A 57,671-nucleotide genomic window follows, 5' to 3' on the forward strand; every position below is an offset into this window, starting at 1 on the left:
CAAGGTTATCTGGAAAGGTCTTCAGGCTTTTCGAACAGTGTTTGAGTCGTATTCCTTTTTACTGTAATTTTTTTCTATTGCAGTGATACAGGATTAGACCCCAGGGACCTTATGAGCAGAAAAGCTGTTTAAAATCCGCTGTTTGGGTGGAAATAACGGCATCTGAGTCCGTTACATGTTCCAGAAGCAGCTTGATGTGCAAATAACGGCAATAGGGTCCGTTAGCCCCCATGCATGAGTCTCAACCTTCTGACGGGGTTATTCTGACGAAATTGTTTTGACACAGTTGTTTTGACGCAGTTGTTTGACGGGGTCATTCTGACCGAGTTTCTTAACGCAGTTATTTTGGCAAGCACTGATGATGACGTCGCCGCTTATTCCGTATACAAAAAAGCACCCGAAAGCCTTCAACGGCCTTCAGGTGCTCTTCATCTTTTCATTTCAACATCTACCGTAGCTTAAATTGTAATGATATTCGTTACGTCACGTACGGATTCTGCCGATTTATCCAGTGCGGCCTTCTCTTCAGAAGTCAGCTCCAGTTCAAAAATCTTCTCAATCCCGCCAGCACCTAGCCGTGTAGGAACACCCATGAACAGGTCCTCGTAGCCGTATTCCCCTTCCAACAGGGCAATGACCGGAAGGATCCGTTTCTTGTCCTTGAGGATCGCTTCTGTCATCTGCACAAGCGAAGCCGCTGGCGCGTAGTAGGCGCTGCCGTTACCCAGCAGACTGACGATCTCACCACCACCCACACGGGTACGATGCACGATCGCTTCAATGCGTTCCGCAGGAATGAGCGTTTCGATAGGGATGCCGCCGACACTGGAGTACCGTACCAACGGCACCATATCATCGCCATGGCCGCCAAGTACAACGCCGCGTACATCTTCTACAGAGACGTTAAGCTCCTCGGCGATAAAAGTACAGTAACGTGCGGTATCCAGCACACCGGATTGTCCGATGACGCGATTTTTCGAGAATCCCAGGGTCTTATAAGCCACATAAGTCATGGCATCCACAGGATTGCTCAGAATAATTACGATGGATTCCGGGGCTACACGCTTCACATTTTCACATACTGATTTCACGATCCCGGCGTTGGTGTTGACCAGATCATCGCGGCTCATACCCGGCTTGCGGGCAATCCCTGCTGTTATGATCACAATGTCAGAATCCGCAGCATCTTCATAACTCGATGTACCGGTAATCTGACTATCAAACTTCTGCACAGGACTGGCTTCCATCATATCAAGTGCCTTGCCTTTAGTTGGATTCTCAAGCTGGGGAATATCAAGCAGCACCACATCGCCAAGCTCCTTCTGAGCCAGCATAAGTGCTGTCGTAGCACCGGTGAACCCGGCGCCCACGATTGTAATTTTATACCGTTTGATAGCCACCATTTATCCTCCTAGAACGGTCTTGACGGGACAGCCGGACGAATTCGTCCAAAACTGTCACCGGCAGCACTCTTACATGTGGTTGATAACTTCGTCGGCGAACGCGGAGCATTTCAGCTCAGTAGCACCTTCCATCAAACGGGCAAAGTCATAGGTAACTGTCTTATTGTTGATCGCAGTCTCCATACCTTTGTAGATCAGATCCGCAGCTTCCTGCCAGCCGAGGTGCTCAAGCAGCATAACGCCGGAAAGGATAACGGAACCTGGGTTCACAACGTCTTTGTCTGCATATTTAGGAGCTGTACCATGTGTCGCTTCGAAAATGGCATGTCCAGTCACGTAGTTGATGTTCGCTCCAGGAGCGATACCAATACCGCCGATTTGCGCAGCCAATGCATCGGACAGGTAGTCACCGTTCAGGTTCAGCGTTGCAATAACGTCGAAGTCCGTAGGACGCGTCAACACTTGTTGCAGCGCGATGTCTGCAATAGCATCCTTGATGATGATTTTACCAGCAGCTTCGGCTTCCTTCTGTGCAGCATTCGCAGCAGCTTCGCCGTCGCGCTCTTTGATAACATCGTATTGGTTCCAAGTAAATACTTTATCGCCGAACTCCTGTTCAGCTACTTCGTAGCCCCAGTTCTTGAAGGCACCTTCCGTGAACTTCATGATGTTACCTTTATGCACCAGCGTAACGCTCTTGCGTCCGTGCTTGATTGCATACTCTACAGCTGCACGAACCAGACGCTTGGAGCCTTCGGAGGATACTGGCTTGATACCGATACCGGAGGTTTCTGGGAAACGGATCTTGTTCACGCCCATTTCTTGCTGCAAGAACTCAATCACTTTCTTAACCGCTTCAGAACCTTCCTGATACTCGATTCCAGCGTAGATATCTTCTGTATTTTCACGGAAAATAACCATGTCTACCAGTTCAGGACGTTTTACAGGGGAAGGAACGCCGTCAAAATAACGCACTGGACGCAGACACACATACAGATCCAGTTCTTGGCGCAGAGCCACGTTCAGGGAACGAATACCGCCACCGATTGGCGTCGTAAGTGGACCCTTGATCGCTACGATATATTCGCGGATTGCTTCCAGTGTATCGTTCGGCAGCCATTCACCATATGTATTGAAGGCTTTCTCACCGGCAAATACTTCGTACCAGGCAATCTGCTTCGAACCGCCGTAAGCCTTAGCTACTGCAGCATCGAGTACTCGTTTGGAGGCTTTCCAAATGTCACGGCCAGTACCGTCGCCTTCAATGAATGGAATGATTGGCGTATTCGGAACAACCAGCTTGCCGTCCTCTATCGTAATTTGCTCGCCCTCTGTCGGCAGTTCGTATTTTTCCAGTTTCAACATTTGTGTGTACTCCTCCCAGTATTTTGTGATTTGAATCATATACTTTTAAATTACGGCGCGTACGCTTGGCTCTAATTCTACTAAAAGAGAGGAGCGGCCTGCAAGGCCGCCCTATTATCTTTCATCGACCGGAACGTAAGTCTGCTCCAAAAGACCCGTGTACTCTGCACGCGGACGGATCAGACGATTATCCTCGTATTGCTCCAGGATATGCGCTGTCCATCCCGAGGTCCGACTGATGGCAAAAATCGGTGTGAACAGTTCACGCTCAATGCCCAGCTGGGTATAAACGGATGCGGAATAGAAATCGACATTGGGCTTCAGGCCCTTCTCGCCGGTAATCAATTCCTCAATCTTCACGGACATTTCGTACAGTTCTGTTGTACCTTTCATAGTTCCAAGCTCCCGCGACATCTTCATCAGGTGCTTGGCGCGAGGATCTCCGTTCTTGTAGACACGGTGCCCGAAGCCCATGATTTTCTCCCGGCGCTCCAGCTTACCGCGCACATAAGGCTCTACGGATTCAATACTGCCGATTTCCTCCAGCATCTTCATAACGGCTTCGTTCGCACCACCATGCAGTGGACCTTTCAGGGCACCGATGGCGGAGGTAACGCCAGAATAGATATCGGAAAGTGTTGCTACAGTCACACGGCTGGCAAAGGTGGACGCGTTCAGCTCATGGTCGGCATGCAGCACGAGCGCAGTGTCCAGCGCTTTGACAGAAATCTCATCCGGGTCCTGGCCCCGAAGCATATACAGGAAGTTCTCGGCGATCGAGACACCTTCCTTCGGCGCTATAGGCTCCAGTCCTTTGCGAATACGTGACAGCGCAGCAACGAGAGTCGGGATCTGTGCTTGCAGCTTCACAGCCTTGATCCGATTGGCTTCACGACTCATATCTTCTGCTGACTCATCATATAGAGCGAGGCTTGAGACTGCTGTCCGCAGTGCAGCCATTGTGCTCACATCTTTGGGATACAGCTTCATTTGGGCAATTACCTGCTCCGGAACCGGTGCGAATGCACTAAGGTCACGCTGCAACACCTGCAGCTCAGCGGAAGTCGGCAGTTTACCATACCACAGCAAAAAAGCGGTTTCTTCGAAAGAAGCATGTTCCGCAAGATCGTCAATATCGTACCCGCGGTACGTGAGCACACCATCCACAATCGAGCTGATAGAAGAAGTGGTTGCAACAATGCCTTCCAGGCCTTTGGTAGCTGTCATAGTACATCTCTCCTTTGCTAACAAGGGTATAAATGCCAAGAGGATTCATGAAAACATTTACAATTTGAAGGATTAAAACATTGGGTAATAAAGACATTAAAAACGATCATATACGGAGAACGGAGAAGACTCGAAGTACATCATATAATCATCATAACGGATTTTGACGGTTATGTGAACAACATGGGAGCTCTCCCGTGTATCAAATGATTTTATCGGAGAGATAGAAAAATAAAAATGAAATACTGTTTCATGATCACGCCTTCAGTGTATGAGAACGCTTCCGAATCCTCTTTATCTGCTGTTCATCTGCTATTTATAGTCTTAATCGTCTGCCTATGAATATACATAGTACGAGCATTCCCATCCTGCAAGGTCTCTCTTGCGTCAGAGGAAAGGAGGTAACAACATATGGACCGTCTGGTGCTAAAAAGAGTGCTGCGCGGCCTGTGGGTCGTCCTGGCTGCCGTCATCCTGGTGCTGGCCACCTATGTACTGCTTCCCCTTCTCTATCCTCTGCTGCTGGCTTGGCTGCTCGCCTATATCATGCACCCGCTGGTACTTCTGCTTAAGGATCTAAGGCTTCCCAGTTGGCTCGCTGTCTCACTCTCCCTGCTATTCTATATTGGAGGCACCGCCCTGGTCCTGACCGCGCTGATTACTCGGCTCGTGAAGGAGTTGATCGTGCTGCTGCAGACCTTCAATCTACATACCGACCAGTGGCGGGAACTGCTGCTGTCCTGGAGCCGCAACGCCAGTATTCAGAATATTATTAACCAGATCAATCAGTTCTATCAGGACAATCCCGGCTATCACGCCACCATCGACAGCAACATCAGTCGTACTACCGAAACAGTCGGTTATGCCGTGACCCAACTCGTGACAGGGTTCTTCAACACCATTCTGAAACTGATCTCTGCCCTGCCCAGCGTCGGCACCATTACCGTTGTGGTGGTCCTCGCTGCGTTCTTTCTCAGTACCAGTTGGGAGCGGCATAATGGTCGAATGACCAAATGGCTGCCTGCGCCACTGCTCAAGCCGGTCTCGGATATTTGGCAGGATCTGCGAAAAGCGTTGTTTGGCTATATCCGGGCCCAATTCATCCTGATCTCTATCACCGCAGTCATTGTCATTGCCGGGCTACTAGTGCTGGGCGTGAAGTCGGCGTTCGCCATCGGCCTCATGATCGGTATTGTCGATCTGCTTCCTTATCTCGGTGTGGGCATCGTCATGATCCCCTGGTTGGTCTATTCTTACATGACCGGCAATCTGGCACTCGGCATCGGCCTGTCCGTGCTCTACGGGATCATTCTCATAACCCGCCAGGTGCTGGAGCCGAAGGTCCTTGCCAGCAGTGTCGGGCTTGATCCGCTCGCCATGCTGATCGGCATGTTCGCCGGCCTTCAGTTGTTTGGCATGCTGGGACTCATACTCGGCCCTGTCCTCCTTGTGACGCTGAATGCGTTCAATCGAGCCGGCGTTTTTCACGTATTGCATAACTATATTGTCAGCGGCCGGCTCCGGTGAACACTAGTTGTAGCAGGCTGATGTCCCCAGCACATGCGAGTTATGACTACAGGCCTGCTTCGGCGAATGTAAGTAGTCGCAGGAGTGTGCAAAGTAAGTGGTGAAGATGAAGGGATGGCTATAAGAGTTGGGAGATGGCGATGGCGATAAAGATGATGATATGAGTCCGAGCAGAGACGAAAGACGAAGAATGAGATACCGTTTCCGTTACTTAATCCGGTCTCCCTTGCAGAAGAGGAGGAATGGTGAGGAAAGAGAGATGAGCATGGAGATCGGGGATGCAGATTGGAGATTGTGATCGGGCGCCTACAAAAAGGCGAAGAATTTATAACAATAATTTCCGAAATATAATTAACGGCATTTTTGTACCTTAAATATTTTGTTACTATAAGTTTGGTGGAAATTAAAGGCAATATTGTACCTTAATTCTTCCAGAATAGACCCTTTCAGCATGATTTCCCGAAAATAAGATACAATAATGACCTTATTTCCCTCATTTACGTATTTTATAGAAAAATAAGGTACAAAAATGCTCTTATTTGAGAGTTTGGGCCATTTTCGCTGTTAAAAGTAGAGGTATTGGGGATGCGAAATGCGAAATATGCTCTTTTGTAAAATAAACTTCCGCATCCTAAAAAAAGGACCCCGTTCTTCCACAATTCTGGAGGATGAGGTCCTTTTGCACGCACAAAGATTCATTTTATGAGTGGTACAAAATTGCACATCTCCCCCCACGTTCATTCCCCTTCTTTTACGAAAGGAATTGAGCGCGGAAAAATGCGTCACTTTACACAAAATGAACGTACACTTACGGACCATGCGTTTTTCTCCGCACAGTCCGTCAGGTTTAGCCGATTATCGGCGGTAATACGTGAAGTTGCCGTTCTTCATTTTTTTCTCAATCCAGCGCAGGAGATAGGTCCGATATAACGGCCGGGTCAACGGAAACACCAAGGTAAAGCCAATCACATCGGTGACGAAGCCCGGCAGAATCAACATCAGTCCGCCGAAAAAAATACATAAGCCATCCAGCATGGTGCGGCCGGGAACACGTCCCTCCTCCACATGCTGTTTGCTGTCCTGCAGCACTTTCTTTCCTTCAAAACGCATCATTAAAAGCCCGATTACTGAGGTTGTCAGCATCAGTAGCAATGTTTTGGGTGCGCCGAGAAAATTTGCAACATAGATGAACCCGAATAATTCCACGGCTGGGATAATAAATAATGCAGCCCATAGCCATTTGTTCCTCATCATACTGATCTCCCCTTTTCCCGCAGCGTCCCTGTAATCGCGTGATACAGCTCCGGAAGGGCTCTGTCCAGCCTTGTAGGCTTCCAATCCCGGTTCAGCCAGACATGGCTTGTAGAGCCTGTAACTAGCAGTTCTCCGGGCGGATCACCCGCATAAAGCGGTGCGGTCATCCCTGCATAAACGTCAGGATCACCGACAGAATTACGCCCTTCCTCAGGCAGCCGCCGTATTTCATATTCGTAGACGACTCTCAGCTGTGAAAAGGTCGTCAGGCGCGCATATACAAGGATAAGATCATCATATCGCGCCGGACTTTTAAATTGCAAATCTGCAGAGGTGACGGGAAGCAGCACCCCTCTATCTTCAAGATCGCGGTACGTAAAGCCAAGCTGGCGAAACATCTCCGTACGGCCGGTCTCGAACCAGTTCAAATAATTGGCATGGTAGACCACGCGCATTTGATCAGTTTCCTGATAACGGACACGAAAAACCGTTCCGTACCAAGGGCTGGATGTTCCCAGATCACGTGAAGCCATAAGGAAATGCTCCTCTCTCTATTTTATAAAATGATGATGCCTCTAGGCTCCAAGCCCCTTTGCAGGCATATTAATTCTCCGCCGCGCACTCCGCGACACATAGATAAGCAAAGCTGCGCCTGCAGCCGAACTGAGCATACAAGCCACATTCATCGCCATGACCCCGCCCTGGTTCAACAAGAATCCATTCAACAGGTTGCCAACGATGCCGGCAAATCCGGAGAAAACCATGCTGAACACACTTTGGCCCGTAGCCTGCATGTCCGCCGACGTAATCTGTGATACATATTCCACCGCCGAGATATAGAACAGACCAAACGACAACCCGTGCAGTACCTGAACGCCGATCATTACAGACGGATATGGAAATGCCACCTGAATACCCCAGCGCAGCACATAAATTAGCGCCCCGATCAGCAGTGTGCGTTCCCGGCCCAGCTTGCGGATCACCTTGGAGGCATAGAGCATGGACGGCACATTGGTGAACGAAGCAATAAATAAGGCAATGCCCGCAGCGCTGGTAGAGCCGCCGACCGTTTTAAAAGCAAGCACGAAATAGGTTCCGAACGCAGCCATCGTCTGATTGACAAGAAAGCTGCCGCCAAGAAAGGCCAAAAATACCCGGTTACCCAGCAGCTTGCGCACTCCTTGAGAGAAGGATTGATTCATCACGTGATTCTCTTCAGCTTGCTTCGGCAGTGTCAGCGCAATCAGGACCGCCACCAAATTGAACAGCATAAACGGCAGCCAGATCGTCGACACGGAGAACGCTGTGATGTATCTGCCGCCCAGATACCCGCCTACAGCAGCTCCAATGCTCAACATGAGACGAATGCTCCCATAGCTTGATCCTGTCCTGTTCGCCGCCGCAATGGCGTAAGAATCGGCGATAGGGGCCTGTGTGGAGGAGAATATCGTCGCAATCGTATATACCAGGAGCAGCACGAAGAAGTACTTGGATTGGTAAAAGACTGCCAGTACCGCCGGTACCGCTACACTTAGGATAAGCACAAGCCGTGTCTGGTTATACCGGTCGGATATAATGCCCCACATCGGCTGGATCACAATGGCGATCAAGGTACCGGTAGCCATCAGCATGCCGATCTGACTGCTATCGAGCCCGTTATGGACAAGCAGCAGCGTGAGGTACGAGCCGAATGAGCCGCCAGCCAGTCCCAGGAAGAGATAAAAGCTGCGCAGCTTCAAAAGTTTTTCCATGTATGCCAAAAGTCCTCTCCATCCTATTTTTAACGGAACACCCATGCCTCATATTTCATTGGTGCATTAGATACAACAGAATCGATGGAGGTGGTGAATCTATGAATCCCAGCATTTCTGTCAAGCGCCATCAGCCCTGTATTACGGATAAAATCAATACATCACGAGCCCGCAGCGCCGGATTCGGCTGGACCTCCAGTAACTGGAGCGGATATGCGCTCAGCGGTAAAAGAGGCGCCTATCACCGAATTTCCGGTGAATGGGTGGTTCCCTTCGTCAAGCCCTCCGCCCGTTCAGCCTATTCGTCTGCCTGGATTGGCATTGATGGATTCGGGAACAGCAACCTGATTCAGACCGGGACAGGTCATACCTTCGAGAACGGCAAAGCTCACTATTATGCCTGGTGGGAAATCCTGCCGGCCTTTGAAACTATTATTCCGCTTCCGGTATCACCCGGTGATGTCATGCAGGCCAGCATCGTCAAGATCAGCCGCACCAAATGGTGCATCACACTCCGTAATCTCAGCAAGAAGTGGACCTTTCGGACACACCAGTGCTACACCGGTCCGCAAAGCTCCGCCGAATGGATTCTGGAAGCCCCACAGGTTAACGGACGAATCACATCCATCGCCTGTGTAAGCCGGGTTCCCTTCATTCGGTGCCGAATCAACGGCAGACGGGCAAAGCTCACATCAGCCCAGGGCGGAATTATGGTCCAGAACAAGATCACAGTTGCTATCCCCTCCTGCCCCAGCGCCTGCGGCGGCGCTTTTAGCGTCAGAAGAGTCTACCGGCACAAAAGCCCAGCCACCTGTATCAGCACTCCCGTTCGATCTCGCTCCATTCCTAGACACCAGCCCCACTAGAATACCACAAATTACAGGAATCCGGACGTGAAAATAACCCCATGGAAATGGGGTTATACTGCTGAAAAAAAAGCAATGGTGCATGCACCATTGCTTTTTAACATGGATCAACCTGCGGTAGGGACAAACCCCATACAGCTTATTAGTTAGGAATTTGGCTTACTTTAACCAGGTTTGTGGAACCGGAACGGCCCAGTGGAATACCAGCAGTAATCACGACGAGGTCGCCGCCTTGTACCAGACCGGAATCCTTACCACCTTTAAGTGCTGTTTCAAGCAGCTCATCCGTAGAAGTTGCTACTTGTCCGTAAACCGGTGTTACGCCCCATACCAGAGACAATTGACGCATAGTTCTCTCTTGCGTTGTCACGGCAATGATTGGTGCTTTTGGACGGTATTTGGATACTACACGCGCAGTATGACCAGTTACCGTGGAAGAAATGATTGCTTTAGCGTTCAGGTCCAGTGCGGAGATCGCAACGGATTGGCTGATCGCTTCAGTTACAGTCGTTTCTTGTGCAAATTGTTGTTTATTGAAGATTTCACGGTAATCCAGCGCGGATTCCGCTTTCTCAGCAATGCGGGACATAGTCAGTACAGATTCAACTGGATATTTCCCTGCAGCAGTTTCGCCGGACAGCATGATTGCATCGGTTCCGTCGAAGATTGCGTTCGCTACGTCACTCGCTTCAGCACGGGTAGGACGCGGGTTACGTTGCATGGAATCCAACATTTGGGTAGCTGTGATAACTGGTTTGCCAGCCACGTTGCACTTTTTGATCATCAATTTTTGAGCCAATGGCACATCTTCAGCAGGAATTTCCACACCAAGGTCACCACGTGCAACCATCAGGCCGTCGGAAACTGCCAAAATTTCATCAAGGTTATCAACACCTTGTTGGTTTTCGATCTTGGAAATGATTTGGATGTGGGAAGCATTGTGCTTCTCAAGCAACTCGCGAATTTCCTGAACGTCGCTAGCTTTGCGAACGAAGGAAGCGGCGATAAAATCAATGTCCTGTTCGATCCCAAAAATGATATCGTTGGTGTCTTTTTCCGTAATACCTGGCAACGAGATAGCAACTCCAGGCACGTTAACGCCTTTCTTGCTCTTAATCGTTCCGCCGTTGACAATACGGGTCTTGATTTCTGTGCCTTGAATGTCGACAACAGTCAGGCCGATCAGGCCGTCGTCGATCAGAATCGTGGAGCCTACTTGAACATCGTTAGGAAGTTCGCTGTATGTGATAGAGATACGGTTTTGGTTACCCAAGATTTCTTCCGTAGTCAATGTCAGATACTCGTCTTGTACCAGTTCAATAGGTTCTACTTCCAGCTTGCCTGTGCGAATCTCCGGTCCTTTGGTATCGAGCAGGATTGCAACCGTTTTGTTCAGTTCCGCAGATGCCTGACGGATGGTTTTAATCCGGTTTCCGTGCTCTTCGAAATCGCCGTGGGAGAAGTTCAGACGGGCTACATTCATACCAGCCAAAATCAATTTTTTGATATTCTCCAACGATTCACTAGCAGGACCGATCGTACATACAATTTTACTTTTCCGCATTAGGTTTTCCTCCGTTTTTTCGTTCTCTCTGTCTCACTTTTTCCAACTACAAAATCTACTATAAGGCTTGTGATTTGAATAGGAACTTTATCACATGCACCTTTCACTTCGCCCTTATGAATATTACTGCAACTTAGACACAAAATCAATGTTCCAGCGTCTTTTTGCTGTAATTCTACGTCGAATTTTCAGAAAATGCCCACAAAATAAAAATAATCCCGGCATCACACCAGGATTATTTCGATGGTATAAAATGGTTAATAGAAACTTCCAGCATTGGGATGCCCCAAAACTATAATATGTCGGAAAGTGCAAATAAACAGCAGGCGATTACTCCTTGCTAAGCACTTCTTCTTCCAGTACCAATTGCTCTTGCTGACCCTCGGAAAACTCACCGATTTTGCGGAACTTGCGATAGCGATCCTCTTTTAGCTCGCAACGATCAAGGTCCGACAACTGCTGCAAATGCCGCCACAGCGCTACCTTGATTGCTTCTGCTGTTGCCTCGTAGTCCCGGTGCGCTCCGCCCTTCGGCTCAGGCACAATTTCCTCGATGACTTCCATGGCGAGCAAATCATCCGCTGTAATCTTCATCGCTTCAGCTGCCATATCTGCCTTGGATGCATCTTTCCACAGAATGGATGCCGCACCATTCGGCGAGATCGCCGAATAGATGGCATGCTCCAGCATTAGAACGCGATTCCCAACAGCCAGCGCCAATGCACCGCCACTGCCGCCTTCACCGATGACCACACAGATTACAGGAACGCCTAGCTGGGACATTTCCAGCAAATTACGGGCAATCGCTTCGGACTGGCCTCTTTCCTCAGCGGTATTGCCGGGATAAGCACCTTTCGTATCTACGAAGGTGATGATCGGACGCTTGAACTTGTCCGCCTGCTTCATGAGCCGCAGCGCCTTGCGGAAGCCCTCTGGGTGGGCACTGCCGAAGAAGCGCTGAATATTGTCCTTCGTGTCCTTCCCGCGCTGCTGTCCCACTACTGTCACTGGCAAGCCGTTCAACTTGGCGATCCCGCCTACAACAGCCAGATCATCACCGAACATCCGGTCACCGTGCAGTTCGATGAAATCCGTAAAGATCAGATTGATCAGATCCAGCGAAGTCGGCCGGCCGTGGTGCCGGGCCAGATGCATTTTTTGGGATGGAGAAATATTGGAATACACTTCATTCTCCAGCACCCGGTAACGCTCTTCCAAACGTGCTACCTCATCGCTGAAATCGATGCCCTTCTCTTCACCAAACTGCTTCAGTTCAGCGATTTTTTTACGCATTTCAACCAGGGGCAATTCAAAAGGCAACTCTCCTGCCACCTAAATTCCCCCTTTCGCATTATGCAGATCGAGCAGCTTGGAAAGTGTGGCACGCATTTCCTTGCGGTGTACCACCAGATCCAGCTGGCCGTGCTGCAGGTTAAACTCTGCCGTCTGGAAATCTTCCGGCAGCTTCTGGCGGATCGTCTGCTCAATTACAATCCGTCCGGCAAAGCCGAAGACAGCTCCCGGCTCCGCTATAATAATATCGCCAAGGCTGGCAAAACTCGCGGATACACCACCGGTTGTAGGGTCTGTGATAACAGAAATGTACAACCCTCCGACCTCGCTAAAGCGAGCCAGTGCGGCGCTAGTCTTCGCCATCTGCATCAGACTGAGAATACTCTCCTGCATCCGCGCACCACCAGAGGTCGAGAAGATCAACAGCGGAAGCTTCCGCTCCGTCGCTTCTTCAATAGCGCGAGTAATTTTCTCTCCGACAACCGAACCCATACTTCCGGTGAAGAACTCGAAATTCATCACTGCTACAATGACAGGTTGGCCTTCAATCGATCCCTGACCTGTAATTACAGCATCGGGCTGTCCCGTTTTTAGCTGCTGTTGCTCCAGCTTGGTGGCGTAACCTGGAAATTCCAGCGGATCTACAGATGTCATCTCGCTGTCAAACTCAATAAACCCTTCCGGGTCAAGTGTAATTGCTACACGCTCAGAGGCGTTCAGTCGCATATGGTACCCGCAGGACGGGCAGACCTTGAGGTTCTTCTCCAGTTCCTTGCTATACTGGATCGTGCCGCACTTGCTGCACTTGCTCATCAGTCCTTCAGGAATCTCCCGTTTAGGGCGTTCGCCTTCCACCGGGCCGCCACTTCGCTCCAGACGCTCTGAAGGAATCGTCGCGTACTTCCGTTTTTTCTGAAATAAATCTTTGAACAAGGGTCGCACCTCTTCAGCCGTTTATTTGAGATATGCAGCTTACCGCTGTCATATCTGCTTTATAAATAATCATTCAGGGATGCAAAATCAGATTAAGGACTTCCTGCACCTCTTCAAGTTCCCCTGAAGGCACCAGAATCTCAAATTGCTGCTTGGACATATTTATCGGACGGCATTTTACCAAAAATCCTTCTTCTGTAAGCTTGCTCTGAATCATATCCGCCACTCTGGCGGTTGGCGCGATATAAATTACCGTCCACATGCCCTGCAAGGCCTCCCCAATCTTAATTCCCACCCGTATCCCGTATAATGGAATCATGATAACACAGTTCTCTTTTTCACCGCAACAGGACACGCGTCAAGAATAGAAGACTAGGGCAGACCGGAGAGCTCTGAATCATCCGCAGTTTATTGGTCGCTGCCAGCGGGGCCGGGATAGACTTTTGCCCCTTCGTGACGGTGCGCAATCCGCGCGGAGGCCGCCGCGGCAATGCCCGCTACCAGGTCATCCAGGAACACATGGATTCTACCTGTATCATCGTTCAGCTCACCGATAATGCCAAGCTTTATTTTATCCAGATACCCGAATCCGGTGAGACCGATCATCCCGTACACGCTGGTAATGCCAAGCGCTAGCGTCTCGTCCACCCCATACAGCGATTCATCAGCTTCCAGCACGGCTTGCAGCGGCTGTGGCAGCAACTTCCGCTCTGCCAGTTCATCCAGTGCGATACCTGTCATCAGCGTGTACTGCACCTCCCGCTTGCCAAGGACCGCCCTCACACTTGAAAGACACTCCTCCTCCGTTAAGGCGGGATAATATGCAGACTGCAAAGTATATACAATTTTCGCGATGGACGACATGGTTACGCCCCGACTCTCCAGCAACTCTATTGCAAGCTCCTGATATGACATGATGTTGTTCCCCTTTCCGCACAGGATATGCCTTGTGGTTTCCTAAATGTATGCGAAAAGGGAGAGAAATGTTCTTATTTTATTCTTACTGTACCTGCACCCAGCATGCTTTCTATGGCTGTGAGCAGCTCCGGAGAGGGATCGATCCGGTAGCTGTCGCTGAGCGCGAGCAGCTTCTGCGAGCGCTCATAGAATAGCACGGTCGCGACAGGCCCCGGATGGGCCTGCAGCAGCTGGTTCAGGCGCGGCAACAAGCCTGACTCTTCGGTATGCGGCGTGATCTTAATGAACACGCGCTGCCCGTTCTCTGTGCCCGGCGGACGGGTCTGTCCGGAGGCCACAGGCCCCCCCGGCGTAGCCGCAGGCGGCCGGGCGGCTGGTGGCGCCCCGGCCGGTCCACCGGCGGCTCTGGCGGCCGCTGGGCCGCGGGACGGCGTGGCACCTGCCGTCCGTCCCGCAGATGCGGAGCGGCCCCCGCCCTGCGGGCGGGCCGCGGCGGCATTGCGGCGCTGCAGCAGGCCGTGCAGCGTATCACCCGAGAGCGGCGCGACCTCCTCGGCGAGCAGCTTGAAGCCTTCGTCTTCCTGCTGTACCTTGGCCCGCAGGGCGAGCAATGCGCCTTTAACGATAAGGCTACGGCTTCGCTTCCACACCTCGGGGAATAGTACGACCTCGCAACGCTCGATCTGATCCTCCCACTCGATAAAAGCCATCGCCTTGCCGGCCTTCGTCGTAATCTCCTTGACAGATACGACCATTCCGGCCGTAACCGTCTGGCTCTCGTCCGGAGCTTCGCTGAGATCCATCAGCCGCTGAATGCCCTGCTCCTCTAGCAGACCCGCACTGTCATCCAGCGGATGGCCGGACAGGTACAAGCCCAACAGCTCACGTTCCAGCTCCAGCTGCTGCCCTACTGTGAACCGCGGGATATCGGGGTAGCGAATTTCCCAATTGGGAGTCTCAACCAGATCATCGAACAGCTGGATCTGAAGTTCGTCTCGCTCCTTGCGCCATTTCACTGCCGCATCCACGGTCTCATCCAGCATGGCCAACAGCTGAGCCCGATGCCCAGGAAGACGGTCGAAGGCACCGGCCTGCACCAGCGATTCTATCACCCGCTTGTTGCAAATCCGCAGGTCCACGCGTCGACAAAAATCGAGCAGGCTGTCGAAAGGACGCTCCTTGCGGAGCTCCATAATGTTCTCCACGGCCAGCGTGCCGACATTCTTCACGGCGGCAAGGCCGAAGCGAATATGTCCTGTGTCCTCACCAGGCACCGGAGTGAACAGCACGCCACTCTCATTAACATCCGGCGGCATCACACCGATGCCCATTCGGCGGCATTCCAGCACGTACTCCGCCACCTTGCGATGGGTTCCCATCACTGCGGTCAGCATGGATGCCATGAACTGCACCGGATAATGATGCTTCAGATAAGCGGTCTGGAAGGCCAGTACACCGTAGGCAGCGGCATGGGCACGCGGGAAGCCGTAATCGGCAAAACGCACGATCATGTCATATACGGCGTTGGCATCCTCATCGGTATACCCCTGCTTCAGGCTGCCCTGCACAAAGTGACTGCGTTCCTTGTCCAGCGTTTCCCGTTTCTTCTTCGAAACCGCACGGCGTAGCAGATCTGCCTCACCCAGCGAGAAGCCTGCCATCAGCGACGCAATCTGCATAATCTGTTCCTGATAGACAATGATGCCGTACGTATCCGACAAAATCGGCGCCAGATCGCTGTGCGGGAATTCCACCTCGATATGGCCGTGCTTGCCGGCGATAAACTTCGGAATGAATTCCATCGGACCCGGACGGTATAGCGCGAGAACCGAGATTACGTCCTCGAAACCACTTGGCCTGAGATCCTTCAGCACCCGCCTAACACCAGCCGACTCCAGTTGGAAGACCCCTGTGGTCTCACCAGCCCCCAGCATTTCATAGGTCCCGGGATCATTGTCTGGAATCAATCGGAAATCTGGGAGACTACCAGTCATTTCTTTGATCCAGTTCATCGTCCGCTCAATAATCGACAAAGTCCGCAGGCCTAGAAAGTCCATTTTTAACAAACCAACGCTCTCCAGATGCTCCATAGAATACTGCGTCAAGGCTGTACTCTCATTGCCCTCTTGCAGCGGCACTGCATCCGTCAGCGGTCCCTTGGAAATCACAACCCCTGCGGCATGAGTCGAGGCGTGACGCGGCATACCCTCCACCTTCATCGCCATATCTAGCAGGTCCCGTGTTCTCGGATTTGTCTCATACATCGCCTTCAGATCAGGGGACGTCTCCAGCGCCCGAGCAATGCTGATGCCCAGTTGACCCGGAATGAGCTTCGCAGCCTTGTCCACCTCACCGTAAGGCAGGTTGAGCACCCGGCCCACATCGCGCACCGCCGCCCGTGCGGCCATCGTACCAAACGTAATAATCTGTGCCACATGCTCACTGCCGTATTTGTTCACGACATAGCTGATAACCTCATCACGCCGTTCGTCGCTAAAATCGATATCAATATCCGGCATGGTAATCCGCTCGGGATTCAAAAAACGCTCAAAGAGCAAATTATATTTAAGCGGGTCCACATCGGTAATTCGCAGCACATAGGCCGTCAGACTGCCTGCGGAGGAACCCCGTCCCGGTCCGGTGGCAATGCCCTGCTGGTGACAATAAGCGATAAAATCCCACACAATTAGAAAATAATCGCTAAAGCCCATATTTCCGATGACACCCAGTTCATAGGCCAGTCTCTCCTCGGCCTGCTTCTTTTGTTCCGGCGATTCCCACAGCGGCGTATCTCCGTACCGTTCCTCAAGCCCCTTCTGGCAGAGCTGCTGCAGATAGGCGGCGGCATCCAATCCTTCCGGCAGTGGCGAATACGCTGGCAAAATATGATTGCCAAAGACCAGCTCCAGATTGCACTTTTCGGCAATCACTGCCGTGTTCGCAATAGCCTGTGGCACATGCGGGAACAACGCTGCCATCTCTTCCCCGCTTTTCAGATACAGCTGGTTGGAGCCGATCTTCAGCCGCTCCTCATCATCTACTGTCTTGCCCGTGCCGATACAGATCAGCACATCCTGCACCTCGGCATCCTCTTTGGTCAGATAATGGGCATCATTGGTCACAACAAGGGGAATCTCACATTCCGCAGCAAGCGCAATCAATTTCGGATTCACACGCTTCTGTTCCGCAATGCCATGATCCTGCAGCTCCAGATAGAAGTCTTCGCCAAAAATCGATTTATAGCGCAGTGCGGCCTTGCGTGCTTCTTCATCCCTGCCATGCAGCAAATGCTGCGGTACTTCACCGCCCAGACAGGCGCTAAGACAAATAATGCCCTCCGCATGTGCGGCAAGGGCATCCATATCAATGCGCGGTTTATAATGATGGCCCTCCAGATGTCCAATGGAAACCAGCTTCATCAGGTTTTGGTATCCGGTCATGTTCTTGGCGAGCAGAATCAGATGATAAATGGGCTGGTCCTTGCGGCTGCCCCGTTCGCGGCGTGAACCAGCCGTCAAATAAGCCTCGCAGCCAATGATCGGTTTGATGCCTTTCGCTAGGCAAGCTTTATAAAAGGGAATGGCCCCGTACATCACTCCATGATCCGTAAGCGCCAGCGATGTCATGCCATATTCGCTGGCCCGGTGCACAAGATCGGTGATCCGCGCCGCTCCGTCCAGTAAACTGTATTCGCTGTGCACATGCAAATGCACGAAAGAGCTCATGATCCCACTTCCTTCCACTCCAAAAATCAAACATATGGAAAGTGAACTTAAGAATCTAAGGTACTGGGTTCGCGAAATCCTTGATATACAAGGCTTTGACCAACCCGTAAGTTATCATTCTTACGTTCAGCTTATATATATGAAACTATTTTATCATATTAGAGGGGGACACGCCCATAGAATGGAGAGAGAGCACAGGGACAGGCCGAGGCAGAGGATGGCCGCGTTCCGGAAAGGGGCTAGTATGAGCATTTTTTTGAGCAAGGCCGTCCTTGATTTCTTTATTGCCTGCGGGATTGTCCTCGGCGGGGCGATGCTCGGCGGCATCGGTGCCGTTCTCTCACTTCAGCCGCCTACAGATACCATGCTGGACGTGGCCAATCGGATCAAAATCTGGGCACTGGCTGCCGCAGTTGGGGGAACGATCGATCCGATGCGGGTCATCGAGAGCAATGTATTTGACGGCAATCTGTCTCCGGCGATCAAGCAGATTCTCTATCTTGTCTTTGCTTTTCTTGGCGCTCATATGGGCAGTGAACTAGTCAAATGGGTCTGTGGCAGGGGGTAGCGCTGTGAGGATTCCGCCATTTCACCGCTACCGCCGCTTCTCTCAAATTTCCGCCGTATTTGTACTCGGAATGGTCGCAGGGAGCGTCGTATACAATGCAATTTTTCATATGGGCTATAATGTGCTGTGGGTGCAGAATCAGAGCCTGCTCGTCCAAATTGATCAGTACCGCAAGGATATAGAGACCCTTAAGAAATACAACAACAGCTCTACAGTCATCCGGGAAATCAAGCTCCGCGCCGAGGAAGGCAAGACCAAGGATGGCGAACCTGTAATGGAACCGGCCACGGTGAAGGAGATCATCAGCAAAATGAGCAAGGATCTCGCACCGATGCGCGGCCGGAGCATGTTCGAAATTGATACGGATGGCAAGCTGGCTCGCCTTCTGCTCGACGGAAAGCTCTACATTGTACGGGATAAGGAATATGCCGTGCGTATCCGCACGATGCTCGTTATGGAAGGTGTACTGCAAATCTGGGTGGAAATCAATCCATACAAGCGCACCTGAGGACAATCATGATACAATAAGAGGCAGCGGCAGGCGTTCGTCCCCGAACCCTGCAAACCGACTCTCGTAGACCTGAAAAGGAGCTGCCTGACCATGATTATGTTCGTTAAGTACACACTATTCATTCTACTGGTCGCCTTTATCATTGGCGCGGCCTACTACAGCTTTGCTTCCCGCCGCAGCGTGGACCCCGTGGATCGCGGACTCAAAAAATCCTTCATGAATATGCTGCTCGGCGCAATGCTCTTGACCCTGACCATGATGTCCATGTTTCTTTACAGTGGTTCCACCATCGGCATCATTGTCGAAGCAGCCTTTCTGATCATCGGTATCTTCAATCTGTTCTCGGGGCTGCGCAGCTTCGGACATTTCAGCCGTCTCAAGATGGTAGCCGAAGATGAAGCCGCCCCCCACTCTGCGGGCTCCAAACGCTGATTACAGAGCCAATGCATACGTCAAAAAAGTGGCTATCTCAAAACTAGGTATATTCCCTATTCCTTGATGAGAAGTCCATCTGCTAAAAAATAATGCAAAAAAAGAAAATGGCGGTGCTCAGGAAGATTCCTGAACCCGCCATTTTCTTTTTTTGGTCGACGCTCACCTTTTTCTGCTAGAGATGGACAAGCGAAACCAAAGTGAAGACCAAAGTGAAAGCAAAAGCCAAAACAAAACAAGATCCAAAACAAAACCCACTCCGGCCTTCAGGCGTACTCATCTAGTAAAATAAAAACGGATGTCATGTTGAAAATAACTAGAAATACTCCCGTTAATTGTTCGAAAGTGACGTGTTTCCAAAAAATAACGGGAAATACTCCCGTTATTCTCTAAGATAACCCTCGATTCTTTTATAAAGAGGAAAAATAACTGGAGAATTTCCCTTTAAGCTCTAGAAAAACCCTTGCAAGCGAAAATTAACAGTACATTTTCCCGCTAATTCAAATCCTAGCTCAAAGCCAAACTTTAAAGGTAGAGTGTGAGGACCTGCACCAGGCTCTGATCCAGTCCACCATGCTGCGCGACATGCGCACGGCCGTGCAAGGCCACTTTTTATTTGGATTGATTGTCCAAGAAAAGCTCCAGTTTACAACCCCTGAGGTTCAGGATCTGCGTTTGAGACAGGGCTTGGCTTTAGCGCATCCACTTTTTGAAGTAACATGATAACGCTCCCCTGTCGTAGCAGGGGTTATGATTCTACCTGTCTATCGAAAGGGGAGCGTCTCCGTTTAAGATCAACGCCGCTTAATGGGCGTTTATTTTTTTACTGTCTACTTGAAGGGAATCGTTCACTTTTGTGACAACCCCATTTTATAATCCGGTATTTGGCTGCGAGCCAGCCTCCCCGGAGTACGCATGTTTGGAGCGAGTCGCCCTTATCCGTGGTCGATGGATTGCAGCATCAGCACTGCCTTGGCTACCAGCGTGTCCTGGTGGCTGATCTCAATCTCGATCTTGCAGGTCCGGCGACTGCTCTCCAGCAGCTTCGGCATAACAATTACAGAGTGCTCGATTTGTACGGGCCGGATGAAGTAGGTGGACATATTGTCCAGCACATAGTCATTGCCGGTGATATCCTTGGCCGCCTTGAATGCAGAGAGGGTCATCAGTGTAGACAGCACTCCCTCCGATATCGTCCCAAGATCCGTCGCCATCTGCGGGGTGATGAAGCCGTGAAAGAACAAATGTCCTTCCTCATCCCGCTCCTCCGCAAAGCCGTTCCAGATGAGATGGTCGAAGGTCTCGCCAAGCTGTGGTTGGTTGCGAACATCCCGCAGACTTTGCAGCACTTCCTTGCGGGTCAACGAGCCTACCAGCTTGCGGTTGCGGTCCACAATCGGCAAAAAGTCGATCCCTTCCCACATCATGATCTGTGCCGCTGATGCCAGGGAGGTCTGCAGCCCGGCAGTGACCGGATTACGGATCATCACCTTTTCAATACTTTGCCCCGCCGTCAAAGTCTCCACATCGCGGCGGCCGACGATGCCAATGACGCGGTTCCATTCATCAGTTACCGGGAACCGCTGCTCCCCGCTGTCAAGAGATAGCTGAAGCAGCTCGCCGGCCGTACTGGATATTTTCAGCGTATGCAGCCTAGGCCTGCTATCCAGAATATCCTCCACGAGCATGATTTTCTTCTTAATCAACCTGTCGAAAATCGCCCGGTTAATCATCGAAGCGACAGTAAAAGTATCATGTCTGGATGAAATCACGGGCAGATCTAACTGATCAGCCAGCGCTTTAACCTCCCGGCTTGTTCCGAAGCCACCCGTTACCAGCACCCCAGCACCCTGCTCCAGCGCCATGGAGTGAACATCATCACGGTTGCCGACAATCAACAAACTGTCTGCATCAATATAACGAATCATCGCGTCGACCTTCATCGCCCCGATGACATATTTGTGCAAATGCTTGTTCAAGCCGCCCGCGCCGCCCAGCACATGGCCTTCGACAATATCCACAACATCCCCGAAGGTGAGCTGCTCAGAGATATTACGCGGCTTCTTCTCCACCCGAACAGTCCCGATCCGCTCCTTGGTAATCACGATGCCGAGGTTCTCGGCTTCCTTGACTGCCCGGTACGCCGTTCCCTCGCTGACGGCCAATTCTTTCGCCAGTTTGCGGACCGATATTTTGGTCCCGACCTTTAGACTCTCAATGTGCTGCAGCAGCTGTTCATGTTTGGTAATTGCATCGCCTTGACCTTCCAACTGTTACACCCCCATGGTCCGATCTGTACTATACTGTTCTATTATACACGGGAAGAAAGCCCTAGTTCAACAGGGGTTACGGGGTTACGGGGTTACGGGGTTACGGGGTTACGGGGTTACGGGGTTACGGCTCTCCGTCAGAGGGGAGTCCGGTTGTTCAATACAACTCAATAACCCCCTGCGCTCACCATTATGGCGAATTCAGGGGGTTGTCCTGCGACAATCTATCATTTTTGCACGACTCTCTTCTCCTCATACCACTTGCCCCAAGCAGCAATCTTCTCCTTGCGCACAGCCTCTAGCCGCTGCTGCTTCTCCTCATCCACCCCAATGATAAAGTGCAAATGAGCAGCAATAACCAGAAAGGCAAAGACCGACCAGACGACACCAAATCCGAACACCCAGCTTGGCCCATTAGCTAGCGATAGCTTCGGAATCGCGTACAGCAGCATAGCCAGCGCCAGGATCAGGTAGAGACTGTGCTTGAACTTATTTCTTTTTTTCATGGAAAACCGCTCCTTGTTCAGTAGTTTATTCACAGTGGCCGTGTGAAATCTATATCTCTACTCTATGAACGTGGAGCCGGAAATATGAGACAAGTCCACAAAAAACTTATCTTTGATTCCCATTGACTGGTATAATCTGTAACAGAAGCAGGTATAGCTCTATAGTACATAACGACAGCTGCACTTCATCCAATCAGAGAGGCGTTGATCATCATAAACAGAGCTTTTACACATACCCAGTACGTTATTCGCAAAAAAGTATTCTCCGTCCTAGGGGCCAAACTCCATATCTATGACAGTACGGGGGAGCTGGTTCTGTACTCCCATCTTAAAGCGTTCAAGCTTAAAGAAGACATCTCCATCTATACGGATGAGAGTATGTACAAGGAACTTCTGCGGATCAAAGCCCGCAGCATCATCGACTTCGGAGCGACCTATGATGTGCATGATACAGAAACCGGGGAACATCTCGGCGCATTGCGGCGCAACGGATTCAAATCGATTCTGAAGGACGAATGGACTATTCTGGATAGCCATGATCAAGAGATCGGAAAAATCAAGGAGGAGAGCCTCGCTATGGCGCTACTCAGTCGAATCTTCCCTATCATTCCCCAGAAGTACAGTGTCGTGATAGACGGAATAGCCATTCCGGTCTTCACCAGGAACTTCAATCCGTTCGTTTCCAAAGTAAGCGCCGATTTCGAGGAAGACAGAAGAAGCTTGATCGACCGAAGGCTTGGCATAGCTGCGGGCATTCTGCTGTGCGCCATCGAGGGCAAACAGGAATAACGACGTGAACCTCTTTGTCAGCCTTCTGACTGAGTTGTTTTGGTCAGGTTATTAAGCAAGCACTGATTATGATGTTACGCTACTATTCTCTCACTAAAAAAGGGTATTCCCCAGGCTTTCGCCGCGGGAATACCCTTTTTTACCTATTAAACACCTGGGTGTTAGCCCAGTTCTCCGTAAAGCTCCTGCAGGCTCTCGGTAATAATCTTGTTCACGTCCTCGATCACTACGCTCAGGCGGCGCTCTGCATCAAACAGACGGCGAATGCCGAGATTCAGGTTCAGCACCTCAAACAGCTTCTCCATCTTCTCCATTTCCTCTTGCTCTGGCATCTCTCCGCTCATCATCCGTTGCTGCATTTCTGCTTGCTTCTGGCGGAAGCCCTCCAGCATAGCTTTACCTTCCGGGTCAGCATCAACCAGTTTCATCGCTGCAGAAATATCCGTCACCTCGCTGCTTTCTTTGATGGCCCGTGCTAATTCGTGTGCTTTGTCATAAACGTTCATTACTTCATTCCTCCCAGATTGTTATTAAAAAAATAGGTCAATCACCAAGGGTCAGATGTCTCCATATGATGAATGATATGTAACCCTTAGCTATCAATTTGCCGGCATCATGCTACCGGAAGGAGATCCAAGATGTCTAAGCTCAAGATCCCTGTCCAAACGGTCCAATCGAGCATCCTGCAGGAAAATGCCGTCATGCTTGGAGACCGATCCATGAAAAGACTCAAAATTCCGGCAAACGGCACGCTTCAGCTCGCCTTCGGCTCATTCCGGCAGGACGTAACCGTCATTCCGGTTCCCAAGTCCGACAGTTTGCGCGTAAGTGAGGGGCTGGCGCGACGAGCCGGATTTAAATTCCGGCATAAACTAAACGTCTCCTACAGCACGGGCAGCCGCACCCTCCGGCTTGGACCATTGATCGGCGTTCTTGTCAGCCGCCACTATCCCGATCAGCCCGAGCGGCTGTTCGGAGCCATCACGATGTTCTGCCGGGAATTGACCAATGCCTGCCATGCACAGGGAGCCTATGTATATTTCATTACCCCTGAATCATTGGAGACATCTGGTTCATCCATTCAGGGCTGGGTATACGAAGAGGGCTGGCGCAAGCGAAATCTGCCCATTGCCGATGTCATCAACAACCGACTCACCACGCGCAAGGTAGAGAACAAACCTAGCGTACAGCATTTCCTGGCCGATGTAAAATCGCGCTACGGCACACATTTCTTCAACGAAAAATTTCTTGACAAAACAGAGGTGTTCGAGGCGTTGAAACAAGATGCCTCCTTGCAGCGGTACTTGCCCGAATCCCATATGCTGAACGGTTCTGCCGTGCTGAAGCGGATGTGCAGCCATTATCAGAGCGTATTCCTGAAGCCAGTACGCGGAAGTCTGGGCAAAGGCATCCTCCGCATTTCCAAGGAAGACGGGGGCGGATACCTGCTGCAATCTACCACACCAATGGGCTCCCGCAGGCAGTCGTATCCCACACTTGCGAAGCTCTTTCAGGCCATTTCTCCCAAAATGAAAAGCACCCGCTACCAGATCCAGCAAGGTCTCCCCCTGCTGGAAATAGGGCGGAGACCCGTCGATTTCCGGGCACTGGTGCAGAAGAATGGTACCGGCAAATGGGGTGTTACTTCCATCGTCGCCCGTACAGCTGGCAACAACCATTTCGTGTCGAACCTGGCGCGGGGCGGTACCCTCAGCACTGTCCGGGAAGCGGTGAACAAAAGCAGCCTTCCTTCCGGTGTGAAGGATAGCGTGCAGCTCGGATTGCCCCGAGCAGCCCTTGCCATAGCTCGCGGAATAGAGAGTTATATCCCGGCCCACTTCGGTGAACTCGGGATCGATCTGGCACTCGACCAATCCGGCCGGATCTGGCTGCTCGAAGTGAACTCCAAGCCATCCAAGAACGACAACACACCGCTGAACGATCAAAAAATAAGACCATCCGTCAAGCAAATGGTTCTGTACTGCCGTTACCTGGCCGGTTTATAAGGAGGATCTCATGGAGACATCAACACTAGGGTTCCTTGGCGTCATGACAGGCCGCCGCAATGGCAACCCTCCCATCGCAGAGCCCGCCTTTTGTAGCCAGCTGTGCCAGGCCGCTCCGTTATTCAATCTGGATGTTCTCATCTTCCAGCCTAAAGGCGTAGCAGCAGACGGATCAAGTGTCACCGGGTATATGTGGCAGGACGGCAGCTGGCAGAACATTACGGCCGCACCGCCAGATGTGGTCTATAACCGCTGTTTCTACAGCAGCCGAAAGGAGCGGCAGGAAGCTTCGGCTGCGCTGGCCGCCCTTCCCCGCTCATTGCCCTGGTCCCGCGGGCTACCCGACAAATGGAGCGTATACAAGATTCTGAAGTCCATTCGCAGCGCGGCGCCGCTGCTACCCGAGACCCGGCTCTATAGTGGCCGTGACCGACTGAGCACCATGCTCGCAGAGAGAGAATACGGCGTATTCCTGAAGCCCAGGGCCGGTTCGCATGGCAAGCGCACGTTACATGCCAGGTTGATTCACGGAGGCACAGGGGGGCTTCGCGTGAGTGGCCGGGACGGTGCCAACACACCGTTTCACCTCGCTTTTGCCAGTGAGCAAGAAGGTCTCGACTGGATACACGACTTCATCGACTCGCGCCGTTACATTATACAGCCTTATCTGCATCTCACTGGCAGCACAGGCCAGCCGTTCGACATTCGTGTCCTTATGCAGAAAGATGGCAGCGGCGTGTGGGGACTCACAGGAATGGCCGTCCGGCTCGGCAGCAAGGGAACGCTCACCTCGAACCTGCACGGCGGTGGAACTGCCGTCTCTCCCTTACCCTTCCTGACCGCAGAATACGGTTTGGCAGGCAAGGATATTGTGGAGGAACTGGCCGTTCATGCTGCTTTCCTGCCGGCTGTGCTGGAGGATGCCTGCGGCAGGCTCGGTGAGCTCGGCCTTGACTTCGGGATTGACGAAGGCGGCCGGATCTGGCTGCTCGAGGCCAATTCCAAGCCGGGACGATCTGTGTTTCGCCTGACAGGCGACCGCCGGGCTATCAAGCTATCTACTGAAAACCCGCTGCGCTACGCCCGCCATCTGATGCTTGCAAGGCGTATACAGCCGACATGGTCACCACTGCGGCTTCGTTCACACGGGAATAAATCAATGATTCCTAAGGAGGATTCATAAATGGGTCTCACTTTTTGCAACGTCCATTTCACCAAACAGCCCCAGAGGATCGTATATGTATCGGGCTCGCTGATGAAAAGCCTGAAGCTATCCGGTAAAAAGAACATTCGCCTGCGGCTGGGCAAGGATACAATTCCGGCGATCATCAAACCCATCAAGCGAGCCGGCAAGCATATGTTTCTCGCCTCTGGTGTGAAGAGCGCCATCAAGGTTCCGAAGACTGGCGGCATTTACTTGCGCAATTTGGAGAACGATGAGGTACAGCTCGGACCTCTGGTCGGTATATTATCCGATGGGCCGACTTCCTCTTCCCAGCCCTTCGGCTCCCGCACAGGATTCATCAAACAGCTGCTGCGTGAAGGCAGCAATAAATGCTATATTTTTGCCTTCACCCCACGCGATATCAATTGGCAGCAGGAGCAAATATACGGTTATTTCCTGACTTCAAACGGCAAATTCGAACGCAAAATGGTGCCGTTGCCCGATGTCGTCTACAATCGACTTCCCAGCAGAAGGGCGGAAACCTCTCCTTACATCAACCAGCTGCGGGAACGATTCATGCGCAAGAAGATTCCTTACTTCAACTGGAGCTTCTTTAATAAATCCGATATTTATCGACTGCTGGAGAACGACTCCACGGCAAACCGCTACGTGCCGGAGACCCATACCAACCCTAACACGGAGAAAATGCGCGATATGCTGGACCGTCATCATTTCGTATATTACAAACCGTCAGCGGGCAGCCTTGGACACGGCATTTACCGGCTCACTTATTTGCCGAAAAAGGGCTACTTTGCCCGTTACCGCAAGAATGGCAAGAACGTGCTGCTGCGCTTCTCAAACTTCGAGAGCCTAATGCGTATGCTGCGGGGGCGCCATGGCCAACAGCTTCAGAATTATATCGTACAGCAGGGCATCCGGCTCATTGAAATTGATGGCTGCCCTATCGACTTCCGTTTTCATATGCACAAGAACGGCAGTAACCAGTGGGTTGTCGTCGGGATCGGCGCCAAGAAGGCCGGACGGGGCAGCGTCACTACTCACCTCAAAAATGGTGGTGCACTACTCACGCCACAGCAGGCGCTTGGCCGTGTATTCGGAAGCAAGGCTGATGAAGTGCTTCAGCGTGCCAAGAGTACTGCTGTCAGACTGGCAGAGTCGCTGGAAATCCAGCATCGACATCTGCTGGGCGAGATCGGCTTCGATCTTGGGATCGACCAGGATGAGGAAATCTGGATGTTCGAGGCGAATGCCAAACCCGGACGCTCCATCTTCCGCCACCCTTCCCTGCGCGCTGAGGGCAGAGCTTCCATCGAGCATATTTTGGAACATTGCCTGTATCTCAGCAAATTCCGCAGGAGGGATGAGCCTTGAACATCCGCATTCCCGATGAGAGCAAGCCCGTTATCGCCATCCTGACCACCAGTGACAAGCGTCTGAAATTCTGCGGCAACCGCAGTAATTTCCGTGATATTATTCGCACCGGCAAAGAACTGGGTTACCTCGTATATGTAGTTACCGTCCGTGATCTCAAGCTGGAGGAACGGTTCATCAACGGTTATATCCCTTCTCCAAGCGGCAAGCAGTGGTACAGCATCCCTGTACCACTGCCACAGATCATCTATAATCGGGTGGCGAGCAGGGAAAAGGAAGAACTTAAGCCTGTGGCCCGCAAAATCGCCCAGTGTCTGGAGCATCCTGGCATCCATCTCTACAATCCGTATTTTTTCAACAAATGGAATCTATTCGAATGGCTACACAGTTCTCGCTTCACCTCAAAGCATGTACCCAAGACCCGCCGACTGCGCAGTCCGAGCACCTTGACAGCCATGCTGAAGAATCACGGCAGTCTCTATCTGAAGCCCGAGACCGGCAAAGCCGGTAAAGGCATCATGCGACTGAAGTATCTTGAAGAAACGCCACTGCCCTACCGACTACAAATCCAGACTGGCAAAAAAAACGTTACCTACAAAACAGCTTCCATTGAACGCCTCTGGAGTCGCATCAGCAAGGAGAAGGGAACGACTCGATATATCGTTCAGGAGGCCATTGAGCTGGCCACTCACCGCGGTCGCCCCTTCGATCTGCGCGTGCTGCTGCAAAAGAATAACCGGGGCAACTGGGGCGTTACAGGCATCGGCGCCCGGCTGGCCGGCGCCCGCAGCATCACTACCCACGTTCCGCGTGGCGGCACCGTCGAAGAACCCTCCAGCATGCTGGAGGGAACCTTCAGCACCGAGCGGAGCGCGGCCATTCTCAAGAACGTGCCCACGACAGCCCTGTTAATGGCCCGCCAGATTGAGCGGGCCTCCGAGTATAGACTTGGGGAAATGTCCATGGATTTCGGAGTCGATCGTAACGGTGGTCTCTGGTTCTTCGAGGCCAACTCACGACCGATGAAATTCGATGAACCGGCGATCCGCAAGCTATCACTGGAACGGATCTTCCAGTACAGCCAGCATCTGTCCCAGCATCCCGAATAATCTTGCCTGAAGGAAGTGACAACGACATGCAAATCTCTTCCATCTACGACACGGCCCCTGCAGAGTGGAGCGCTCGGCTGGATGGCCTGCTGCATTTCATCCGGCAGCACGGTGATCGGCGGATCACAATCCAGGGTTACCGGACGCTAGCTGCATTGACTCCACAGCAGCTTGCCCTCCCTGGCGTATCGCTGCTGGTGGCTACCGTGCGCGGCCAGTACGGCCGCCAGCTTGCAGGCCTTTGCTTCGTGTCTGGCTTCGGCAAGGAAGCATGCCTTGTCGCCGTCCATCCGCTGTATCGGGGTAAGCATACTGGCTCTTCGCTTCTGACGGCACAGCTGCAACGTCTTGGCAGACTGGAATGCAGTGTCGCCAGTGACAATATCGCCAGCCTGAAAATGTGCTTCCGGGCTGGCTTGGCTGCGGTGGCTCTCACCACTGGACCAACCGGCAAGCCCACGCTTGAGCTGCGTTCGCCAGAATATGCGGGAAGTACTACCATCTCTTCACAAGAAGGTGAACTACTGTGTCACAACCCGTCTTAGGCATTCTTACATTGTATCTGAACGATGCCAAGCAGCTCGAAGAAAAAAGTGTGTATCGGCGGATGATTATCGAAGGCGGCAAGCTCGGGCTGGATGTCTTTGTCTTTACACCTATGGATGTACACGCCACGAAAGAGCAAGTCTACGCGATGGTCTATGACTCCAAAACCGGGAAATGGTCCCGCAAGTGGCGGGCCTTGCCGGGGATGATCTTTGATCGCTGCCGTATCCAGAAAAGCGCCCGCTTCCAGCAGCTTCTTCGCTTCCGTGCCCGCTACAATCATCTGACCTTTCTAAACCGGCCGCTGCGCAACAAATGGACCATTCACCAAACCTTCTCGCAAAAGCAGCGTTTCCGGCAGCATCTCCCGGACACGCTGCTCTATCAGTCTTCCACCGACCTCAAACGGATGCTTAAAAAGCATTCCGTCGTTTATATCAAGCCGATTAATGGCACTGGCGGACGCGGAATTCTACGCATCGAGAAGAAGGCCAGTGCACAAAGCTTCTTCGACATACAGGGCCGCCGGCAGAACCGCCACATTATCCCTCCACGCAAGGTCTCGCTCTCCCAGCTTGAAAGTGTAGTCCGTCAGTGGTGTATTGGAAGTACTTTTCTCGCACAGCAGGGCATTCCTCTTCGTCTGCCGAATGGCCGCTTCCATGATTACCGCATGCTGGTTCAGAAGAATGGTCTTGGCGTCTGGGAACTAACGGGAATGGCCGGACGAGTCGGAGCGGCGCGCAGCGTAACCTCTAACCTGCATGGCGGCGGCCATGCTGTTCGGGCTGAGAAACTACTCAGAAGCTGGCTGGGTAGCCAGGAGAAAGCCGGGAAGGTAATGAACACGGCCGAGAAGCTGGGGATCGAAGCCGCTGCCTATCTGGAAGATACCTTTAGCTCCCTCTGTGAGTTGGCCTTGGATCTTGCCATTGATCGTGAAGGAAGAATCTATATCCTGGAGGTCAACCCCAAGCCTGCTCGTGAGGTCTTTCTCCGGTCCGGCGACACCGAAACCTACCGCAAATCGCTGGTACGTCCGCTGGAATATGCGTTGTGGATTCATAGAAACAAGGAAACTCCGGCGTCTTCCAAAGTCACCGAAGAATAAGGAGGTATGCACTGCCTCACTGTTCCCCCCTTCTTTCATATGTATAGGCGAAAGAGCCCCAGCCCGAACTACACGGACTGAGGCTCTTTATTTTGCAGATATATGTGATTACAACAGCGTTAAAGCAGTCAAGCTACCCTATTCCGCATTATCATAAAGCTCTAACAGCTCGCCAATAGACTCGATAATAACATCCGAGCCCTTAAGCTCATCCTGACGACCGAAGTCTGCATAGGCGCAGCCAATCACGGTCTGCCCGTTGTCTTTTCCTGCCTTAACATCGGAAGAACGGTCTCCTACCATCCAGGCACTGCTGATTCCACGGCTGTCCAGCAGAATGCGCACCAGGTCCGTCTTTGTCGCTGTTCCTTGCCCGCCTGCGCTATACAAGCCTTCGAACAGCTCTTTCAATTCGTGCACGACTACAATGCTATGGATATAGTCCTGCAGCCCGTTACTGGCGACGAACAGACGTACATCCCGTTCTTTTAATGCCACCAGCGTCTCAGCTACCTGCGGATAGAGCAGCGTATTCCCGGCCTCCAGTCCTTCAATCTCCAACTGCAGCAGCAGCTCATCCGCACGACGATGCACATTCTCTCCCGCCTCTGGCATTACAATCTTCCAGATTTGCTCCAGCAACATGCCAACACTTCCAAGGATACGCTCCTCCGGTGGTGTCGTTCCTGTATATAACCCTTCCTCTCGCAAAATGTCGAACATTTTGTGATAGGCCGGCAGCAGTAGGCTTTCCGTCTGGAACAAGGTCCCGTCCATATCGAAGATGATCGCTTCCGGCTTCTTCAGCTGCGGGATCTGATTGTTCTGTTCAAAACTGGTTTCTTCCTGACTCATGAAATAACTCCTTTCTTATGCTGTATTTATGCATTCTATGATATCGGAAAGCTGCCGGGATAGCGATGGATAAATTCATCTTGCCTTCCATATATCAGTATGATATATTTCATTCTGTCATATTACAATGTGATATATAAAAGGAGTGATCTTTTATGTTTACTGTAGCTTTGAAACTGCTCAAGCAGCCCGCTACCATTATCGGCATTATCACCACCCTGTTGTTTCAAGTATTCTTCAGCCTGATTTGGATCACTGGCTACGACCATGTGACCACTCGCACGGATCAGCTGCCCATTGCAATAGTGAACGAAGACGGTGCGGCAGGCCAGACCATCGCGGATTCTATTGCCGGATCACTTCATTTCCGCACTGAGACCGAAATTACGTTGCCTGATGCCCAGAATGATCTGGAACATCGACGCCTCCGTTTCATCATCCATCTCCCACAAGGCTTCACCTCACAGCTTAGTGACCCTTACGCCACTGCGAAAGTTAACTACATTCTCAACGAATCCAACCCACAGATGGTCAGCTCGGTCATGCAGAGCGTTGCTGCTAAAGTCACCGAGTCACTAAATGAACATACCCGCACGACTACGCTGAACGGTGTCCTTAACAGTATGAAAATCCCAGAAGCACAAGCTGAGATCATCCGGAAGAGCTCCGGACAACGAGTCAGCTCGGATCTTCAGGTAGTCCATCCTCTACGCAACTTCTCCTCCGCCATGGTCCCCCTGATGGTAGTGACAGCTTCTTTTACAGGGGCAATGTTCCTGACGATGAGTCTCAGCAAAGCATCATCCACACTGACAGGCACAGCAGGGAAATGGAAGACTCTGTCCGCCCACTTTATCATCATCGGAGCTACGGCCATCATCGGCTCGCTGGTCGGCACCTCCATGATGAATGGGCTAGGCATTCATTCCGGTTACGGCTTCATAACAATGTGGCTATTCGAATTTGTCGTACTGCTCTCTTGCATGACCATCGCCAATCTCAGCCTCCTCCTGCTCGGAGACATCGGCGCCTGGCTCAACATTGCGCTGCTATCTATCCAGATGCTGGCCTCTGGAGCCACTGTTCCACGCGATATGCTCTCGACGTTCTACCAATCGATTGGCCTGTTCTCACCTGCCTATTACGCAGTGGACGGCATGTTCACCCTTCTCATCGGCGGTTCGGATCTAAGCAGTGACCTCTGGCCCCTAATCTATATTGGGGCTACCGCCGTTGCCATAAGCATCCTCCTGACCTCCATTCGTCGGGAACCGGCAACCACTCCCGGTAATACCCAAATAAGCGCCTAACACTCCTCTTCCCCCAGTCTCAGTTCATTGAGTCTCTGCCTGCGATTGTGGTATGGTAATTAGACAGAGAGGAGCGGCAGGACGTCTATGAATATACAAGATGTGATCTTGGGTCTATTAAGTAAGGAGCCCCATTCTGGCTATGAAATTAAACGTCACTTCGAAGAAGACTTCTCCTTCTTCTTCGATGCCAGCTTTGGTACCATTTATCCAGCCCTGAGCAAGATGGAACGCCAAAATCTCATTAGCAAAGAGACTGTGCATCAAAAAGGCAAGCCTGATAAGAATGTTTTTACCATCACCACTGAAGGAATGGAACAATTCAACCATTACTTGAAGCAGCCTGCCGAGCGAGAAGTGCTGCGCTCTGATTTCCTTATGCACCTCTATTTCGGAGATATGACCGACAAGGACACCCTGAACAATCTTCTACGGCGAGAGATAGAGGATAAACAGGCTATTCATGACCAACTGGCGCAGAAGCTTAAGGATCTTGATGGCAAACTGAGTCCGCATCAGAAACTCTGTATTGAGATTGGAATGACGCAATACAGCGCAGCCGTCGACAAATTGCAGAGTGTGCTGGATTCCTGAGCCAGTACAACAGCCCATGTCTTATTAACCAAAACAAGACGGCCACCCAAGCGTTATGGAGGTGCCCGTCTTGTTTTGGTTTAGAGTATGACAAAAGGCCGGTTTGCAAGCACAATACTGTGCTGCAAACCGGCCTTTATAGGCTGAACAATTTCCGGACTAACCGAAAATTAAATTAGATTTTGTCGAAACTTGAAATAAGCTCGTCCAGAACATCTTTGCTGACCATTTTACCTTTGAAGTTGATCAGGTTTTCCGCGCTGCCGGAGAAGATGCAGGTAGGCTCATATTTTCTAAGAATGATCTTTTCTCCATCAACGAAGATTTCAAGCGGGTCTTTTATGTCAATTCCCATTGTTCTACGCAGTTCAATTGGAATTACGATACGTCCCAGTTCATCTACTTTTCTTACAATTCCTGTTGCTTTCATCTTAAGCATCCTCCCTTGAAATAACACCTAAATAATCATTAGAGTTAAAAGCTATCAAAGCTTCTATAAAGTAGTAACGATTACGTCATATTTGCATTGTAAGGTGCTATTTCTTTCCTGTCAATTTTTTTCTACATTTTTTGATATTTATCGACACTGTTTTTCGACAAATAACACTGTTTTTTCGACAATTTAAAGATTTCGTTAACTATTCTATATGAAAATAGCTTTCATTGAAAGCTATTTATGGAAAATATATAAATTGAACATAAAATCTTTACATTGTAATAGGATTCAAAACCAAAATCAGCAGTTGACGCCTCAGACGCTATATTGGACCGCTACGCATTCGGAGGGTTCTTCCGATCCTCCGCTCTAACGACCGTATAATGCCCATCTCAGATTTTTAGATAGATCCTGTACTAGATTAGTTTATAAAAAAATAAATTAACCATTTATTTCCTTACCCGGGACTTTAGATCTCAGCCTAATTCATATAGTATAATTGACAGAATCACACCCATAACACAGGCATACAGGAGGCACAGAAAATGCATAACTCCCCCGCTTTTCCCGTTGCACAAGCGATCCGGGAACGCCGGAGTATCCGGCAGTACAAGAGCACGCCTGTTCCACAGGAGCTGCTGCTTTCGCTGATGAACACCGCCAACTGGGCGCCTAATCACGCGCTCCGGGAGCCCTGGCGGTTTATCCAATACAAGGGTGCTGCCCGCGAGACCTTTACTGAAGCTGTGCTCGGCGCCATGTCGCATGAAGAACGGCAGAAATACGAGCTTCAGCGGCGGAAGGAATATATGACGATCCCGGTTCATCTCATTGTTGTCATGCAGGAAGACCCGCGGGACAAGCAGTGGACAGAAGACTTCGGCGCCGTGTGCAGCTGGATTCAGAGCTTTCAGCTCGCAGCCTGGGAGCAGGGGCTGGGCGTCGTCTGGAAGACCAATCCCTACATGTTCGCCCCTTACTTCCGGGAGGCTGTCGGCGTTGCTCCTGGCGAGAAAATCGTAGGCGTGCTGCATATCGGTTACCCTGAGGTAATCCCGCCAGCCAAACCGCGTACACCGGCAGAAACTCGGCTCACAGTGCACGAATAGGCATCCATACCGTCAACATGTTCGCGCCATGCAAAAGGGTGTCTCACCGCCATCGGTCATGGCGAATGGGACACCCAGTTGGTCATTGCCGCTATAGTCCGAACTTCAGGGCAGGAGATCTCACTTCTCCCATACTTTCCCCGACGAATCAATCCTCGCATTATACGAGAGCTTGTTGAGCTGCTGTATCGTCTGAGCATTGTAATCCGCTCCCATAAAATTGGGCTGGCCCGCGATTATCTTCACGGGAGTGATCACGCCCGTCATATCCGAGCCCTTAATCTCTATATTCAGCAGCATGGAATGAAGCGTCTTATCCCCTCCACGGGTGGAACGATTAAACACGAAATTGCCTAGTGAATAATAGATAGGCTTGTGCTTGTAATACTCAATACCCATCAGACAATGGCTGTGTGCGCCTATAATCATATCGGCTCCGCTGTCAATGATTTGCTTGGCAAGGGTGCGGGCATATTTCTCCGGATAATCTTTGAATTCCTCGTTCCAGTGGATGTACACAATCGTGAAATCATTGACCTTGGATGAGGCCTTAATCTCGCTCAGCAGCGGCTCTAACGTATATGCCGAAGCGGCACCTGGGGTAGATGCTCCTGCATACCAGGAAGGACTAGGGAGTACACGGCTAACACCGAGGATAGCGATTCTTTTTCCTTTGACCGTCTTCACAAACGGCTTGAACGCTTCCTTGATATCAGCGCCTGCGCCCGTATGTCCAATTCCGTATCTGTCCAGATGAACCAACGTGTCCAGCATTGCCGTCCTGCCGTAATCCAGAATATGATTATTGGCCAGGGTCACACCGTCAATGCCGGCAAAGACTAGTCCACTCAAAGCTGAGGGCTTGGAACGGAAAACAAAGCTTTTCTGTGAAGGCGTTCCCCGGGTAGACACCGGTGTCTCCAGATTGGCAAAAGCCAAATCTGCCTTCTGGAGTACCGGCGCCACCTTCACGAATGGATAATTGGCCCCGTAGCGGGCAATTTGCTCACCTACGAAGCCGTCCAGCAGGATATCGCCTGCAAAAGATAGCTGAATGCGCTGTGGTTCCGCTTCCTCTCCATTAGCAGGAGATGCGCCCGTAACAAGTAGTAGCATAATGATCATAAGGATTGCTGATTTGCGCAACAGTTTAACCCCTTTATCTTCTGATTCACTGCAGTCTGCTGTGCTGCTACTCTACTATACAAGGCACAAACTTCCATATAAAGGGTATAAAGTCCAGTAGTTATCCTTAGATTTACTAGGCATATGGGCCTGAATAAATCAATGCCTGTCAGCTATGTTGTTTTTTTAGCACAGCCCGGAAGCAATTCAAGCCATCCCAGGCGTCCGTCCGTACGGCATCCGAAGGCAGCTCAAAATCAGTCTCGCCCCAGTACTGAAATCCCGCCTGCAGCAGCAAGCCGTTCATGAGCTGGAGATTTACTGTTGGGTAATCAAAAGTCAGGATTAAGAGACCCTCATCGTTCAAAATCCGGTGGAACTCTCCCAGTGCGTGATACTGATCCAACAGCGACAGATGCTCCAGGACAGAGATGCAGAATACCGTGTCAAAATATTCATCCTCGTAAGGCAGCGCTGTTAGATCGGCTTGGGCCAGATGCAGGCGTGTAGTCCTTCCAGCCTGTACCTGCCATGCTGCGTCCTTTCCAATATCGTGGGAAATCTCCGCCAGTATAGCTTCCTTGCTAACAATTCTTGCATCCATATCGCAGGCATGAACCTCCTCACAGACGTCGGTGAGATAGAACTTGAGCGGATGAGAGATACCACAAGCTGCATCCAGCACCACATCATGTGAGGAGACGAAATGCGTACACCATTCGTATTCATAAGGACGGCTCCACCAGGACTTCGGCAAATCATATATCAATTTATCGCGCCTTGCATCGGTGTTGACAAAGAAACGGGAGACATAGGGATGTGTTGGCATGGCCAGGACTCCTTTAACGGGAATTTCGGTAGTGAGAGTATATTCAGGATTCACTGATTCATGCCTGGACCTCCTATAGTGGGATGGGTGCACAGCACAAAAAGACGCTGATCCGCAAGGGTTCAGTCGTCTTTGATAACAGGGCAGGGTCGGCTTCGCCTTCTCTAAGGTTCAGCACGACCCTGCCGTCGTTTCAAGCCAGTAGGCTTGTCACGTTCTAGGTATAGTAGGAAATAGGTTTAGGCGCCGTACCATGTCTTTCAATCAGGGCATCCACCAGCGCCGACCATTCCGGGTCCACTGTGCAGAGCTCCGGATGATTCTCAAACCAGGACAGCGAACGCTTGACACCCTCGATAAAAGGAACTGTGCAGACAAAATCCGGTACCAGGGACTTGATCTTGCTGTTGTCGAATACGCTGCTCACCGCCTGGTCGCCAATCAGACCGTCTGCGGTTCCCGGAGGCGTAAAGGCGGCAATGAAGTCTGTGGAGATGTGCACGACCTGTGGCTCTGCGCCTGCCGCTTCACCGAGACCTGCATAAATCTGATTCCAGTTTAGAACCTCATCCGAGGTAATATGAATCGCTTCTCCCAATGCTTCAGGATGTCCCAGCAAGCCCACGAATCCCTTGGCAAAATCCGTGTTGTGTGTCAGCGTCCACAGTGAGGTTCCATCCCCATGCACGATGATCGGTTGGCCTTTGCGGATACGGTCCACCAGCGTCCATGGATGCTCCCAGCTCGTCAATGCCGCCGGAATTGCCGTATCTCCGTAAGTATGCGACGGTCGTACGATGGTCACCGGGAAGCCGCTATTCCGGTATGCTTCCATTAACAGCTCTTCACAGGCAATCTTGTCCCGGGAATACTGCCAGTAAGGATTCTCCATTGGCGTTTCTTCCGTCACCAGGTAGCTGCGCTGCGGCTTCTGATAAGCAGAAGCCGAGCTGATGAAGATATACTGCTTGGTCTTACCTGTAAACAGCTCAATGTCGGTCTGAACATGCTCCGGTGTAAAGGCAATCCAGTTCACCACCACATCGAATTCATGGTCCTTCAGCACAGCAGCAGCCTCAGCCTGCTGGCGAATATCTCCCGTGATGACCTTCGCGCCTTCTGGTACGAATTCATCCCGTTGTCCTCGATTGAACAGATACAGTTCTATACCTCGCTCTACAGCCAGCCTGGACACAGCCTGACTGATCTGACCCGTCCCTCCGATAAACAATACTTTCATCTGACCCAGCTCCTTTTTTAGGAAAATAAGTACCCGAAATAATCACTGAAAAGACTCTTATCCATACCTCTGACGCGTTGTCTGTTAGGGAAGAAAATGCTGCTGTACTGTGCCTTTCCCCTCGAATACCTCTATCTCGGCATAAGCTCCGTTAATCAGTGTAAGCTGCGGCGGAACATGCCCAAAATCCACATCATAAATCACTGGCACGCCCAGTTCCTCGGCAAGTTCCTTGTACATGTCCTCGGCTGTGTATCCATCAAATGGACGATTGGCCGCACTTCTGCCGAACAATAGTCCCGAGCAGTTCCGGAACCAGCCTGCCAGCTTCATCTGGACGAGCGAACGACGTAAATCTGCGGTGTTCAGCTCGCAATTTTCCAGGTACCACAGAATAGGCTCATCATGGATGACCTTCTTTTGAAAAGATGCCACGTCGCCGTACGGTGTGCCGATTAGATGCCTGATGACATCCACACATCCACCCAGCAATCTACCTTTGACCGTTTCCGGCGATCCAGAGACTGTCTTCCATTCCACAGGTTCCGTTAGATGAAAGACATTTGGCGACGGTTCACTTTGTTCCTTCTCTTTGTGATAACGGGGAGCTGAGTGCTGAATATTGGAGCCCCCTGCCTTCGTCATCAATACGGACAGCCATTGCCCGGTAGTCTCATCGCTAACCTCTCCCCGAAAATCATAGAAGCAGGCCCCATGAGCTGTAGCCAGGCCCGTCTTCAGGGTCACCGCCAGCAGTAACGTGCTTATATCCGAATACCCCATAATCCATTTACTTTGGCGCTCAATACATTCAAAATCAATAAACTCCAGCATCTCAATCAACAGCTCGCCACCCCAAGGCGGAAAAATCATCCCGATGGCTTCATCCCCCATCATGGTATTGAATTCCTTGCCACGCACCGGAGCTGGAGCCGACTTAGCCTTATGCTGTGTCCATACGGTATCTCCGCAGACGACCTTGAAGCCTTTGGTCTCCATCTGTTCACAAGCTAACTTGAAGGGATCATGACCCTTTGAGCTCACGCCTGATGAAGGCGCTGTCACTCCTATTGTTGCGTTTTTCTCTAAAAATGGATATCTGATCATAAGTCTTCCTCCTGGATGTCCTAAAACGGCCCTTTTCCCACTGTGATTGACTTTCGTCTAAGCAAATCTGCGGAAAAAGAATAAAATAAACTTAATTATACGACCTTTTGTAGTAGTTTGAAAATCGTTTGAGGGAGAGAACGCCGAATGCCCAAGATAACAGTATTGATGTCGGCTTATAACACCAGGCCTTATATTAAAAATGCAGTGGAAAGCATACTGAATCAGACCTACCGCGACTTTGAATTTCTGATCATCGACGATTGTTCCACCGACGGTACACTGGAATATCTCCAGAGCTTGGAAGATCCGCGAATTCGCCTCATCATCCACGATTCCAACAAAGGGCTGGTTCATTGTCTTAATGAGGGACTGGACTTGTCCACAGGTGAATATATTGCGAGAATGGACAGCGATGATATCAGTGCGCCCCATCGTTTTGAGTCACAGCTCCGCTATATGGAGACCCATCCCGAGGTCGGTGTCCTTGGCACCTTCATCACCCTTTTTCATAACGGGGAACTCATCCCCAGGCCTACAAGTCATGAAGATATTCGCTGCTGGCAGCTTTTCTATTGTTGTGTTGGACATCCTACGGTATTTATGCGGAGCAGCGTACTGAAGGAACATGACATCCACTACAATCCGGGCTTTACACATGCCGAGGACTATGAATTCTGGAGCCGGCTGTCGGAACTCACAAGGATCGAGAATCTGCCCGAATACCTCTACTCCTATCGCGTGCATGAAGGTCAAATCTCTATCCGGCAGCATCAGGCTCAGCGTCTGACGGCGGACCGGGTGCGCAGAATGCTGCTGTATAATCTGGGTGTCTTTCCTACCGAGGAAGAGTTCGAGATTCACATGCAATTCTATCAGCGCACCATTCCCGTTCATGATTATGAGGGATATTCACGAGCACTATCTTGGGCGCGGAAGCTGATGGAGCGTAATCAGGCGAACGGAATCTATGATCAGGAAACACTTAACCGCATTCTGTCTACCTGCTTTACCTGGTCAGAAACAGCATGATCAACGCTTTAGAGAGGAGACTCGGCACTTTACGAGACTACTATAGGATGTAAAAAGAGGAGGTGCCCCCGGCACCTCCTCTTTTGTATGACTGCATTTATCTCGCCTCTCTAGCTCGTATTGCTATAAATTGCTTCTTACATAAGCAATAGCATCGGTCAAAATGGTCACCGGATTGTCTTTCACACCGTCCCTGTTAATCACGGTAAAGGTATCATCCGCCGATACAAGCACACCGGCAAAGGTCTCTACTGCCGTCTCCACTTGAACGCTTTCCCCGACATAGGTTGCGATCTTCTTGGAAAAACTCATTCTGCTTCCACCTCCGCTAGAATGCTAGGTTGAAACGCCAGGATATTCTTGAAATTCACGATTACACTCGCGCCTCCCTCTTCGGTTAACACGGCATATCCGCTCCCGGCTTCAGCTACAATCCCTTCGACGATTTCCCGGTTCGTTGTGATCAGCACATTGTTGCCAATGTTCTCACGGGCCAGCTCCGCGAAAGGAACAGCGGTAATTCGACCCAACGCGCCCAGGATTCCACCAATCACATTGCTGCGTGCGGATGATTGTCCTTTGGCAGATGGCACACTAGCTGTCAAATGGGTCGATGCAGCCTTGGTAGACGGCACACTGGCTTTCGATTGGGCCGATGCAGCCTTAGTAGACGGTACACTGGCTTTCGAATGAGCCGATACAGGCTCACCTGCGGTCGGAGTTAGCTGATCGGAACTTGTCTTCAAAAAGTCTACAATACTTTTGGGAACCGCATTATCCTTGCCCAGAAGCTGAGCCAACAGGCCCGGCCGGGCCACTTTCTCGATCAGCCCTGTCAAATCCTCCAATTTAAATTGTGCTGCCATTCGTTCAAACCTCCATTTATATAGAAGATATGAAACTCTCATTTCCCCGCCAATTCGATCAGTCAATGCATAGAAGAGGCTGCCCCGCAGTCAGATACGACCTTGTGGGACAGCCCCTCGTCAGCCTATAGACGGCACTAGCGTAACTGGCTGCCTATCAACTTTTGCACAGTATCAAGCAAATTGCTTCCGTTCAGATTTAACGAACCCAAGAACGGTTGAACCTGAGACTTTGTTTGCTCAAAGATCCGGCTTAGCTCCCCAACTACTGTGTTCACATCCACATTAGAGCCTGCAAACGAAGTTTGCAGATTCCGGAGTTTGCCAAAGACATCATCCACTACTTGACCGACAGAAACACTGGTCGCTCCGTTATCCACTTTACCAATTGCATTCAACAGCTCGGATTTTGTAGCTTCATCCAGGTTCAGAGCGGCCATTTCGGATTGCAATTGATTGAAGCTTGCTTGATCAATGCTGTCGCTCGCCGTAGTATCCACTTTGGATTGAACGGAACCCAGCTTTCTAAGCAATTGCCCCACCACATTATCATCCTTCAAGGCCAGATTCTGTGCTTTCTCCAGAAACTGGGCCAGTTTGGCTTCCACATCACTCATCCTTTTCCCTCCTTTCCTGCTGCTATATTATGCAAGAATCAGAGGTGTGCTTGGATGGATACATATTTTCTGAAATTAATAGGTCTATAGATTATTGCCAGTTTCAGGACCCTACCTTTTACCATATGCTATCACAAACTTATATCTTCTATTAACAATGAGAGGAAGAGTTTTATTAATGCAGGCGAAGGAGGAAAGGAAAGTCAATGATGCCCGCCCAGCAACAGGCAGATGCCGTATTCTGGAGGAACAAGAAAGTATTCATCACCGGACACACAGGCTTTAAGGGAACCTGGTTGTCTCTGTGGCTGCATTCCCTTGGCGCTTCAGTAACCGGATATGCTCTGAAGCCTCCCACCGAGCCGAACCTGTATGATATTTGCCGCATGGATGAACTGATCACTTCTTATTTGGATGATATTCGAAATCCCGATGCCTTATCCAATGCCCTTGTGCAGACTGCTCCAGATATCGTAATTCATATGGCAGCCCAGCCGCTCGTTCGTGAATCCTACATTAATCCTGCCGCCACCTTCGAGATTAATATGATGGGAACTGTGAATGTATTGGAGGCAGTCCGCACAGCGTCAGCACAAGGAAGCCCGATTCGGGCCGTCCTTAATGTCACAACAGATAAGTGTTACGACAATCGAAAATGGGCCTGGGGCTACAGGGAGAGCGACCGTCTTGGCGGCAGTGATCCCTACTCCGGCAGCAAAGCCTGCTCAGAGCTCATTACAGACAGCTACCGTAGAGCCTTCTTTCATCCAGGTAGTGCAGCCGCTCAGGTCGCTATCGCATCAGCCAGGGCCGGCAATGTCATCGGGGGCGGAGACTGGAGCAAGGAACGCCTGATTCCGGATGTTGTCCGGGCCGTTCTGAGGCAGGAAGCTGTACAGATCCGGTATCCACAGGCAGTAAGGCCCTGGCAGTACGTGCTGGAACCACTGCACGGATATTTACTGTTAGCACAAAAACTGGCCGAGTCCGGCTCACCTTATGATCAGGGGTGGAACTTCGGCCCCGATGATGCCTACTCCGTGGAGCAACTGGTTCAGCGGCTATGCAGCCTATGGGGGGAAGGGGCCAGCTACCTTGTCGACAAGGAGACCAGCCATCCGCCAGAGGCCCATTATTTGCGGTTGGATTCGTCAATGGCGAAGCAGGAGCTAGGCTGGACTCCACGCTGGAATCTGGAGACGGCGCTGGCCCGGACTGTGGAATGGTACAAAGCTGTTCAGCACCAAGAAGACATGCGTCAGGTCAGCCTGCAACAGATCCGCGATTATATGAAAGGAGTACAAAGCGGATGATCATCAAGCCAGGCAGACTGCAGGGAATTTATGAAATCAGCCTCAGTCCCAGTAGCGACCACCGGGGCCATTTTACGCGGATTTATGATCAACAGTTATTCAAGGAGCATGGTCTGGACTGGAATTGGGTTCAGGAGAATCGATCCTTTTCAGGCAAAAAAGGCACGATCAGGGGAATGCATCTACAGTATGGCGACCATGCGGAAACGAAGCTCATCCGGGTAACCCAGGGTGCCATCTTCGATGTTTTTGTAGACCTCAGGCCGGATTCTCCTTCATTTGGTTGCTGGGATTCTGTGCTGCTGACAGAAAACAACAACAAGATGGTATATATCAGCAAAGGGTTTGCTCACGGATTCTGTACACTTCAGGATGCTTGTGAAGTTGTGTACAAAGTGGACCGCTGCTATGCCCCGCAGCATGAAGGCGGCGTACGCTGGAACGACGAGACATTGCGCATTACCTGGCCGATTCTGAGGCCGATTATGTCAGACAGAGATATGCAACTTCCCACCCTGGAGGAATACAAACGACATTTAGAACAAAATTAAAGGAGCGATCAGACGTATGCAACCACTCGTGAGTATTTTGATCCCCACCTTCAATCGATCCGACTATTTTGAACAGGCACTAAGAAGTGCACTTGCTCAGACCTATGCCAACATTGAAATCGTCATTAGCGATAATAGTGACAACACGGAGACTGAACAGGTGGTGGCACAATACCAGGCACATCCGAACGGCTCCAAAATACGCTACCACCGAAACCCCAAGAACATCGGTCCTATCGCCAACCAACAGCAGTGCCTCAATCTTGCACATGGCGAGTATATCAATTACCTGAACGACGATGATTTGTTTCATCCACAAAAAATCGAAAAAATGATGAATTTCATTCTGGGACACGCCGGCGTAGTTCTTGTCAGTTCCCAGCGGAGAGTTATTGACGCCAAGGGCAAGCAAATATATGTCCCACCAGTCTTAACCTTCAGGAAATTCTCTAACAAGGATACTATAATCAATGGTCGGACGCTGACAGAAATGATGCTGCGTAACCAGACAAATTATCTCGGAGAACCTACCACTGTACTGTTCAAGCGCAGTGCATTGACAGAGCCCTTCGGTGTGCTCGCAGGTAAACAGGTCTTCTTCGCCGTGGATATGGCCAGTTGGGTTAACCTGATGACGCAAGGCAATGCAGCGATTCTGGTTCAACCACTTAGCTATCTCCGCTATCATTCCACACAGTTGTCACAGCATAAATACGCCAGAAAGGTCGGAGAGCTGGATATCAAGACCTTTGAACGATTCGCCAAGATCCATGGATATATCCAATAACAAATGAAGGGATTGTTCCAGATGAAGGAACTCCTGCGAACCTATAAGCAAGCAGACGTGCAGCAAATTTCCTCTTACTGCATCCCTATTGTAGTCAATGGTACCGTGCGCGGCAGATTGCGTCCCATCACTGGAGAGGTTATTCACAACTCCGATGAAATTCGCCAACTCACAGAATGGAGGAATTCCTCCTCCTCCTGGTTCACTACCCAGTTTTCGGCATCCGAAGAAGGAACCCGGCGCTGGCTGGAGCATCAGGTTCTGGGCGCAGACGATCGGATTCTTTTCTTTGTCGAGGATGAAGAACAAGCTCCTGTAGGACAGGTAGGCTTGCTAAATTACGATGAAGCTGCCAAAAGCTGTGAGTTCGACAATCTCCTGCGCGGACGCAAAGGTGCGTTCGGGAATATTATGATTTACGCCCTCATTGCACTCGGTGAATGGAGCATCCATACATTGGGTATCGAGACGGCTTGCATCCACGTGCTGGGAGACAATTACCGGGCAATGCGAATCTATAAGGGCCTGGGAGCGGTGGAATCAGAGCGGATACCGCTGCTCAAAGTGGAGGAAGCTGGCGCCATCCGCTGGATTCCAGCACCACTTCCACTAACCGAAGCGCCAGAACGCGAACTGGTGACCATGACTATTACACGTGAAGCCTTCTGGCAAATAATGAGTGACGCATTCCATAAAAGATAAGGTGGGTATCACATGAAAATCAGACTGTTCAAGCCTTCTGTCGGTGAGGAGGAGCTGGCAAGTATTAAAGACTCGTTTGACAGCGCATGGCTTGGTCTGGGACCCAAGGTTACTGAATTTGAGCGGCAATGGAGCCGCTATGTAGGCTCACAAGAATCTGTAGGCGTCAATTCCTGTACGGCTGCGCTGCATCTGGCGCTGTCCGCTTATCGATTCCCGGAAGGTAAAAAGGTGCTGGTGCCTGCATTGACCTTTGCCGCAACCGCAATGGCTGCACTGTATAATCGCCTTATTCCCGTATTCGTAGATATCGACGAACACACACTGGGCCTGGATCTTGCAGATCTGGAACGAAAATATGACAAGGACTGTGTAGCTGTCATGCCGGTGCATTTTGGCGGCCATCCTGTTCCTATGGACAATCTGGTGTCTTGGGCCAAGGCGCGTGGCCTGAAGGTTATTGAGGACTGCGCGCACTCCGCTGGCGGCAAGTATAAAGGCAAGACACTAGGTACCTGGGGAGATATCGGATGTTACAGCTTTGAGGAGAAAAAATGCATGACCACCGGGGACGGCGGCATGATCTCCTCAGACGATGTAGAGCTGCTGAAGCCGCTCCGTCATTCGCGCTGGATCGGCATCAACAAGGATACCTGGGAGCGTTATGAGGAGTATCAGTTGGGTCAGCCTGATGTGAACAGCTGGTATTATGAAATCTCGGACATCGGCTACAAATATAATATGAACGATCTTATGGCCTCCATCGGCCTTGTTCAGCTCGGCAAGCTCGATCGTATGAACCGCAGAAGGGAAGAGATTATAGGACAGTACACCGCGGGGCTTCAGGGCTTGACGAAGGTGAAATCCGCCATTCCTTATGATCTACACGATTCCTCGTATTGGGCCTTTGTTGTACGGGTTCAGGAGCGGGAGCGGTTCATCGCCGCCATGCAAGCCCGCGGCATCGCTACTGGTGTTCACTATATGCCACTGCCGATGCAGCCTCTGTTCATGAAATACGCTTCGGAGAATCCGGCGGCTACCAAGGTCTGGCGTGAGCTTGTGACCCTGCCACTGTTCCCCGACCTGACATCGGACGAGGTCGAATATGTGATCTCAGCCGTTCAGGCGTATCAATAAGGAAAGTTAGCACGACAATGTTCTGAAAAAGGATTGACCTGCTTCTTTGCCCCCCCGGGTCGGCGAAGAAAGGGTCAATCCTTTTTGGCTGGAGGCGGGACATCCAGCGCCTCTTCTATAGACTCCCCTGAACAGTGGCTGCGTTCAGGCACAAAATGGCCCGTACCTGAATCCCTTAAAATAGGGGATCAAGTCCGGGCCATTTTCACATTAACTTGTGTCATATTCTTCCCAGCAGCTCCCTAAACTCCTGGCCTGCGGTACGTAGATTAGCGTTTACCGCGCAAATCTCCATCAATTGTGTGATTCTTGAGACAAACTCGTGCTGAAACAAACGCTTCGTATGCGCATTCCACGCTGGAAACTGATTCACTGCCAACCCCTTGAGCGCCAATATTGTTTGTACCCATTCTTCATCTTGAGGTAATAGGCCGGTATGAGTGGCCATCAGGATATGATCAATCCAGTCGCAGATCTCAGCCATCTGAGACAACGGACTGACCGATATTTGCGATGAATGCTTGCGAAAAGAACTTAACGGATCCGTAATATACACTAAATCGCCGCGAGACAGCAGAGTCAGCCAAGTCGCCACATCAACATTATTGAAAGCTTTGCGGCCATAGAAGACCCCGAAGGGCTCAGCCAGATCCCCTTTTCGGAACAGTCCGGTTGTCGGTTCCCCGATATAATTGATCCGGTTGCGCAGCATGGTGGCCATCGCCATCCTTCCATTAACAAACGTTTCATAAACACCGAAATTAGCGAAGGGTACCGTATCCGGCGAAAGCTGGATCATCTGGTTAGCCTCGTTGATGATGCTTTTGCGCGACGTAACTAGTGTGACTCCGGGAAATCTTTTTAAATAAGCGGCCATTCTCTCAATCTTGACAGGATCAAACAGATCATCATCCATTAAAAAGTTGACGTATTCGCCGCTGGCCAGCCGCATGCATTGCAGTTGGTTGGCCACCGGACCGATGTTGCTCTTGTTCTTCACATAATGAATATTGGAAAAACCAAGCTCTGATTGAAAATACTCAACCACATGCTGGGTATAGTTATTGTCACTGTTGTCGCTGATAATAATCTCAATGTTCGGGTACGTCTGGGCCAAAGCGCTTCTTAATGCCTGCTCCAGGTAATGAGGCCGGTTGTACGTTGGAATCAGAATGCTTACAAGCGGAGTTGCCGTGCTCATCCCCATCACCACAACTTCCAGGGGGCTTGCCCGGAATCCCAAAGCGCTTGCAGATAATTTTTGTCCCTGAGCGTATCCATCGCATACCAGAAGCCATCATGCCGGAATGCATGCAGCTCCCCTCCGCTGGCCAGGTTGATCAAAGGCTCCTGTTCGAAGATTGTATGGTCTCCTTCTATATAATCAAAGACTTCTGGCTGCAGCACCATGAATCCCCCGTTGACCCACTTGCCGTCCCCTTTTAATTTTTCATGAAAATCATTGACTCTGTCCCCCGCGCCAAGACCTAAAGCACCAAATCTCCCGGCCGGCTGTACAGCGGTGACCGTAGCCAGCTTGCCATGAGCCTTATGGAACTTTAGCAACTCCTGAAAGTTCATATCACATAGCCCGTCGCCGTAAGTGAGCATAAAAGGTTCATCGCCAACATAACGCTGAATGCGTTTGATTCTACCACCCGTCATGGAGTCCTTGCCTGTGTTTACCAGCGTAACCTTCCAGGGTTCGGCTTCCTGCGAATGGTACTGGGTATCACCACTTCTGTAGTCCAACGTCAAATCCGACTCGTCCCGGATGTAGTTGGCGAAATACTCCTTAACCATATGCCCCTTATACCCCAGACAAATCACAAATTCATTAAAGCCATACTGGCTGTAAGTTTTCATAATATGCCACAGAATCGGTCTCTCACCAATCGGGATCATCGGCTTGGGTCGCGAATGTGTCTCTTCACTGATTCTTGTCCCGTACCCACCCGCCAGAATTACGACCTTCATCCTCATTCTCCGTTCTATATATAGAATTATATAAGCTATATGATAGTATATGTGAGGGATGAGAAGATGACAGGTACAGGTACTGCTACGGGTGGAAGTATTGGTATTTATAGCCTGTTGTACGACTCCAAATAGAGGCGTTAAGTCTCTCATACGAGGTTAGAAGGATAGACCTTAGTAGAGATACGAGGTAAAATCTAATTGTATTGTAAATTTTTTCTCCATCAAGAGAGGACGTCTCTGCACATGTTGAAAACCATAAAAATAGCTTATTTATTATTTTCGATAGTCGTAGGAATAGCGTGCTTCTATGGTTTGTTAACCATTGCGTTCAGTACGGGCGACGGGTGGTTATCGCATAAAAATCCTGTTCTTGCCACTTGGACTGGAATAGCACTCGTGCTCGGTGTTGGCGGTTATTTGTTTTTGGGGATGAAGCTCGACAGGAAGCTATTGCCCTCAGCGTTGGCCCTCATGATATTCGGCTTGTTCGTTGTTTTGCCCGCCCAGCAACTGTTCTATAGTCTAGAAGATGCATGGAACAAACACTATGCTTCTACACATGAAGACCCTTATGTTGTTCAAATGGATCGAATTCTTCACAATAGCAACCTGCCTATGAAGCTCAATCTAAAGAGCAGCAACTATGATACGTTTTATTACAAAGGCAGGATAAGTCTGAATGTAGAAAAAAACACGGAGGAGCCTGTTACCAAAACCGAGTTAAATGAATTCCGTGAACTCCTCCCTAAAGCAGCCAAGGATATAAATATTGTCGTTGCATTTGGTAGTATCAGTACGGAGACGAGCAGGCAGGAGTCCCGCGTGAGCTTTACGATTAGTCCGGAACAAGATCTGGAGGATTGCAGCGCAAGCAGTGGCTATGAATCTCTTTGTTACATAAAAGACCCTCTTATCGATCCATCAGAAATGTTGTATAGCACCACCATCAGTATTAACTCGGCTCTTCCGCCATTTACGTTTACTGTGTACGGGATGAGAGAAGAGAGTTTAAGCCATGCGACCCGGATTACCGTCACAAATCCTGTTGACAATGACAAATCCATTCAGGAACTGACATTTGAAGCGACCTCAACCCAGGATAATGACACCTTCGGTTTGGTATTGGAAGATATGAACTTTGACGGAGTTCTTGATGTGCGGATTCAGGCAGGCACACCTGCTGGTCCCAATATTCCTTATCACTACTGGTTATGGGACGTAGAGAGGTCCGAATTTGTCCGTAATTCTTTTCTGGAGGAGATTACTTCACCTGAATTTAACGCCATTACCAAGCTCATCACCTCATCCGGCAGATCCAGCGCAGTCGAACATTTTATGAACGAATATACATATATCAAAGGTATTCCGACAATGACAAAGAGGACAGTGGAACAGATAGATCCACAGCAGAAGGTCATCCGTACTAAGGTTTGGGACATCAATAGCGGGGAATTTATGCTTACAAAGGATACGACTGAGCCTTATGCGGAGTAGGATGAACGGGGTCCTCAGCTCGGCCATAATGCTGGTAACCCTCTAAATCTCTTGCCAGCAAACGACAACCAGCTCACGCTAAACGGGCTGGTTGTCGTTCATTTTATAAATGGAGGAACTGCGTGCTTTCCCCCCTACCTTTCATATGTTAACCACATTATTTGTTACCTTTTTGGAAGGAATATCTACGGAAGCCAGAGATGGTATGACCCTGAACGACATCAACGCTGCCATAACGAAATTGATGGAGCTTTGGGATTCTTGTGTCTGAAGCTCCAGTCTTCATTAACACTGTGCATCCGCACTCGCCACCCCATAATGATTGACGGTGATTTGCTATGTATGATCTAATACAAAAGGGTGTATTGGACTTAGGATGGGATTTTCTCAGCTCACTGCCGGGACCACTACTATTTGTGAAGGGTGGAGCTACATGCTTTCATTGTTACTAACATTAAAACGATTATTTTCAGGTTTATGGAGAGCATTCAAACGTAAAAATTTTCAGGTATTATTTCTACTGGTTATGATGACACTGTTGTCCGGAACCATTTTCTATGTCAAACAAGAAGGGCTGTCTGCCCTTGATGCCATTTATTTTTGTGTTGCGACGTTAAGTACGGTGGGCCATCCGACCTTCACTCCCCAGACAGAGCTCGGTAAAATATTTACGATCGTGTACATTGTTGCTGGTACAGGACTATTCTTGGGGATGATTGGTTATATCGCCTATGAGCTTATCAAGCAAGCGGGGAAAACTGAAAAATGATACAAAAAGGCCTGGTCAGCAAAGCTAACCAGGCCTTTCTTTGTTGAACATGAAACGAGAATGATCATCAAATTACGGTAACTCATCCTCTCCAGCTTGCTCGTCATTCCTATCTAACGTCCGCCGCTTGCCGTAAGTGCCCTTGCTCCTCAGTCTAGCGCAGCGCGGGCAGCGGTAATCCGCTCCAGATGTCCCGTAGCAGAATCAATCACAACCCCGTATAGATCACGGGCTTGCTCCAAGCTGATATAACCGTCCTTCCAATCGGCAAGTACCTTGTCAACCGGACGTTGCAGCGGGTTGCCGTATCCACCGCCTGTAGCTGTAATCAAGCGCACCACGTCTCCTTGATCCAGAGGAACTCTGGCGCAGATGCCCAGTTGCTCAACCTGCCGGCCATCCGCCTTTTGAATTTCAATGACGTTGCCTGATCCTGCAAGTCCGCCATTTAAACCCCATGGGGCAAGCTCGTGCCGCCCAAAGGTGCCCGAGAAGGAGTGGCCGTCACTTAAAGTACGGTAGGCTCGGATCACGCCACTCCCGCCGCGGAACTCCCCGGCTCCCGCACCGTCAGCAGTCAGACTGTATTCATCCACCCTGATCCCATAGCGCGCTTCCGCCACCTCAACCGGAACGTTGTAGGTTTCCCCGTCCCCGATACAGAATTGACCGGCCATGCCATCCATGCCACTGCCTGCTCCCCAGCCACCTGCGGAAGGCTCCACGATCAGGTAAGGCTCTTGTGTAACGGGATGGACCCCGCTAAGGACAATCCCGCAGACTGAGAGCAAATGCCCCGCATTCAAACGGTCCGGGATGACCGGGGCCAGCGCCTTCCAGACCAATTCCGCGCCGAACTGCATGCTCTCCCAGTAGGTCGATACTGCCGCCGGCCGTTCCGCCGACAAGATCGATTTCCGGTCGGTAATAACCGTCAGCGGGCGGAACACACCGTCATTCACATCCTGCGAAGGATTAGTCACGGCCAGAAAAATCGTCCTTACCGAGGAGACAAGCGCAGTATAGGAAGCGTTCATCGGCCCTTTTACCTGCGGATGACTGCCCCGGAAATCGCAGATGAACTCATCGGCGGTAATGGTCACCTTAACCTTGACCGGAAACGGCCCGTTGCCGAAGCCGTCATTTTCCACCTCATCCTCCGCTTCATAGACACCTGCAGGCAGCAGGCTCAGTTGTTGCCTCGACACCTGCTCCCCATGATCCAGCAGAAAGTCTATCGATGCTTGCACTGTCTGCTTGCCGTATTTACTGCAAAGTTCACGGAATCTTCGCTCTCCCGTCCGCAACCCGGCAATTTGCGCCCACAAATCTCCAAGCGACAGGTTCGGAAAACGTACATTCGCCCCGATCAAATCAATGAGCGCCTGATTAATTTCCCCCTTGTTAAACAGCTTGATCGTTGGGAACTGCAGACCTTCCTGATAAATTTCAGTGGAATCGGTCGTCCATGAACCAGGATCTTTACCGCCGACCTCTGTCCAGTGCGCTTTGTTGGCCGCAAAGGCCACCAGCTCACCTTCATGGAAAATCGGCAAGAGCAGCCCGACATCCGAAAGATGCGAACCCCCGCCACCGTATGGATCATTTAGAATAATGATATCGCCGGGATGCAGTCCCTCTGAACCAAACTTGTCCAAAGTATTCTTCACCATAAAGGTAAGCATACCAATGAAGCCGGTAACCCCGTTCCCCTGGGTCAGCAGTTGGCCTTTGGCATCGGTCAGTCCACTGGCGAAATCCAGCACTTCATAGATAATGGGGCTCATGGAAGTGCGGGCCAAAGAATAGAACATTTCCTCGCCGATGGCTATAAGTGAATCTTTGACAATCTCACGGGTAAAAGGATCAATCGTGCTGCCTGCCGTCATCTGCTCTGCACCTCCGTCTCAATGATCAAATTTCCGTAGCCGTCTACCTTTAGCAGTTGACCCGGATACACGACAACCGACGATGAAGCTTCCTCCACGATGGCAGGTCCTTCAACTTCATTCCCCGGCTGGAGTGTATTCCGGTTATAGACTGAAGTATTCAGCCAACCCGCCTCATCGAAGAGCACTGGACGGACCCCAGTCTGGGCAAGTGTAGCATCAGGACCGTGCCCGGCCTGCGGCTTCGGTGCAGGCTTCCGCACAGAACCGATAGTACTGACATGCAGATTCACTATCTCAACAGGCACCCCCTCCAGACGGAAGGTATACTCCCGCTCATGAATCTCGTGAAATTGGCTGCTCAATTCCGCCAACTGTGCTGCGGTCAACTCGCCTTCAGGCATGGCTACTTTCACAGTATGCTCTTGCCCCAGATAACGCATATCTGCATAACGAACCCAGGTAATGTCCTCACGGCACAGACCTTCCTTAAGATAAGCCTGTAAGCCGGCTTCCTGAATTTGTGCCAATAGCCCGTTCAGCTCCGCAAGCTCAAGAGATTCAATGCGGCGGATATACGTCTGAATATGGTCCTGCCGCAGGTCGGTCATGAGCATGCCCCAAGCCGAAAATACGGAAGAGGCAAAAGGCACGACCACCTTGCGCACACCGAGCTCTTTGGCCAGTGCGGCCGCATGCAGCGGCCCACCGCCGCCGAAGGCGATCAGGGTGAAATCACGCGGGTCGTAGCCTCTGCGGACCGATACCAGCTTAAGTGCATTCAGCATGTTGGAATTGGCAATCCGCAGAATCCCCAGTGCCGCCTCATCGGCAGAAAGGCCGAATGGTAACGCAATTTGCTCTTCTATGGCTTGTCGCACGGTCTCCATGCTAGCTGGAGAAGCGAAGTTGTCCAGCGATAAGCGTCCAGTCAACAGATTCGCATCCGTCGTTGTCGGGGCCTGGCCGCCCCGGCCATAGGCCACCGGACCGGGCAGCGCCCCAGCTGACTTCGGTCCTACGCGCAGCGAACCGCCTTCGTCAATCCAGGCAATGGAGCCCCCGCCTGTGCCGATTTCTACGATATCCACCACAGGAACTTTAACCGGATAGCCAGCATTGCGCTCGTTCTGTTCGATTTTATAATCTGTAGTCACCTTCACCTCGCCCTTGTCGATCAGCGAGCACTTGGCGGTCGTTCCCCCGATATCGAAGGCGATAATGTTCTCCTCGCCAATCCATTTCCCCAGAATCGCTGCACCGAAGATCCCCGCTACCGGACCCGACTCCACCATCTGAATCGGGGTCTGCTTCGCCTGTCTGAACGAGGTCATTCCCGCATTGGATTGCATCACGTACCGGCGTCCATGGACACCTTCGGCCTTCAGCCGCTGCTCCATATGGTCAATGTAGGAGGCTGCGGTTGCCTTCACATAGGAGTTCAACACAGCAGTATTGGTGCGTTCATATTCCCGCCATTCCTGGGAAATCTCGTGGGAAGCCGTAATCTGGACCTCAGGCCACATGCCGGTAATGATCCGCAGCGCCTCCTGCTCGTGAACAGGATTGGTATAGGCATGCAGGAAAGAAATCGCTATAGCCTCCACTCCCTCGACCTTCAGTTGCTGTACCGCAGCCTGAAGCTCTTCCACATTCAACGGGGCTACTACAGCTCCTGTATAATCCAGACGCTCGCCTACTTCAAGCCGAAGATGCCTTGGCACGAACGCAGCCGGCTTATGATAACGCACATTGAACAGATCCGGGCGATTGCCACGTGCGATTTCCAGCACATCACGGAAGCCTTTAGTGGTGATCAGTCCGGTTTTTGCTCCTTTACGCTCGGTCAGTGCATTAATGATAACGGTAGTACCATGAATAAAATCGTCTATCTGCTGCGGGTCCACACCGCTCCGCCGAATGACGTCGAGCACACCCTGCTCAAATTGGCCAGGAGTAGTGTCACTCTTGGCGACACCGATCTCACCAGCGTCATTAACATAGACCAGGTCGGTAAAAGTCCCTCCAATATCTGTAGCAATACGCATCGTTTCCCTCCTCGGATTAAAAGGTTGCATTCGTTGTAATGACAGAGAGAAGCACCCTACAGGATGAATAGGCGGAAATGCCCTGCAGGGTGCCTCATAATTGCTTGACAGCATGTATATCGTGGCAGGTGCCTATTCTACAGCCCGCATAAGTGTTCTTGGTACACCTACATAGCCAAGTGGCAGCGGACCCATCGGTCGTCTTCCAGTTCGCGCAGGCTCTGATTTTCTCTGGTGCACTGCTCGGTTGCATGCGGACAACGCGAGGCAAAGCGGCAGCCGACAGGCGGATCGATAGCCTTGGGCATCTCTCCGTCATAGAATGTCAGCTCCGCGTTTCCCTCAACATCAGGCACCGCCTGCATTAGCATACGGGTGTAGGGATGCTGCGGGTTAGCAAAAATCTGCTCGGTCGTTCCAGTCTCCACGATCTGCCCCAAATACATCACCGCCATACGGGTACACATATGCCGCACCACACTAAGGTCATGTGAGACGAAGAGATACGTGAGCTGCTGCTCCTCCTGCAGATCCTTAAGCAGATTGAGGATTTGCGCCTGCACAGACATATCTAGTGCGGAGGTCGGCTCATCAAGAATGAGCAGCTCCGGCTCCAGAGCAATCGCTCTGGCAATACCGATACGCTGCCGCTGTCCTCCGCTAAGCTGGCTTGGAAAGCGGCGTGCAAAGTCAGCGGGTAGCCCCACCTGCTCCAGTAAAACCGCAACCTTCCGGTTACGTTCGGCGGCCGACAGCTTCGTATGTGTCCGCAGCGGCTCGCCTACGACATCTCCGACCCGCAGCTTCGGGTTCATGGACCAATAGGAATCCTGAAACACCATCTGTACGTTCCGGGTATTCTGACGCTTCACCCGCCGTGTGACGGATGAAATATCTGAGCCGGCAATCCGGATAGTGCCTGAGGTGGGCGCATACAGTTGGAGCAGCGTTCGCGATAGCGTACTTTTGCCGCAACCGGATTCCCCGACGAGGCCAAAGCACTCCCCCTTGTTCAGGGTCAAACTAACATTATCCACGGCATGCAGTGTCTTGCTGACACCGAACCAGCCGGAACGTACAGTGAAAAACTTACTCAGGTTTTCAATTTCAACCAGGGCTTCTGTCATTCTCTTCACTGCTCCTCTTCCCAAGGATGAAAGCACGCAATCTCGTGGCTGGAGACCACAGCTGCAAGTCGCGGCTTCTCTGCCTTACAGCGCTCGGTCGCCCGCGGACAGCGTCCGGCAAAGCTGCAGCCTTGTCCGCCTGCCGCCTCCTTCAGCACCGCAGTGCCGGAGATTACGGGCAGACGATCACGGGTCTCCCGAAGTTTCGGTATGGCATCCAGCAGCATCCGGGTATAGGGATGACGAGGAAATCGGAAAACTTCCTCCGTCTGCCCGGTCTCCACAATACTCCCGGCATACATCACAGCGATGCGGTCTGCCATCTGTGAGACAATCCCCAGGTTATGGGTAATGAAAAGCACCGACATGCCTTCTTCTTCCTTCAATTTGTTGATCAAATACAGAATTTGCGATTGGATGGTCACATCCAGTGCCGTAGTCGGTTCATCGGCAATCAGCAGCTTGGGCTTGCAGACCATCGCCATAGCAATAGCCACCCGCTGGCGCTGTCCGCCGCTAAGCTCGTGCGGATAACGGCGCAGAATGCCGGAAGGGTCGGGCAATCCGACGAATTTCAGCGCCTCTTCCGCCTTTTGCTTAGCCTGCTTTTTGCCTGCTCCGGTGTACCTGCGGATAATCTCCAGCATCACCTTGCCAATACGGAAGACCGGATTCAGCGAGCTCATCGGGTCCTGAAAAATCATTGAGATTTCCTTACCGCGAATGCCATTCATCACACCAGGTGATGCCTCCAGCAGGTTAGTGCCATCAAACAGCACCCGTCCCCCGGTAATTCGGGCTGCCGCTGTAGGGAAAAGCTGCAGGATCGAAGACGCCGTTAGGGATTTACCCGATCCTGTCTCTCCCACCAGCGCAAGCATCTCACCCTTTTGCAAAGAAATATGATCCAGATCCAGCGCTGTGACTTGACGCTCCCGGGTCTCGATGCGGACACGCAGCTGCTCCACTCTCAGTAGTTCGTTCATGGGTACACCTCTTTTCTAGCTGTTTCTGGTCTTCGGATCAAGATAATCGCGCAGCCCGTCGCCCAGAAAATTAAAGGCCATGACCGTCAGGAGAATGAACACGCCCGGAAACGTGACATACCACCAATTAGTCAAGAAGTAGCCTCTGCCTGTACTAATAATCAGTCCCCACTCCGGTGTCGGCGGCTGCGCGCCAAGGCCCAGAAAGCTGAGTGACGCTGCCGTCAGGATCACCGAGCCGAAGGACATCGATATCTGCACAATAATGACGGAAAGTGAATTCGGCCATATATGGCGGAAAATAATGACTAGCGGATGGACGCCCATCGATTGCGCCGCCTCCACAAAGCCCCGTTCCTTAATCGCTACAGCCTCGCTCCGCATTAACCGCGCGAACCAGGGCCACCACGACAAGGCAATGGAGAACATCATATTATTGAGCGACGGTCCCAGCAGGGCGACTATGGCAATAGACAGCAACATCGACGGAAAGCTCAGAAATACTTCACAGATCCGCATCATCACATTGTCTACCCACCCGCCAAAGTAGCCGGCAATCAGACCATATGGAATTCCGATCAGTATGGACAATAAAATAACCGAGATCCCGATTTGAAAAGATAATCGGGTACCGTAAATAACCCGTGACAGCAAATCCCGGCCTAATTCGTCGGTCCCGAATAAATGTGCTCCTGAGGGAGGCAGCAGCTTGTTCTCCAGATGGACGGCTTTATAGGCGTCATCAGGATAAGGAGCGATCAAGGGACCAATTACGGCAATAATAAGCAGAATAATAATAAACGACAAGCCAATAGCCGCCAGCTTATTCGACCGCAGGAACAGGATGAACTCCTTGAACTTATAGGCCCGGCCTGCAGACGACTCTTCAATCACCGGAGGAAGCGGCGTCGGCAGCGAGTTTGAATTCATCAGTCGTTTTCCTCCTATCAATGGTAATAGAGCATGGCTGCTCTAAGCGTTCTGGTACAGCTTGATCCGTGGGTCCAGCAGGGCGACCACGACATCGACAAGCAAATTGATCCCAATGTAAGCCACCGTAACGAGGAACGTAATCGCCATCGTTACCGGATAGTCATTCGCCAAAATTGCCTGTGAGGCATACATGCCCAAACCCGGCCAACTGAACACCGCTTCGATCAGAAATGTAGAGGTCAGCGCGTAGGCAAAGGTCAGACCAAGCGAGGTCGCCGTAGGACCCAGCGCGTTTTTCAGACCATAGACAAAGACTCGTCGCCAAGCGGGAATTCCGTAGGCCTTCAGCACACGGATGTGTTCCTCGCCAAGCACGTCAATCATCGAAGAACGGATCATGCGAATAACCAGCCCTAAGGGATACGCCGCCATGGTCAGCGCAGGTAACACTAGATGCAGTGCTGCATCCTTGAAGAAAACAAAGTTTCCCTGAAGCAAAGAATCCAGCAAATAGAATCCGGTCCAGTTATCAATAGGATACAGCAGCGAAGTATTGGTACTTACCCGTTCTCCAAGCGGAAAAAGACCTAGCTGACGAAAA

Annotated in this window: 55 protein-coding genes (1 of these 55 running past the window's edge); 23 read left to right on the plus strand and 32 right to left on the minus strand. The window is 51.1% G+C overall.

The genetic code is table 11. The features are described from left to right. Nucleotides 1-458 precede the first annotated feature (458 nt). The 3 genes from mdh to citZ all read right to left on the minus strand — a co-directional run bounded on the left by mdh (nt 459) and on the right by citZ (nt 3,995). Nucleotides 459-1,400, minus strand: a complete 942-nt coding sequence (gene mdh / locus AC3Y23_RS20475; RefSeq protein WP_379202439.1) for a malate dehydrogenase — start codon at nt 1,398-1,400, stop codon at nt 459-461. 72 nt (nt 1,401-1,472) lie between these two features. After that, the gene (gene icd / locus AC3Y23_RS20480; RefSeq protein ID WP_379202441.1) at nt 1,473-2,768 is read right to left on the minus strand and encodes an NADP-dependent isocitrate dehydrogenase; all 1,296 of its coding nucleotides are present in this window, start codon (nt 2,766-2,768) and stop codon (nt 1,473-1,475) included. A gap of 114 nt (nt 2,769-2,882) precedes the next feature. After that, nucleotides 2,883-3,995 (minus strand): citrate synthase, encoded by a 1,113-nt coding sequence (citZ, locus tag AC3Y23_RS20485; RefSeq protein ID WP_379202443.1) that lies wholly within the window; start codon nt 3,993-3,995, stop codon nt 2,883-2,885. A 411-nt stretch (nt 3,996-4,406) separates the two neighbouring features. On the opposite strand from citZ, the gene ytvI reads away from it, so the two are divergent. Beyond that, nucleotides 4,407-5,522 carry a sporulation integral membrane protein YtvI gene (gene ytvI / locus AC3Y23_RS20490; RefSeq protein ID WP_379202445.1) on the plus strand — a complete coding sequence of 372 codons (1,116 nt, stop codon included), beginning with the start codon at nt 4,407-4,409 and terminating at the stop codon, nt 5,520-5,522. Nucleotides 5,523-6,377: 855 nt separating this feature from the next. Here ytvI and AC3Y23_RS20495 read toward each other — a convergent pair. Genes AC3Y23_RS20495 through AC3Y23_RS20505 form a run of 3 tightly spaced genes read right to left on the minus strand, consistent with a single transcriptional unit; the run spans nt 6,378 to nt 8,527 of the window. After that, nucleotides 6,378-6,776, minus strand: a complete 399-nt coding sequence (locus AC3Y23_RS20495; protein WP_379202447.1) for an FxsA family protein — start codon at nt 6,774-6,776, stop codon at nt 6,378-6,380. Continuing rightward, the gene (locus tag AC3Y23_RS20500; RefSeq protein WP_379202449.1) at nt 6,773-7,309 is read right to left on the minus strand and encodes an acyl-CoA thioesterase; all 537 of its coding nucleotides are present in this window, start codon (nt 7,307-7,309) and stop codon (nt 6,773-6,775) included. Before AC3Y23_RS20500 ends, AC3Y23_RS20495 begins: the two co-directional genes overlap by 4 nt. A gap of 42 nt (nt 7,310-7,351) precedes the next feature. Continuing rightward, complete coding sequence (locus tag AC3Y23_RS20505) at nt 7,352-8,527, minus strand: MFS transporter (RefSeq protein WP_379202451.1); 1,176 nt, start codon at nt 8,525-8,527, stop codon at nt 7,352-7,354. Between the two features lie 101 nt (nt 8,528-8,628). Here AC3Y23_RS20505 and AC3Y23_RS20510 point away from each other — a divergent pair, with 101 nt between their 5' ends. Continuing rightward, nucleotides 8,629-9,393, plus strand: coding sequence for a G1 family glutamic endopeptidase (locus tag AC3Y23_RS20510; RefSeq protein WP_379202453.1), 765 nt, complete (start codon nt 8,629-8,631; stop codon nt 9,391-9,393). Between the two features lie 142 nt (nt 9,394-9,535). Here the strand turns inward: AC3Y23_RS20510 and pyk are convergent, their stop codons facing one another. From pyk to AC3Y23_RS20540, 6 genes are all read right to left on the minus strand, one after another. Continuing rightward, entirely contained in the window at nt 9,536-10,957 is a 1,422-nt protein-coding gene (gene pyk, locus AC3Y23_RS20515) for a pyruvate kinase (RefSeq protein WP_379202455.1), read from the minus strand. A gap of 330 nt (nt 10,958-11,287) precedes the next feature. After that, the gene (locus AC3Y23_RS20520) at nt 11,288-12,289 is read right to left on the minus strand and encodes an acetyl-CoA carboxylase carboxyltransferase subunit alpha (RefSeq protein ID WP_379202457.1); all 1,002 of its coding nucleotides are present in this window, start codon (nt 12,287-12,289) and stop codon (nt 11,288-11,290) included. Beyond that, nucleotides 12,290-13,183, minus strand: coding sequence for an acetyl-CoA carboxylase, carboxyltransferase subunit beta (gene accD / locus AC3Y23_RS20525; protein WP_379202459.1), 894 nt, complete (start codon nt 13,181-13,183; stop codon nt 12,290-12,292). It lies immediately after the preceding gene. Nucleotides 13,184-13,256: 73 nt separating this feature from the next. Further along, nucleotides 13,257-13,445: a glutamate decarboxylase gene (locus tag AC3Y23_RS20530; protein WP_087914321.1), complete on the minus strand. Its 189-nt coding sequence runs from the start codon at nt 13,443-13,445 to the stop codon at nt 13,257-13,259. 146 nt (nt 13,446-13,591) lie between these two features. Next, a complete protein-coding gene (locus AC3Y23_RS20535) occupies nt 13,592-14,098 on the minus strand; it encodes a phosphatidylglycerophosphatase A family protein (RefSeq protein ID WP_379202461.1) in 507 nt (168 codons plus the stop codon). Between the two features lie 74 nt (nt 14,099-14,172). After that, complete coding sequence (locus AC3Y23_RS20540) at nt 14,173-17,826, minus strand: DNA polymerase III subunit alpha (RefSeq protein WP_379202463.1); 3,654 nt, start codon at nt 17,824-17,826, stop codon at nt 14,173-14,175. Between the two features lie 244 nt (nt 17,827-18,070). On the opposite strand from AC3Y23_RS20540, the gene AC3Y23_RS20545 reads away from it, so the two are divergent. The 3 genes from AC3Y23_RS20545 (at nt 18,071) to AC3Y23_RS20555 (ending at nt 19,337) form a co-directional block, all read left to right on the plus strand. Then, nucleotides 18,071-18,394, plus strand: coding sequence for a YtrH family sporulation protein (locus AC3Y23_RS20545; protein ID WP_379202465.1), 324 nt, complete (start codon nt 18,071-18,073; stop codon nt 18,392-18,394). A gap of 4 nt (nt 18,395-18,398) precedes the next feature. After that, a complete protein-coding gene (locus tag AC3Y23_RS20550) occupies nt 18,399-18,902 on the plus strand; it encodes a sporulation membrane protein YtrI (RefSeq protein ID WP_379202468.1) in 504 nt (167 codons plus the stop codon). 93 nt (nt 18,903-18,995) lie between these two features. Beyond that, the gene (locus AC3Y23_RS20555; protein ID WP_379202470.1) at nt 18,996-19,337 is read left to right on the plus strand and encodes a YtpI family protein; all 342 of its coding nucleotides are present in this window, start codon (nt 18,996-18,998) and stop codon (nt 19,335-19,337) included. A gap of 935 nt (nt 19,338-20,272) precedes the next feature. Here AC3Y23_RS20555 and AC3Y23_RS20560 read toward each other — a convergent pair. Both AC3Y23_RS20560 and AC3Y23_RS20565 read right to left on the minus strand, forming a co-directional pair. Beyond that, a complete protein-coding gene (locus tag AC3Y23_RS20560) occupies nt 20,273-21,607 on the minus strand; it encodes a DRTGG domain-containing protein (RefSeq protein ID WP_379202472.1) in 1,335 nt (444 codons plus the stop codon). A 227-nt stretch (nt 21,608-21,834) separates the two neighbouring features. Further along, nucleotides 21,835-22,113 (minus strand): hypothetical protein, encoded by a 279-nt coding sequence (locus tag AC3Y23_RS20565; RefSeq protein ID WP_379202474.1) that lies wholly within the window; start codon nt 22,111-22,113, stop codon nt 21,835-21,837. Nucleotides 22,114-22,317: 204 nt separating this feature from the next. Between AC3Y23_RS20565 and AC3Y23_RS20570 the strand changes: the two genes are divergently transcribed. Continuing rightward, entirely contained in the window at nt 22,318-22,902 is a 585-nt protein-coding gene (locus AC3Y23_RS20570) for an LURP-one-related family protein (RefSeq protein ID WP_379202476.1), read from the plus strand. A 161-nt stretch (nt 22,903-23,063) separates the two neighbouring features. Here AC3Y23_RS20570 and AC3Y23_RS20575 read toward each other — a convergent pair whose 3' ends face one another. Continuing rightward, nucleotides 23,064-23,408: a YlbF family regulator gene (locus AC3Y23_RS20575; protein ID WP_379202478.1), complete on the minus strand. Its 345-nt coding sequence runs from the start codon at nt 23,406-23,408 to the stop codon at nt 23,064-23,066. Nucleotides 23,409-23,540: 132 nt separating this feature from the next. Here AC3Y23_RS20575 and AC3Y23_RS20580 point away from each other — a divergent pair, with 132 nt between their 5' ends. From AC3Y23_RS20580 to AC3Y23_RS20605, 6 genes are read left to right on the plus strand one after another with little or no spacing between them, the layout of a single operon-like run. Next, a complete protein-coding gene (locus tag AC3Y23_RS20580) occupies nt 23,541-24,908 on the plus strand; it encodes a YheC/YheD family endospore coat-associated protein (RefSeq protein WP_379202480.1) in 1,368 nt (455 codons plus the stop codon). A 10-nt stretch (nt 24,909-24,918) separates the two neighbouring features. Then, a complete protein-coding gene (locus tag AC3Y23_RS20585; RefSeq protein ID WP_379202482.1) occupies nt 24,919-26,091 on the plus strand; it encodes a YheC/YheD family endospore coat-associated protein in 1,173 nt (390 codons plus the stop codon). Next, nucleotides 26,092-27,465: a YheC/YheD family endospore coat-associated protein gene (locus tag AC3Y23_RS20590; protein ID WP_379202484.1), complete on the plus strand. Its 1,374-nt coding sequence runs from the start codon at nt 26,092-26,094 to the stop codon at nt 27,463-27,465. It abuts the gene before it with no gap. Beyond that, complete coding sequence (locus AC3Y23_RS20595; protein WP_379202486.1) at nt 27,462-28,574, plus strand: YheC/YheD family endospore coat-associated protein; 1,113 nt, start codon at nt 27,462-27,464, stop codon at nt 28,572-28,574. Before AC3Y23_RS20590 ends, AC3Y23_RS20595 begins: the two co-directional genes overlap by 4 nt. A gap of 26 nt (nt 28,575-28,600) precedes the next feature. Continuing rightward, nucleotides 28,601-29,119 (plus strand): GNAT family N-acetyltransferase, encoded by a 519-nt coding sequence (locus tag AC3Y23_RS20600; RefSeq protein WP_379202488.1) that lies wholly within the window; start codon nt 28,601-28,603, stop codon nt 29,117-29,119. Further along, nucleotides 29,101-30,231, plus strand: coding sequence for a YheC/YheD family endospore coat-associated protein (locus AC3Y23_RS20605; RefSeq protein ID WP_379202490.1), 1,131 nt, complete (start codon nt 29,101-29,103; stop codon nt 30,229-30,231). Before AC3Y23_RS20600 ends, AC3Y23_RS20605 begins: the two co-directional genes overlap by 19 nt. Nucleotides 30,232-30,369: 138 nt before the next feature. Here the strand turns inward: AC3Y23_RS20605 and AC3Y23_RS20610 are convergent, their stop codons facing one another. Continuing rightward, a complete protein-coding gene (locus tag AC3Y23_RS20610; RefSeq protein ID WP_379202492.1) occupies nt 30,370-31,086 on the minus strand; it encodes an HAD hydrolase-like protein in 717 nt (238 codons plus the stop codon). Nucleotides 31,087-31,241: 155 nt separating this feature from the next. Between AC3Y23_RS20610 and AC3Y23_RS20615 the strand changes: the two genes are divergently transcribed. Together AC3Y23_RS20615 and AC3Y23_RS20620 are read left to right on the plus strand one after the other, a co-directional pair. After that, nucleotides 31,242-32,396 carry a YhgE/Pip domain-containing protein gene (locus tag AC3Y23_RS20615; RefSeq protein ID WP_379202494.1) on the plus strand — a complete coding sequence of 385 codons (1,155 nt, stop codon included), beginning with the start codon at nt 31,242-31,244 and terminating at the stop codon, nt 32,394-32,396. An 87-nt stretch (nt 32,397-32,483) separates the two neighbouring features. Continuing rightward, complete coding sequence (locus AC3Y23_RS20620) at nt 32,484-32,990, plus strand: helix-turn-helix transcriptional regulator (protein ID WP_379202496.1); 507 nt, start codon at nt 32,484-32,486, stop codon at nt 32,988-32,990. 175 nt (nt 32,991-33,165) lie between these two features. Here AC3Y23_RS20620 and AC3Y23_RS20625 read toward each other — a convergent pair whose 3' ends face one another. Continuing rightward, entirely contained in the window at nt 33,166-33,420 is a 255-nt protein-coding gene (locus AC3Y23_RS20625) for an AbrB/MazE/SpoVT family DNA-binding domain-containing protein (protein ID WP_379202498.1), read from the minus strand. 551 nt (nt 33,421-33,971) lie between these two features. Here AC3Y23_RS20625 and AC3Y23_RS20630 point away from each other — a divergent pair. Beyond that, nucleotides 33,972-34,535: a nitroreductase family protein gene (locus AC3Y23_RS20630; RefSeq protein ID WP_379202500.1), complete on the plus strand. Its 564-nt coding sequence runs from the start codon at nt 33,972-33,974 to the stop codon at nt 34,533-34,535. Nucleotides 34,536-34,655: 120 nt separating this feature from the next. On the opposite strand, the gene AC3Y23_RS20635 is transcribed toward AC3Y23_RS20630, so the two are convergent. The 4 genes from AC3Y23_RS20635 to AC3Y23_RS20650 form a co-directional block, all read right to left on the minus strand. After that, complete coding sequence (locus tag AC3Y23_RS20635) at nt 34,656-35,660, minus strand: CapA family protein (RefSeq protein WP_379202502.1); 1,005 nt, start codon at nt 35,658-35,660, stop codon at nt 34,656-34,658. A gap of 169 nt (nt 35,661-35,829) precedes the next feature. Further along, the gene (locus AC3Y23_RS20640; protein WP_379202504.1) at nt 35,830-36,489 is read right to left on the minus strand and encodes a class I SAM-dependent methyltransferase; all 660 of its coding nucleotides are present in this window, start codon (nt 36,487-36,489) and stop codon (nt 35,830-35,832) included. A 217-nt stretch (nt 36,490-36,706) separates the two neighbouring features. After that, nucleotides 36,707-37,729: an SDR family oxidoreductase gene (locus tag AC3Y23_RS20645; RefSeq protein WP_379202506.1), complete on the minus strand. Its 1,023-nt coding sequence runs from the start codon at nt 37,727-37,729 to the stop codon at nt 36,707-36,709. 84 nt (nt 37,730-37,813) lie between these two features. Next, nucleotides 37,814-38,836: a S66 family peptidase gene (locus AC3Y23_RS20650; RefSeq protein WP_379202508.1), complete on the minus strand. Its 1,023-nt coding sequence runs from the start codon at nt 38,834-38,836 to the stop codon at nt 37,814-37,816. Nucleotides 38,837-38,983: 147 nt separating this feature from the next. Here AC3Y23_RS20650 and AC3Y23_RS20655 point away from each other — a divergent pair, with 147 nt between their 5' ends. Continuing rightward, entirely contained in the window at nt 38,984-39,868 is an 885-nt protein-coding gene (locus AC3Y23_RS20655; RefSeq protein ID WP_379202510.1) for a glycosyltransferase family 2 protein, read from the plus strand. Nucleotides 39,869-39,991: 123 nt separating this feature from the next. Here the strand turns inward: AC3Y23_RS20655 and AC3Y23_RS20660 are convergent, their stop codons facing one another. The 3 genes from AC3Y23_RS20660 to AC3Y23_RS20670 form a co-directional block, all read right to left on the minus strand. Further along, nucleotides 39,992-40,180, minus strand: coding sequence for a hypothetical protein (locus AC3Y23_RS20660; RefSeq protein ID WP_379202512.1), 189 nt, complete (start codon nt 40,178-40,180; stop codon nt 39,992-39,994). Next, on the minus strand, nt 40,177-40,734 hold the full coding sequence (locus tag AC3Y23_RS20665) for a hypothetical protein (protein WP_379202514.1): 558 nt from the start codon (nt 40,732-40,734) through the stop codon (nt 40,177-40,179). The genes AC3Y23_RS20660 and AC3Y23_RS20665 overlap by 4 nt, the downstream gene beginning before the upstream one ends. A gap of 137 nt (nt 40,735-40,871) precedes the next feature. After that, nucleotides 40,872-41,351, minus strand: coding sequence for a hypothetical protein (locus AC3Y23_RS20670; protein ID WP_379202516.1), 480 nt, complete (start codon nt 41,349-41,351; stop codon nt 40,872-40,874). 206 nt (nt 41,352-41,557) lie between these two features. On the opposite strand from AC3Y23_RS20670, the gene rfbG reads away from it, so the two are divergent. The 5 genes from rfbG to AC3Y23_RS20695 are packed head-to-tail and all read left to right on the plus strand — an operon-like array spanning nt 41,558 to nt 45,844. Then, complete coding sequence (rfbG, locus tag AC3Y23_RS20675) at nt 41,558-42,664, plus strand: CDP-glucose 4,6-dehydratase (protein WP_379202518.1); 1,107 nt, start codon at nt 41,558-41,560, stop codon at nt 42,662-42,664. After that, nucleotides 42,661-43,215 carry a dTDP-4-dehydrorhamnose 3,5-epimerase gene (gene rfbC, locus AC3Y23_RS20680; RefSeq protein ID WP_379202520.1) on the plus strand — a complete coding sequence of 185 codons (555 nt, stop codon included), beginning with the start codon at nt 42,661-42,663 and terminating at the stop codon, nt 43,213-43,215. The genes rfbG and rfbC overlap by 4 nt, the downstream gene beginning before the upstream one ends. A 16-nt stretch (nt 43,216-43,231) precedes the next feature. Continuing rightward, nucleotides 43,232-44,002, plus strand: coding sequence for a glycosyltransferase family 2 protein (locus AC3Y23_RS20685; RefSeq protein ID WP_379202522.1), 771 nt, complete (start codon nt 43,232-43,234; stop codon nt 44,000-44,002). Nucleotides 44,003-44,005: 3 nt separating this feature from the next. Then, on the plus strand, nt 44,006-44,704 hold the full coding sequence (locus AC3Y23_RS20690) for a GNAT family N-acetyltransferase (RefSeq protein WP_379202524.1): 699 nt from the start codon (nt 44,006-44,008) through the stop codon (nt 44,702-44,704). A 12-nt stretch (nt 44,705-44,716) separates the two neighbouring features. Next, complete coding sequence (locus AC3Y23_RS20695) at nt 44,717-45,844, plus strand: DegT/DnrJ/EryC1/StrS family aminotransferase (RefSeq protein ID WP_379202526.1); 1,128 nt, start codon at nt 44,717-44,719, stop codon at nt 45,842-45,844. A 220-nt stretch (nt 45,845-46,064) separates the two neighbouring features. Here AC3Y23_RS20695 and AC3Y23_RS20700 read toward each other — a convergent pair whose 3' ends face one another. Next, nucleotides 46,065-47,051, minus strand: a complete 987-nt coding sequence (locus AC3Y23_RS20700) for a glycosyltransferase family 2 protein (protein WP_379202528.1) — start codon at nt 47,049-47,051, stop codon at nt 46,065-46,067. After that, entirely contained in the window at nt 47,051-47,821 is a 771-nt protein-coding gene (rfbF, locus tag AC3Y23_RS20705; protein ID WP_379202530.1) for a glucose-1-phosphate cytidylyltransferase, read from the minus strand. The genes AC3Y23_RS20700 and rfbF overlap by 1 nt, the downstream gene beginning before the upstream one ends. A 246-nt stretch (nt 47,822-48,067) precedes the next feature. On the opposite strand from rfbF, the gene AC3Y23_RS20710 reads away from it, so the two are divergent. Next, complete coding sequence (locus AC3Y23_RS20710; RefSeq protein WP_379202532.1) at nt 48,068-49,318, plus strand: XAC2610-related protein; 1,251 nt, start codon at nt 48,068-48,070, stop codon at nt 49,316-49,318. Between the two features lie 433 nt (nt 49,319-49,751). Continuing rightward, a complete protein-coding gene (locus tag AC3Y23_RS20715; RefSeq protein ID WP_379202534.1) occupies nt 49,752-50,087 on the plus strand; it encodes a potassium channel family protein in 336 nt (111 codons plus the stop codon). 149 nt (nt 50,088-50,236) lie between these two features. On the opposite strand, the gene AC3Y23_RS20720 is transcribed toward AC3Y23_RS20715, so the two are convergent. The 6 genes from AC3Y23_RS20720 to AC3Y23_RS20745 all read right to left on the minus strand — a co-directional run. Beyond that, complete coding sequence (locus AC3Y23_RS20720; protein WP_379202536.1) at nt 50,237-51,976, minus strand: hydantoinase B/oxoprolinase family protein; 1,740 nt, start codon at nt 51,974-51,976, stop codon at nt 50,237-50,239. After that, nucleotides 51,973-54,024, minus strand: a complete 2,052-nt coding sequence (locus AC3Y23_RS20725; protein ID WP_379202538.1) for a hydantoinase/oxoprolinase family protein — start codon at nt 54,022-54,024, stop codon at nt 51,973-51,975. The genes AC3Y23_RS20720 and AC3Y23_RS20725 overlap by 4 nt, the downstream gene beginning before the upstream one ends. A 167-nt stretch (nt 54,025-54,191) precedes the next feature. After that, nucleotides 54,192-55,151 carry an ABC transporter ATP-binding protein gene (locus AC3Y23_RS20730; protein WP_379202813.1) on the minus strand — a complete coding sequence of 320 codons (960 nt, stop codon included), beginning with the start codon at nt 55,149-55,151 and terminating at the stop codon, nt 54,192-54,194. 5 nt (nt 55,152-55,156) lie between these two features. Beyond that, entirely contained in the window at nt 55,157-56,137 is a 981-nt protein-coding gene (locus AC3Y23_RS20735) for an ABC transporter ATP-binding protein (protein WP_379202540.1), read from the minus strand. 15 nt (nt 56,138-56,152) lie between these two features. Next, complete coding sequence (locus AC3Y23_RS20740; protein ID WP_379202542.1) at nt 56,153-57,067, minus strand: ABC transporter permease; 915 nt, start codon at nt 57,065-57,067, stop codon at nt 56,153-56,155. A gap of 42 nt (nt 57,068-57,109) precedes the next feature. Next, nucleotides 57,110-57,671: the 3' portion of an ABC transporter permease gene (locus tag AC3Y23_RS20745; RefSeq protein WP_379202544.1), read on the minus strand. 464 nt of this gene lie beyond the right edge of the window; the window shows 562 of its 1,026 coding nt (coding positions 465-1,026); the start codon falls outside the window, past its right edge; the stop codon is at nt 57,110-57,112.

It is taken from the genome of Paenibacillus sp. MAHUQ-45, from assembly GCF_058133325.1.

Excerpts from the sequence above, each read along its gene's own strand:
- icd (WP_379202441.1), bottom strand. The coding sequence starts at position 2,768 with ATGTTGAAACTGGAAAAATACGAACTGCCGACAGAGGGCGAGCAAATT.
- citZ (WP_379202443.1), bottom strand. The coding sequence starts at position 3,995 with ATGACAGCTACCAAAGGCCTGGAAGGCATTGTTGCAACCACTTCTTCT.
- ytvI (WP_379202445.1), top strand. The coding sequence starts at position 4,407 with ATGGACCGTCTGGTGCTAAAAAGAGTGCTGCGCGGCCTGTGGGTCGTC.
- AC3Y23_RS20495 (WP_379202447.1), bottom strand. The coding sequence starts at position 6,776 with ATGATGAGGAACAAATGGCTATGGGCTGCATTATTTATTATCCCAGCC.
- AC3Y23_RS20500 (WP_379202449.1), bottom strand. The coding sequence starts at position 7,309 with ATGGCTTCACGTGATCTGGGAACATCCAGCCCTTGGTACGGAACGGTT.
- AC3Y23_RS20505 (WP_379202451.1), bottom strand. The coding sequence starts at position 8,527 with ATGGAAAAACTTTTGAAGCTGCGCAGCTTTTATCTCTTCCTGGGACTG.
- AC3Y23_RS20510 (WP_379202453.1), top strand. The coding sequence starts at position 8,629 with ATGAATCCCAGCATTTCTGTCAAGCGCCATCAGCCCTGTATTACGGAT.
- pyk (WP_379202455.1), bottom strand. The coding sequence starts at position 10,957 with ATGCGGAAAAGTAAAATTGTATGTACGATCGGTCCTGCTAGTGAATCG.
- AC3Y23_RS20530 (WP_087914321.1), bottom strand. The coding sequence starts at position 13,445 with ATGTGGACGGTAATTTATATCGCGCCAACCGCCAGAGTGGCGGATATG.
- AC3Y23_RS20535 (WP_379202461.1), bottom strand. The coding sequence starts at position 14,098 with ATGTCATATCAGGAGCTTGCAATAGAGTTGCTGGAGAGTCGGGGCGTA.
- AC3Y23_RS20540 (WP_379202463.1), bottom strand. The coding sequence starts at position 17,826 with ATGAGCTCTTTCGTGCATTTGCATGTGCACAGCGAATACAGTTTACTG.
- AC3Y23_RS20545 (WP_379202465.1), top strand. The coding sequence starts at position 18,071 with ATGAGCATTTTTTTGAGCAAGGCCGTCCTTGATTTCTTTATTGCCTGC.
- AC3Y23_RS20555 (WP_379202470.1), top strand. The coding sequence starts at position 18,996 with ATGATTATGTTCGTTAAGTACACACTATTCATTCTACTGGTCGCCTTT.
- AC3Y23_RS20565 (WP_379202474.1), bottom strand. The coding sequence starts at position 22,113 with ATGAAAAAAAGAAATAAGTTCAAGCACAGTCTCTACCTGATCCTGGCG.
- AC3Y23_RS20575 (WP_379202478.1), bottom strand. The coding sequence starts at position 23,408 with ATGAACGTTTATGACAAAGCACACGAATTAGCACGGGCCATCAAAGAA.
- AC3Y23_RS20580 (WP_379202480.1), top strand. The coding sequence starts at position 23,541 with ATGTCTAAGCTCAAGATCCCTGTCCAAACGGTCCAATCGAGCATCCTG.
- AC3Y23_RS20585 (WP_379202482.1), top strand. The coding sequence starts at position 24,919 with ATGGAGACATCAACACTAGGGTTCCTTGGCGTCATGACAGGCCGCCGC.
- AC3Y23_RS20590 (WP_379202484.1), top strand. The coding sequence starts at position 26,092 with ATGGGTCTCACTTTTTGCAACGTCCATTTCACCAAACAGCCCCAGAGG.
- AC3Y23_RS20600 (WP_379202488.1), top strand. The coding sequence starts at position 28,601 with ATGCAAATCTCTTCCATCTACGACACGGCCCCTGCAGAGTGGAGCGCT.
- AC3Y23_RS20610 (WP_379202492.1), bottom strand. The coding sequence starts at position 31,086 with ATGAGTCAGGAAGAAACCAGTTTTGAACAGAACAATCAGATCCCGCAG.
- AC3Y23_RS20615 (WP_379202494.1), top strand. The coding sequence starts at position 31,242 with ATGTTTACTGTAGCTTTGAAACTGCTCAAGCAGCCCGCTACCATTATC.
- AC3Y23_RS20620 (WP_379202496.1), top strand. The coding sequence starts at position 32,484 with ATGAATATACAAGATGTGATCTTGGGTCTATTAAGTAAGGAGCCCCAT.
- AC3Y23_RS20625 (WP_379202498.1), bottom strand. The coding sequence starts at position 33,420 with ATGAAAGCAACAGGAATTGTAAGAAAAGTAGATGAACTGGGACGTATC.
- AC3Y23_RS20630 (WP_379202500.1), top strand. The coding sequence starts at position 33,972 with ATGCATAACTCCCCCGCTTTTCCCGTTGCACAAGCGATCCGGGAACGC.
- AC3Y23_RS20635 (WP_379202502.1), bottom strand. The coding sequence starts at position 35,660 with ATGATCATTATGCTACTACTTGTTACGGGCGCATCTCCTGCTAATGGA.
- AC3Y23_RS20640 (WP_379202504.1), bottom strand. The coding sequence starts at position 36,489 with ATGCCAACACATCCCTATGTCTCCCGTTTCTTTGTCAACACCGATGCA.
- AC3Y23_RS20645 (WP_379202506.1), bottom strand. The coding sequence starts at position 37,729 with ATGAAAGTATTGTTTATCGGAGGGACGGGTCAGATCAGTCAGGCTGTG.
- AC3Y23_RS20650 (WP_379202508.1), bottom strand. The coding sequence starts at position 38,836 with ATGATCAGATATCCATTTTTAGAGAAAAACGCAACAATAGGAGTGACA.
- AC3Y23_RS20655 (WP_379202510.1), top strand. The coding sequence starts at position 38,984 with ATGCCCAAGATAACAGTATTGATGTCGGCTTATAACACCAGGCCTTAT.
- AC3Y23_RS20660 (WP_379202512.1), bottom strand. The coding sequence starts at position 40,180 with ATGAGTTTTTCCAAGAAGATCGCAACCTATGTCGGGGAAAGCGTTCAA.
- AC3Y23_RS20665 (WP_379202514.1), bottom strand. The coding sequence starts at position 40,734 with ATGGCAGCACAATTTAAATTGGAGGATTTGACAGGGCTGATCGAGAAA.
- AC3Y23_RS20670 (WP_379202516.1), bottom strand. The coding sequence starts at position 41,351 with ATGAGTGATGTGGAAGCCAAACTGGCCCAGTTTCTGGAGAAAGCACAG.
- rfbG (WP_379202518.1), top strand. The coding sequence starts at position 41,558 with ATGATGCCCGCCCAGCAACAGGCAGATGCCGTATTCTGGAGGAACAAG.
- rfbC (WP_379202520.1), top strand. The coding sequence starts at position 42,661 with ATGATCATCAAGCCAGGCAGACTGCAGGGAATTTATGAAATCAGCCTC.
- AC3Y23_RS20685 (WP_379202522.1), top strand. The coding sequence starts at position 43,232 with ATGCAACCACTCGTGAGTATTTTGATCCCCACCTTCAATCGATCCGAC.
- AC3Y23_RS20690 (WP_379202524.1), top strand. The coding sequence starts at position 44,006 with ATGAAGGGATTGTTCCAGATGAAGGAACTCCTGCGAACCTATAAGCAA.
- AC3Y23_RS20695 (WP_379202526.1), top strand. The coding sequence starts at position 44,717 with ATGAAAATCAGACTGTTCAAGCCTTCTGTCGGTGAGGAGGAGCTGGCA.
- AC3Y23_RS20700 (WP_379202528.1), bottom strand. The coding sequence starts at position 47,051 with ATGGGGATGAGCACGGCAACTCCGCTTGTAAGCATTCTGATTCCAACG.
- rfbF (WP_379202530.1), bottom strand. The coding sequence starts at position 47,821 with ATGAAGGTCGTAATTCTGGCGGGTGGGTACGGGACAAGAATCAGTGAA.
- AC3Y23_RS20710 (WP_379202532.1), top strand. The coding sequence starts at position 48,068 with ATGTTGAAAACCATAAAAATAGCTTATTTATTATTTTCGATAGTCGTA.
- AC3Y23_RS20715 (WP_379202534.1), top strand. The coding sequence starts at position 49,752 with ATGCTTTCATTGTTACTAACATTAAAACGATTATTTTCAGGTTTATGG.
- AC3Y23_RS20720 (WP_379202536.1), bottom strand. The coding sequence starts at position 51,976 with ATGACGGCAGGCAGCACGATTGATCCTTTTACCCGTGAGATTGTCAAA.
- AC3Y23_RS20725 (WP_379202538.1), bottom strand. The coding sequence starts at position 54,024 with ATGCGTATTGCTACAGATATTGGAGGGACTTTTACCGACCTGGTCTAT.
- AC3Y23_RS20730 (WP_379202813.1), bottom strand. The coding sequence starts at position 55,151 with ATGACAGAAGCCCTGGTTGAAATTGAAAACCTGAGTAAGTTTTTCACT.
- AC3Y23_RS20735 (WP_379202540.1), bottom strand. The coding sequence starts at position 56,137 with ATGAACGAACTACTGAGAGTGGAGCAGCTGCGTGTCCGCATCGAGACC.
- AC3Y23_RS20740 (WP_379202542.1), bottom strand. The coding sequence starts at position 57,067 with ATGAATTCAAACTCGCTGCCGACGCCGCTTCCTCCGGTGATTGAAGAG.